46 protein-coding genes and 1 pseudogene (1 of these 47 cut by a window edge) are annotated in these 41,994 nt (G+C 42.7%); 29 read left to right on the plus strand and 18 right to left on the minus strand.

Going from position 1 to position 41,994, the window contains the following annotated elements:
- Positions 1–206, minus strand: partial view of an AMP-dependent synthetase/ligase gene (locus BJP37_RS08140; RefSeq protein ID WP_075897884.1) — the 5' end (the start) only. 1,774 nt of this gene lie to the left of the window's left edge; only the first 206 of its 1,980 coding nucleotides appear in the window; the start codon lies at positions 204–206; its stop codon lies beyond the left edge, outside the window.
- Positions 207–678: 472 nt separating this feature from the next.
- Here BJP37_RS08140 and arsM point away from each other — a divergent pair, with 472 nt between their 5' ends.
- The 8 genes from arsM to BJP37_RS38775 all read left to right on the plus strand — a co-directional run bounded on the left by arsM (position 679) and on the right by BJP37_RS38775 (position 7,535).
- Complete coding sequence (gene arsM, locus BJP37_RS08145) at positions 679–1,647, plus strand: arsenosugar biosynthesis arsenite methyltransferase ArsM (protein ID WP_075897886.1); 969 nt, start codon at positions 679–681, stop codon at positions 1,645–1,647.
- 400 nt (positions 1,648–2,047) lie between these two features.
- A complete protein-coding gene (gene arsS / locus BJP37_RS08150) occupies positions 2,048–3,043 on the plus strand; it encodes an arsenosugar biosynthesis radical SAM (seleno)protein ArsS (protein ID WP_075905877.1) in 996 nt (331 codons plus the stop codon).
- 81 nt (positions 3,044–3,124) lie between these two features.
- On the plus strand, positions 3,125–3,430 hold the full coding sequence (locus BJP37_RS08155) for an ArsR/SmtB family transcription factor (protein WP_075897888.1): 306 nt from the start codon (positions 3,125–3,127) through the stop codon (positions 3,428–3,430).
- A gap of 149 nt (positions 3,431–3,579) precedes the next feature.
- On the plus strand, positions 3,580–4,434 hold the full coding sequence (locus BJP37_RS08160) for a phosphate ABC transporter substrate-binding protein (protein ID WP_229415242.1): 855 nt from the start codon (positions 3,580–3,582) through the stop codon (positions 4,432–4,434).
- On the plus strand, positions 4,415–5,269 hold the full coding sequence (pstC, locus tag BJP37_RS08165; RefSeq protein ID WP_075897892.1) for a phosphate ABC transporter permease subunit PstC: 855 nt from the start codon (positions 4,415–4,417) through the stop codon (positions 5,267–5,269). Before BJP37_RS08160 ends, pstC begins: the two co-directional genes overlap by 20 nt.
- Before the next feature lie 217 nt (positions 5,270–5,486).
- Positions 5,487–6,338, plus strand: a complete 852-nt coding sequence (gene pstA, locus BJP37_RS08170) for a phosphate ABC transporter permease PstA (protein WP_438941527.1) — start codon at positions 5,487–5,489, stop codon at positions 6,336–6,338.
- A gap of 206 nt (positions 6,339–6,544) precedes the next feature.
- Positions 6,545–7,390 (plus strand): phosphate ABC transporter ATP-binding protein, encoded by an 846-nt coding sequence (locus BJP37_RS08175; RefSeq protein ID WP_075897894.1) that lies wholly within the window; start codon positions 6,545–6,547, stop codon positions 7,388–7,390.
- Between the two features lie 4 nt (positions 7,391–7,394).
- Positions 7,395–7,535, plus strand: a complete 141-nt coding sequence (locus BJP37_RS38775; protein WP_158069485.1) for a hypothetical protein — start codon at positions 7,395–7,397, stop codon at positions 7,533–7,535.
- Positions 7,536–7,769: 234 nt separating this feature from the next.
- On the opposite strand, the gene BJP37_RS08180 is transcribed toward BJP37_RS38775, so the two are convergent.
- Both BJP37_RS08180 and BJP37_RS08185 read right to left on the minus strand, forming a co-directional pair.
- The gene (locus BJP37_RS08180; RefSeq protein ID WP_075897896.1) at positions 7,770–8,921 is read right to left on the minus strand and encodes a mechanosensitive ion channel domain-containing protein; all 1,152 of its coding nucleotides are present in this window, start codon (positions 8,919–8,921) and stop codon (positions 7,770–7,772) included.
- A gap of 471 nt (positions 8,922–9,392) precedes the next feature.
- Positions 9,393–10,571: a mechanosensitive ion channel family protein gene (locus BJP37_RS08185; protein ID WP_075897898.1), complete on the minus strand. Its 1,179-nt coding sequence runs from the start codon at positions 10,569–10,571 to the stop codon at positions 9,393–9,395.
- 163 nt (positions 10,572–10,734) lie between these two features.
- Between BJP37_RS08185 and BJP37_RS35930 the strand changes: the two genes are divergently transcribed.
- Positions 10,735–10,980 (plus strand): hypothetical protein, encoded by a 246-nt coding sequence (locus BJP37_RS35930; protein ID WP_143727517.1) that lies wholly within the window; start codon positions 10,735–10,737, stop codon positions 10,978–10,980.
- A gap of 283 nt (positions 10,981–11,263) precedes the next feature.
- Here the strand turns inward: BJP37_RS35930 and BJP37_RS35935 are convergent, their stop codons facing one another.
- Positions 11,264–11,461: a hypothetical protein gene (locus BJP37_RS35935; RefSeq protein WP_143727518.1), complete on the minus strand. Its 198-nt coding sequence runs from the start codon at positions 11,459–11,461 to the stop codon at positions 11,264–11,266.
- A 159-nt stretch (positions 11,462–11,620) separates the two neighbouring features.
- Between BJP37_RS35935 and BJP37_RS08190 the strand changes: the two genes are divergently transcribed.
- Entirely contained in the window at positions 11,621–12,355 is a 735-nt protein-coding gene (locus BJP37_RS08190; RefSeq protein ID WP_075897900.1) for a hypothetical protein, read from the plus strand.
- A 217-nt stretch (positions 12,356–12,572) separates the two neighbouring features.
- Here BJP37_RS08190 and BJP37_RS08195 read toward each other — a convergent pair whose 3' ends face one another.
- On the minus strand, positions 12,573–13,514 hold the full coding sequence (locus BJP37_RS08195; RefSeq protein ID WP_075897902.1) for a glutathione S-transferase family protein: 942 nt from the start codon (positions 13,512–13,514) through the stop codon (positions 12,573–12,575).
- Positions 13,492–13,779: a hypothetical protein gene (locus tag BJP37_RS40860; RefSeq protein ID WP_143727519.1), complete on the minus strand. Its 288-nt coding sequence runs from the start codon at positions 13,777–13,779 to the stop codon at positions 13,492–13,494. Before BJP37_RS40860 ends, BJP37_RS08195 begins: the two co-directional genes overlap by 23 nt.
- A gap of 175 nt (positions 13,780–13,954) precedes the next feature.
- Here BJP37_RS40860 and BJP37_RS08200 point away from each other — a divergent pair, with 175 nt between their 5' ends.
- Both BJP37_RS08200 and BJP37_RS08205 read left to right on the plus strand, forming a co-directional pair.
- The gene (locus tag BJP37_RS08200) at positions 13,955–14,206 is read left to right on the plus strand and encodes a hypothetical protein (protein ID WP_075897904.1); all 252 of its coding nucleotides are present in this window, start codon (positions 13,955–13,957) and stop codon (positions 14,204–14,206) included.
- 72 nt (positions 14,207–14,278) lie between these two features.
- The gene (locus BJP37_RS08205; RefSeq protein WP_075897906.1) at positions 14,279–15,685 is read left to right on the plus strand and encodes a pentapeptide repeat-containing protein; all 1,407 of its coding nucleotides are present in this window, start codon (positions 14,279–14,281) and stop codon (positions 15,683–15,685) included.
- A gap of 275 nt (positions 15,686–15,960) precedes the next feature.
- On the opposite strand, the gene BJP37_RS08210 is transcribed toward BJP37_RS08205, so the two are convergent.
- Both BJP37_RS08210 and BJP37_RS08215 read right to left on the minus strand, forming a co-directional pair.
- Complete coding sequence (locus BJP37_RS08210) at positions 15,961–17,514, minus strand: mercuric reductase (RefSeq protein WP_075897908.1); 1,554 nt, start codon at positions 17,512–17,514, stop codon at positions 15,961–15,963.
- 366 nt (positions 17,515–17,880) lie between these two features.
- Entirely contained in the window at positions 17,881–18,615 is a 735-nt protein-coding gene (locus tag BJP37_RS08215) for a TVP38/TMEM64 family protein (protein ID WP_198953982.1), read from the minus strand.
- Between the two features lie 1,110 nt (positions 18,616–19,725).
- Here BJP37_RS08215 and BJP37_RS08225 point away from each other — a divergent pair.
- The 4 genes from BJP37_RS08225 to BJP37_RS08240 all read left to right on the plus strand — a co-directional run bounded on the left by BJP37_RS08225 (position 19,726) and on the right by BJP37_RS08240 (position 22,262).
- Complete coding sequence (locus tag BJP37_RS08225) at positions 19,726–20,427, plus strand: hypothetical protein (RefSeq protein ID WP_143727521.1); 702 nt, start codon at positions 19,726–19,728, stop codon at positions 20,425–20,427.
- A 171-nt stretch (positions 20,428–20,598) separates the two neighbouring features.
- Positions 20,599–21,015 (plus strand): element excision factor XisH family protein, encoded by a 417-nt coding sequence (locus tag BJP37_RS08230; protein WP_075897916.1) that lies wholly within the window; start codon positions 20,599–20,601, stop codon positions 21,013–21,015.
- The gene (locus tag BJP37_RS08235; RefSeq protein ID WP_075905881.1) at positions 21,003–21,341 is read left to right on the plus strand and encodes a XisI protein; all 339 of its coding nucleotides are present in this window, start codon (positions 21,003–21,005) and stop codon (positions 21,339–21,341) included. Before BJP37_RS08230 ends, BJP37_RS08235 begins: the two co-directional genes overlap by 13 nt.
- Before the next feature lie 81 nt (positions 21,342–21,422).
- Positions 21,423–22,262 (plus strand): Rpn family recombination-promoting nuclease/putative transposase, encoded by an 840-nt coding sequence (locus BJP37_RS08240; RefSeq protein ID WP_075897918.1) that lies wholly within the window; start codon positions 21,423–21,425, stop codon positions 22,260–22,262.
- Between the two features lie 2 nt (positions 22,263–22,264).
- Here BJP37_RS08240 and BJP37_RS08245 read toward each other — a convergent pair whose 3' ends face one another.
- The gene (locus BJP37_RS08245; protein ID WP_075897920.1) at positions 22,265–22,510 is read right to left on the minus strand and encodes a DUF4926 domain-containing protein; all 246 of its coding nucleotides are present in this window, start codon (positions 22,508–22,510) and stop codon (positions 22,265–22,267) included.
- A 175-nt stretch (positions 22,511–22,685) separates the two neighbouring features.
- Here BJP37_RS08245 and BJP37_RS08250 point away from each other — a divergent pair, with 175 nt between their 5' ends.
- From BJP37_RS08250 to BJP37_RS08260, 3 genes are all read left to right on the plus strand, one after another.
- On the plus strand, positions 22,686–23,252 hold the full coding sequence (locus BJP37_RS08250) for a Uma2 family endonuclease (protein ID WP_075897922.1): 567 nt from the start codon (positions 22,686–22,688) through the stop codon (positions 23,250–23,252).
- A 107-nt stretch (positions 23,253–23,359) separates the two neighbouring features.
- Complete coding sequence (locus BJP37_RS08255; protein WP_075905883.1) at positions 23,360–23,764, plus strand: XisH family protein; 405 nt, start codon at positions 23,360–23,362, stop codon at positions 23,762–23,764.
- Positions 23,755–24,099 carry a XisI protein gene (locus BJP37_RS08260; RefSeq protein WP_075897924.1) on the plus strand — a complete coding sequence of 115 codons (345 nt, stop codon included), beginning with the start codon at positions 23,755–23,757 and terminating at the stop codon, positions 24,097–24,099. Before BJP37_RS08255 ends, BJP37_RS08260 begins: the two co-directional genes overlap by 10 nt.
- 131 nt (positions 24,100–24,230) lie before the next feature.
- Here the strand turns inward: BJP37_RS08260 and BJP37_RS08265 are convergent, their stop codons facing one another.
- A complete protein-coding gene (locus tag BJP37_RS08265) occupies positions 24,231–24,455 on the minus strand; it encodes a hypothetical protein (protein ID WP_075897926.1) in 225 nt (74 codons plus the stop codon).
- Here BJP37_RS08265 and BJP37_RS08270 point away from each other — a divergent pair.
- Complete coding sequence (locus BJP37_RS08270; protein ID WP_075897928.1) at positions 24,454–25,194, plus strand: methyltransferase domain-containing protein; 741 nt, start codon at positions 24,454–24,456, stop codon at positions 25,192–25,194. The genes BJP37_RS08265 and BJP37_RS08270 overlap by 2 nt on opposite strands.
- A 138-nt stretch (positions 25,195–25,332) precedes the next feature.
- Complete coding sequence (locus tag BJP37_RS35945) at positions 25,333–25,533, plus strand: hypothetical protein (protein WP_143727522.1); 201 nt, start codon at positions 25,333–25,335, stop codon at positions 25,531–25,533.
- Here BJP37_RS35945 and BJP37_RS08275 read toward each other — a convergent pair.
- Both BJP37_RS08275 and BJP37_RS08280 read right to left on the minus strand, forming a co-directional pair.
- On the minus strand, positions 25,477–26,925 hold the full coding sequence (locus tag BJP37_RS08275; RefSeq protein ID WP_075897930.1) for a hypothetical protein: 1,449 nt from the start codon (positions 26,923–26,925) through the stop codon (positions 25,477–25,479). The two genes, BJP37_RS35945 and BJP37_RS08275, sit on opposite strands and share 57 nt — an antisense overlap.
- A gap of 185 nt (positions 26,926–27,110) precedes the next feature.
- Positions 27,111–27,995: a P63C domain-containing protein gene (locus BJP37_RS08280; protein WP_075897932.1), complete on the minus strand. Its 885-nt coding sequence runs from the start codon at positions 27,993–27,995 to the stop codon at positions 27,111–27,113.
- A gap of 567 nt (positions 27,996–28,562) precedes the next feature.
- Between BJP37_RS08280 and BJP37_RS08285 the strand changes: the two genes are divergently transcribed.
- On the plus strand, positions 28,563–28,868 hold the full coding sequence (locus tag BJP37_RS08285; RefSeq protein ID WP_075905885.1) for a small RNA NsiR4-regulated ssr1528 family protein: 306 nt from the start codon (positions 28,563–28,565) through the stop codon (positions 28,866–28,868).
- A 210-nt stretch (positions 28,869–29,078) separates the two neighbouring features.
- Here BJP37_RS08285 and BJP37_RS08290 read toward each other — a convergent pair whose 3' ends face one another.
- Both BJP37_RS08290 and BJP37_RS08295 read right to left on the minus strand, forming a co-directional pair.
- Positions 29,079–30,077 carry a heme o synthase gene (locus BJP37_RS08290; RefSeq protein ID WP_075897934.1) on the minus strand — a complete coding sequence of 333 codons (999 nt, stop codon included), beginning with the start codon at positions 30,075–30,077 and terminating at the stop codon, positions 29,079–29,081.
- Between the two features lie 442 nt (positions 30,078–30,519).
- The gene (locus tag BJP37_RS08295; protein WP_198953984.1) at positions 30,520–31,467 is read right to left on the minus strand and encodes a COX15/CtaA family protein; all 948 of its coding nucleotides are present in this window, start codon (positions 31,465–31,467) and stop codon (positions 30,520–30,522) included.
- Between the two features lie 614 nt (positions 31,468–32,081).
- Between BJP37_RS08295 and BJP37_RS08300 the strand changes: the two genes are divergently transcribed.
- From BJP37_RS08300 to BJP37_RS08310, 4 genes are all read left to right on the plus strand, one after another.
- A complete protein-coding gene (locus tag BJP37_RS08300) occupies positions 32,082–33,095 on the plus strand; it encodes a cytochrome c oxidase subunit II (protein WP_075897936.1) in 1,014 nt (337 codons plus the stop codon).
- Positions 33,096–33,333: 238 nt separating this feature from the next.
- Positions 33,334–35,016: a cytochrome c oxidase subunit I gene (gene ctaD / locus BJP37_RS08305; protein WP_075905889.1), complete on the plus strand. Its 1,683-nt coding sequence runs from the start codon at positions 33,334–33,336 to the stop codon at positions 35,014–35,016.
- Between the two features lie 282 nt (positions 35,017–35,298).
- Positions 35,299–35,496: a hypothetical protein gene (locus tag BJP37_RS35950; protein ID WP_143727523.1), complete on the plus strand. Its 198-nt coding sequence runs from the start codon at positions 35,299–35,301 to the stop codon at positions 35,494–35,496.
- Positions 35,468–36,094, plus strand: coding sequence for a cytochrome c oxidase subunit 3 (locus tag BJP37_RS08310; protein WP_075897938.1), 627 nt, complete (start codon positions 35,468–35,470; stop codon positions 36,092–36,094). The genes BJP37_RS35950 and BJP37_RS08310 overlap by 29 nt, the downstream gene beginning before the upstream one ends.
- A 37-nt stretch (positions 36,095–36,131) precedes the next feature.
- Here BJP37_RS08310 and BJP37_RS35955 read toward each other — a convergent pair whose 3' ends face one another.
- Complete coding sequence (locus BJP37_RS35955; RefSeq protein ID WP_143727524.1) at positions 36,132–36,329, minus strand: hypothetical protein; 198 nt, start codon at positions 36,327–36,329, stop codon at positions 36,132–36,134.
- 87 nt (positions 36,330–36,416) lie between these two features.
- Complete coding sequence (locus tag BJP37_RS44540) at positions 36,417–36,821, minus strand: CPBP family intramembrane glutamic endopeptidase (protein ID WP_081431111.1); 405 nt, start codon at positions 36,819–36,821, stop codon at positions 36,417–36,419.
- A gap of 162 nt (positions 36,822–36,983) precedes the next feature.
- Between BJP37_RS44540 and BJP37_RS08320 the strand changes: the two are divergent.
- Positions 36,984–38,112: pseudogene (locus BJP37_RS08320) on the plus strand (ISAs1 family transposase).
- A gap of 449 nt (positions 38,113–38,561) precedes the next feature.
- Here the strand turns inward: BJP37_RS08320 and BJP37_RS08325 are convergent.
- On the minus strand, positions 38,562–39,149 hold the full coding sequence (locus BJP37_RS08325) for a hypothetical protein (RefSeq protein WP_143727525.1): 588 nt from the start codon (positions 39,147–39,149) through the stop codon (positions 38,562–38,564).
- 456 nt (positions 39,150–39,605) lie between these two features.
- On the opposite strand from BJP37_RS08325, the gene BJP37_RS43400 reads away from it, so the two are divergent.
- Entirely contained in the window at positions 39,606–39,737 is a 132-nt protein-coding gene (locus BJP37_RS43400) for a hypothetical protein (protein ID WP_269086972.1), read from the plus strand.
- 4 nt (positions 39,738–39,741) lie between these two features.
- Complete coding sequence (locus tag BJP37_RS08330) at positions 39,742–41,478, plus strand: hypothetical protein (protein ID WP_075897944.1); 1,737 nt, start codon at positions 39,742–39,744, stop codon at positions 41,476–41,478.
- Here the strand turns inward: BJP37_RS08330 and BJP37_RS38785 are convergent.
- The gene (locus tag BJP37_RS38785) at positions 41,468–41,605 is read right to left on the minus strand and encodes a hypothetical protein (protein WP_158069487.1); all 138 of its coding nucleotides are present in this window, start codon (positions 41,603–41,605) and stop codon (positions 41,468–41,470) included. The genes BJP37_RS08330 and BJP37_RS38785 overlap by 11 nt on opposite strands.
- Positions 41,606–41,994: the final 389 nt, after the last annotated feature.

Consider the following 41,994-nt stretch of genomic DNA (forward strand, 5'->3'; position numbering starts at 1 on the left):
TGCAACTGGGTATAGGTCAGGGTCGAAGCTGGAGCACCATGAGCTCCCACAGCGTGAGGGTCTTGCAGAGCAATGATTGACCCAAAGCGTTGGGCAGCAAGGGGCCAAATTTCTGGTATCGACTGTAGTGAAGAGTAATCAGCAACACGCCTGAGGTAAACTCTCTCTTGTTGTCTAAGGCGTTCTGCATACTGGTTTTTCGACATTCATCAACTCCCTGATTCCTTAGGTAGCTCTTTCTACCATACTCTTATGCTCAGAGGTGATTGGCAGTGTTGAGTGGACACTATAGTTTCTGTCTTAGATGAAGTCTGGTTAATCACTCGTAGAATAATCCACACTCACCAGAGTTACCAAAGTCCAATCTACTACTATAACTTGTCCCCACACCCGGTCACCCTACCCCCTACCCCCAATTGAAAGCTTCCCTGTAGCCTAAACCAATAATAAATAGCGGCTAGACATAGGCGAAGCCTTCTCGAAGATGACACAGTCCGCGCTTCGCTGACTAGATGATCAAAATAATCAACGGGGTTTTAAACCGGGATTTGGTATCAGAAGATACATGAATTTTGTAGCATTAAAGCTCAACTGAGGAACTATACTGGTTCAGAATTAGTTTTCAATTTCCACCCTACTATAAATAGCATTACCATCTTTGCCAAGTAAAGGATTCTGATGACCTATCTCGAAACAACTGCTGAATTTTATTCTGAAGTCGCCCAAACACCCCAAGTTGGTTTGTGTTGTGTCCAAAGTAGCCCCTTACAACTGCCAGGACTGAAAATTCCTCCACTGATGGCGGAGATGAATTATGGCTGCGGTACTACGGTACATCCCACAGAACTCAGCAATCAGCCAACTGTCCTCTATGTCGGTGTTGGTGGTGGCTTGGAGGCGTTACAATTTGCTTATTTTTCCCAACGTCCAGGGGGTGTGATTGCTGTTGAGCCAGTTCAGGCCATGCGGGAGGCGGCTACCCGTAACCTGAAGATTGCTGCTGAAGACAATTCCTGGTTTGACCAAAGTTTTGTGGAAATTCGGGAAGGGGATGCCTTTGCCCTACCGATGCCAGATGATTCTGTAGATGTGGTTGCTCAGAATTGCCTATTCAACATTTTTGAACCGGCTGACCTGATGAAGGCACTCAAAGAAGCCTATCGAGTTTTAAAACCAGGTGGACGACTGTTAATGAGTGACCCGATTGCAACTCGTCCGATTCCACCCCATCTACAGGAAGATGAGCGGCTACGAGCTATGTGTCTGTCTGGTGCGCTCACTTATCAATCCTATGTCCAACACTTGGTCAGGTCAGGTTTTGGTCAAGTAGAAATTCGAGCAAAGCGTCCCTATCGGCTTCTGGATTGCCAAAACTACAACCTCGAAGAACCCCTGCTGCTGGAAAGTCTGGATTCTGTTTCTTTCAAAGTTGTGATCCCAGAAGATGGACCATGCATTTTTACTGGCAAGACAGCAATTTACATGGGCGCGGAAGAATTTTTTGATGACAATGCGGGACACATCCTCTCCCGTGGTGTGCCAGCGGCTGTTTGTGATAAAACAGCCGCGAAATTAGCAAAGGTGAATCCAGAAGAAATCTTAGTCACTGATTCAACTTGGCACTATGTTGGTGGTGGTTGTTGTTAAAGGTGAAGGATTAAGTATGAAGTATGAAGTATGAAGTATGAAGTATGAAGTATGAAGTATGAATGCTGTTCATCTTTGGTTTCTTTAGTAGAGTAGGCTTAAAAATAAAAACCATGGATTTGTTGATCAACCAATCCATGGTCTAATTAAAGATTAGTAAATTACAAATCCTACTTTAGAAGTAATACTTCAGAGGATATCTGAAAAGTTTTTTGATACTGAATTTTGCCCCCCTAGCCCCCCAACTTTGGGGGGAACAAGAGTCAATTTGCTTCTAAAAGTCCCCCAAAATTGGGGGACCAACGGGGGCTTGGATGTAGCAAATGAGACTTCTCAGACAACCTCTCAGAAGTCATCCTTCAAAATTAATACTTCTAGCAATTACAAGTCAATAAAACTTATGATTAAAACAGACGTTTCAGCTGTTACACCGTTCCGTAATAAACTGCAAGCTCCCTTAAGTAAACACCCAATCACGGTTTTACAAATTAATCTGGGGAAGCGTTGTAATCTAGCTTGTACTCACTGCCATGTGGAAGCTGGTCCTAAACGAACTGAAGAACTTTCTCCAGAAATTTGTGACCAGCTTATTACGCTGATTCATCAGTTTCCTCAAATTAAGACGGTTGACTTGACTGGTGGTGCGCCAGAGATGAATTATGGCTTTAAGCCATTAGTTGAAGCAGCATACAAAACCGGAAAGGAGGTGATTGTTCGGTCAAATTTGACCATTTATTTTGAACCGGGATATGAGGATATACCTGACTATTTCGCTAAGCACCAATTACGAGTAGTGGCTTCTTTGCCTTGTTATTTGGAAGATAATGTAGATAAAATGCGCGGCAAAGGGGTTTACGATGATTCGATTCGGGCGATTCAATGGCTGAATCGATTGGGCTATGGGAGAAACCCCAAATTAATTATTGATTTGGTCTATAATCCTTCCTTGCCAAGGAGTGAAAAATTTTCTATGACTCCTAATCAGCTTAACTTGGAGAAGGATTATAAAATGTTCCTAAAAGAACATTTTGATATTAACTTCAACCAGCTATTTACAATTACCAATATCCCCGTTGGTAGAACAAAGTTTTATTTACAACGTACCAAGCTATATGCTCCCTATATGGCGTTTCTAGAAAATAGTTTCAATGCCAGTACGGTGCAGCATTTGATGTGTCGCAATGAACTGTCTATTGACTATCTGGGTAATGTCTACGATTGCGATTTTAATCAGATGGAAAATGTAGCAGCAACGTCTGACACTGGAGAAAGGTTGACAGTTAGTAAACTTCTCGAAGCAGGAAGTTTAGACATAATTGAGGAAATTCGCACCGCTTCCTATTGCTATGGCTGTACAGCAGGGTCTGGTTCCAGTTGTGGTGGTGCTTTGATTTGATCTAATCACAGTTTTTTTTTGATTATAATATGAATGGATTTTCATATCAATGATAATTCAACTGCTGAGAATAGCTGAATCATGAACTTAAAAAGTCCATCATCTCAAGCCTTCTGTGTCCGTAAGCTGAAAGTTTTAGCGGACAACACTCGTCTGACTGTTCTGGAAATCCTGATGGAAGGACCAAAACATGTTGGGGAGCTCAAGGCTGTGTTGGGAATAGAGCAAAGCCTGCTATCCCATCATCTCAGAGTTTTGCGGGATGAGGGATTTGTTAGGGCGACGCGAGATGGTAAGGCGGTGCTTTATCAGTGTTCGCTCAACATTCGGCAAGCCAATGGTAATAGAGCAATTGATTTGGGATGTTGTTGCCTATGTTTTGATTAACAAAGTGCTGAGTAAGTGCTCAGTTTTGAGTTGTCAGTGATATCAAGTCTGGCGGATTTTAAATTATTGATAAATTCGGCAATTATAACTGAGCAATTATAACTGAGCACTCTCATTATTTTATAGATAAGATGACTGACTGATGATTGATGAAAAATTTAACAACACTGGCATCAATGTCTATGGGTTTAGTAGCTTGCTTTTGGCTACAATCCTGTGCCCAATCTCCGGAAGTAGCTACCCAATCAACAGATCAGTTGCAGGGTAAGTTGGTTTTAACCGGTTCTAGTACAGTAGCCCCCCTGGCGTCGGAAATTGGCAAGCGTTTTGAATCAGAAAATCCTGGTGTACGGGTGGATGTGCAGACAGGAGGCTCGTCTCGCGGTATTGCAGATGCTCGCCAAGGAGTCGCTGATATTGGGATGGTGTCTCGTGACCTCAAGCAGAGCGAGAAAGATCTGCAAGGGTTTGCGATCGCTCGTGATGGGATTGGCATTATCGTCCATAAAACTAATCCGGTGCAATCCCTGAGTAATGAACAGATTGTGGATATCTATCAGGGCAAAATTGACAACTGGCAGGATGTGGGAGGCAAGAGGGCACCAATTACAGTAGTCAACAAAGCCGAGGGGCGCTCTACCTTGGAGTTATTTCTGAAGTACTTCCAGCTGAAAAATAGTGAGATTAAGGCAGATGTGGTGATTGGGGATAATGAGCAGGGGATTAAGACCGTGGCGGGTAATCCTAATGGGATTGGTTATGTCTCCATTGGCACAGCAGAATATAGCAGCAAACAGGATGTTCCGATTAAGTTACTGCCCGTTGCTGGAATAGCGGCAACCACAGAAAATGTTCAAAACGGCACATTTCCCCTATCTCGTTCCCTGACGTTAGTCACCAAAACTATTCCGGTTGGGTTAGATAAAGCATTTATTGAGTTTTCGCGATCGCAAAAGGTACAAGACATTGTTAAAGAGCAAAACTTTGTCCCCCTCTCGGAGTGATACTATCCTAATCTTGACCCTACAAGGCTGTGCTGTGGTGGCTGGTGCTATCGTGGTGCTGATTGTTGTGTTCCTAATCACGGAAGCCTTGCCAGTATTGGGACAAGTAGGATTACTCCCCTTTTTTACCGATCCATCCTGGCATCCTGCTGAGACTCTGTACAACTTCACCCCGATGCTTTGGGGCACCCTGTTGGTCACCGCTGGCGCGATGCTAGTAGCCACACCCCTGGGAATTCTATCTGCAGTCTTTTGTCAGTATTACGCGCCTTCATCCATTGCTGGACTCTATCGACGGCTAATTGAATTGTTGGCAGGGATGCCCTCAGTTGTTTACGGCTTCTGGGGTTTGGTGGAGCTAGTTCCCCTAATTGGACGCTTTCAGCCACCGGGAGCCAGTCTCCTAGCTGGAATTGCGATTCTGACCCTGATGATTTTGCCAACTATTGCTCTGACCGCAGACGCTAGCTTTGCGAAAGTCCCCCCAGAATACCTACAGGGAGCAGCAGCCCTGGGACTATCCCGCTGGGCAACAGTCCAAGGTGTTGTGTTTCCGGCTGCTAAGTCGGGGCTGTTTACTGGCTTGATTTTAGGAACAGGACGGGCGATTGGAGAAACTATGGCGGTGCTGATGGTGTGTGGCAATGTGGTGCAAACTCCCAAAAGCCTATTTGAGCCGATGCGAACTCTTACTGCCAATATCGCCTTGGAAATGGCTTACGCCATGGGCAATCACCGCTCAGCACTTTTTGTCAGTGGCTTGCTGCTGATGGCAATAATTTTGGTACTGGTAGCAATTGCAGAAATGATCAGCAAGGAAGGAATTTATGAGTAAGAACTTATATCAAGTCTGGTTGAATACCCATAATTAAGGAGAGGGTGGGGAGAGGGGGAGATAGGGACATAGGGACATAGGGACATAGGGAGATATTTATTAAGGGTAATTATCCTGACATGATATGAAAACGAAGCCACAACCGACAACCGACAACTTCCAACCTGCAACCGACAACTTCCAACCTGCAATCGACAACTTCCAAGTTTCAACAGTGATGATTTGGGCGATCGCACTGTTCGTAACTGCTGTATTCCTCTGGATTTTGAGTGATATAGTCTGGCACGGTGTCGGACAAATTAACTGGGAATTCCTGACTACTGCACCAAAGAATGCTGGACGGGAAGGAGGGATTGCTCCAATTCTGGTTTCCACTCTCCTAATTTTGGGTGTATGTATGACCGTTTCTGTTCCGATTGGAGTAGGTACAGCAATACTGCTAGCTGAGTTCACAGATACTAAGAGTATTTTCGGGCGTCTGGTTCGTCGTAGCTTAGATGTCCTGGCAGGGGTACCGTCGATTGTGTTTGGACTATTTGGCAATGCTTTTTTCTGCAAAACCCTAGGGCTAGGCTTTTCGATTTTGTCTGGGGGGTTGACATTAGCCTGTATGGTGTTGCCAATCCTAATTCGATCAACAGAGGAAGGGTTTCGCGCCGTTAGTGATGATTATCGACTTTCTGCCACTGCCCTTGGTTTATCCCGCACTACCACTCTCTGGAATTTGCTGTTACCAGCCGCAGCACCGGGACTAGTAGTGGGATTAGTGTTAGGGATAGGGCGAGCGATCGCTGAAACCGCAGCACTGATCTTTACTAGTGGTTATGTGGATCGGATGCCAGAGTCTTTGCTGGATTCTGGGCGATCGCTGTCGATTCATATTTTTGATTTGTCGATGAATGTAACAGGGGGAAATGCTAATGCTTATGCCTCAGCTTTAGTGTTGCTGATGTTGTTGTTGCTGATTAATAGTACAGCAGCATGGATCACTGACTATTGGTTGCATCGGAGAGTGGAGTCTGTTTGTAAGCATTCAGCTTTCAGCAATCAGCAATCAGCTTTTGAATAAAATAAGCTGATTGCTGATTGCTGACGGCTTATATCAGGTTCGGATAATTAGTTATAAAAAACTTTATCCCTTGAAACCTTACTCCTTTACTTCTGCCTTCTGCCTTCTGCCTTCTGCCTTACTTTTGCGTCTAGTATAATTATTCAACCGGACATGATATTACCTAATTACTAATTAAAAATTCACATTAACAATTTCCAAAAACAATGGTTAACCCTTTACAAACAAGAGAGCGATTACCGGTAAGCCAGTCTATAAGCGACCCATTGATTCAGACCGAGCGGCTATGTTTACATTATGGAACAAAACCGGCCTTTGCTGATGTATCGTTGCCAATTTATAAAGGTTCGATTACCGCACTAGTGGGACCGTCTGGTTGTGGAAAGACTAGTTTTTTAAGTTGCCTAAATCGCTTGACAGATTTGATTCCTAATGCTAAAGTTACCGGTAGGATTCGCATTGGTTCCCTAGATGTGCTGAGTCCTAGGATGGATGCGATCGCAAAGCGTGGTGCGATGGAGCTAATTGCACTTCGTCGTCGTGTTGGAATGATTTTCCAAAAGCCGAGTCCCTTCCCCTTCTCAATCTGGAAGAATCTGGCCTTTCCGTTGCGGGAACATGGTGTTAAAAACCGGGATAACATTGCTCAGCTCATAGAAACCGCACTCCGGGATGTTGGTTTGTGGGATGAAGTAAAAGACCGACTACACACTTCGGCTCTTGCTCTATCTGGTGGTCAAAAGCAGCGCCTTTGCATTGCCCGTGCCTTGGTTTTGCAACCGGAAGTACTCCTATTAGATGAACCCTGTAGTGCCCTCGATCCCATATCCAGCGGTGTGGTCGAAGATTTGATAGCTAGGCTCAGGGGACGCTACACCCTGGTGATTGTTACCCACAACCTAGCTCAAGCCAGACGCATTGCTGACTATACTGCCGTCTTCTGGGTAAAGGAAGCAGTGGGACGATTGATTGAATACGGCTGTGTCGAGCAGATTTTTGAATCACCTCAACAAGCCTTGACAGCTGCCTATGTGAATGGAATGAGAGGATAAAGCTGTGCTCTTCCCTGCTCCGAATTCCCGTAAGCATATGCGCTACGCGCACGCTGCGCGAACAGCGGTCAGCCGTCAGTGGTCAGCCGTTGGCCGTTGGCCACGCTACGCGAACAGCTTATTTTATTCAAAAGCTGATAGCTGATAGCTGATAGCTGATAGCTGATAGTTGATAGCTGATAGCTGATAGCTGATAGCTGATAGCTGATAGCTTACGATTGGGCGTTGCTGATTCTGAGTATGGTTTCGCCCCCCTAGCCCCCCAATTCTGGGGGGAACAAAACTATCAAAGTCCCCCAAAGTTGGGGGATTTAGGGGGCTGCAAGAAAATCAGATAATCGCCCTTCATTCCTTAATTCAGCAACGCCTACGATTGTTCCTAATTCATACTGGTGTCAGGCAACCAGTTAAGTTCCTTTCTCATATAAACATGGAGCTGATTAATCTCCTCGTTTTCCAGGATTTCTAATATGGCTAGATTCAAGTTGCTCTGGACATCATAGTAGAGCTTGGGCTCAATCACAAATACCCTAATTTTAATCACACGAGCATTCTGTTCAAGGCGGGAAAATACAACTACCATTTTCTGCTTGTTCACGGCATCGATAGTCGGAATTTTTTCTTTAATAGCCTGACAAATTCGCCTAGTTTGCTTGGCCGAAATCCCATCAATTTTCAGATTTAAATTTATGCCCCACTGAACTGTCTCGCCAGTCTTATCTGACCAATTTGCAAAAATTCCAGAAATCATTTTAGAATTGGGAAGTTTTTTGGTATAACCCCACTCAGTAATAAGAAGCCTTGTACTTCTCAGACCAATATTGAGTATCTTTACCCTACCACTTACTCCGTCCAATACTATCACGTCACCGGGTTTATAGAGACCATCAGCGTAGATAACCACTGTACAAAACCAATCATAAACAATGTCTTTTAATAACAAACCTAAGGCGACACCTGCGCCACCGAGTAGACCGATCAGTGCACCGGCAGATGACCCCAACAAAATTTCACTGGCTTTAATAGCGGCAATCACGATTGCTGCGATCTGAAAAAGCTTTGGGAAGTAGGGAACTAACAAATCGTCTAGTTCAGTGTCAGTGTTTGCCGCTAATCCGGCTAGAAGCTCCCCCAGTAGTGGAGCAGCACGGTAAAGAATATAAGTGGCAATGAACAGAATGCTCATAAACAGAATCTCGGGGATTTTCTGATTCTGTTCAGGAGTAAGATGGGTGGCCACAACTAGATGTACTAGCCATAGTCCAGCGATCCAAATTAGCCAGCCTAATGGTGCCCTAAGAATCCTAATTAACTCATCGTCTAGGGTGGTTTCTGTACCGCTAGTTATCAGCTCGAGTCTGTGAATGATTATTGAAGTGAACAAGCCTCGCAATATATGGGTGAAGAGGAGGATGAGCACCACAATAACTATCGTGGTAACAGGAATGTTGGGGAGCTGGAAGTCGGACTCAAAGATCTTTTCTTTGATTAGGTTGATTCTATTGTTGAATGTACTCTTAAGGTTTTCCATGGTTTCAACCAAAATACAGTAACATAGATCGACCTGTGCCTAGCTAAATGGCAAGTCGATGGCAAATCGATTGGCAAAACGATTTTACTATAAGTTGCGAATTTAGGGAATCATGCTAGGTATGGAAAAAACATGATTGACACCAATTGCCCGTTTGGGCAGCACCCTAGGAGCTAGTTTGAAAGGTTTACTATCTGGGGTGCATCTGATATTTGTAAAAAAGAAGGGGCCCGGGCGCGGGGAGTGTCCGGCCTGGGCGCAGGAATTTTATTAGAATTTTTGCCTAATTTCAAAGGTGCGCTCTTACCATTAAGAATTAAATTCGCGCTTTGGTGGGCTTTCCAATGGGCGAGTAAATCGCCCTTGGGTCGCACCTTGAGGCAAAGCCGACGCGGGGCGCGAACGGGCGCGCACCTAAAAGCGATGCATCTTCGAAGGGAGCCAGTGCTGCATGCCTTGTTCAAAGCATTGCTAAGATTTAGATATCATCTCACTAACTAAACTTCCCTTCATCTGTTTGTAGTCTTCAAGTTGCTTTTCCAGCTCAATATGCAGGTGATCAATCTCCTCTTTTTCCAGGATTTCTAAGATGGCTATATTCAAGCCTTGATTGGCATCATAGTATAGGTCGGGATCAATCACAAATACCCTAATCATAATCACACGAGCATTCTCTTCAATTTTGGAAAAGACAACTGCAAATTTCTGCTTGTGCAAGCCATCGATAGTCGGAATTTTTTCTTTAATAGCCTGACAAATTCGGGGAGTTTGCTTCGCCGAAATTCCATCAATTTTAAGATTGAAATTTATACCCCACTCAAATCTCTCGCCAATCTTCTGTGACCAATTTTCCACAACGCCAGCAATCATTTTAGAATTGGGAACTTTTTTGATAGAACCCCACTCAGTAAGGCGAAGTGTTGTACTTCTGAGACCAATACTGACGATCTGAACAAAACCATTTACGCCGTCCACTCCTACCCAGTCACCAGGTTTATAGAGACCATCAGCGTAGATAATCACCGTACAACACCAGTCATAGATAATGTCTTTGAATAACAAACCTAAGGCGACACCGGCACCACCCAGTAGACCGATCAGTGCACCAGCAGATGCCCCCAACAAAATCTCACTGGCTTTAATGGTCGCAATCAGCACTGCTGCGATCTGAAAAAGCCTTGGGAAGTAGGGCACGAACAAATCGTCGAGTTCAGTTTCAGTGTTGGTTGCCAATCCGGCTAGCAGCTCTCCCAGTAGTGGAGCAGCACGGTAAAGAATATAGGTGGCAATGAACAGAGCAGTCACAAACAGAATTTCGGGGATTTTCTGATTCTGTTCAGGAGTAAGATGGGTGGCCACAACTAGATGTACTACCCATAGTCCAGCCAGCCAAATTAGCCAGCCTAATGGTCGCCGAAGAATCTTAATGAACTCATCATCTAGGGTAGTTTCTGTACCGCTAGTGAGACGCTCGATTCTGTTAATGATTATGGCAGTGAACAAGCCTCGCAATATCTGGGTGAGCAAGAGGATGAGCACCACAATAACTATCGTGGACAGAGGGATGTTGGCGAGTTTGAAGTCGGTATCAAAGATCCTTTCTTTGATTACGTTGATTGTATTGTTGAATGTACTCTTAAGGTTTTCCATAGTTTTGAGCAAAATGCAACAGCATAGATCGACCTCTGCCTAGTTAAATGGCAAGTCGATGACAAGTCGATGGCAAGTCGATTGGTGAAATTATTTTACTATAAGTTGCTAATTTACTCAATAGTGCTGGGTATACAATTGGGATTGTGATCCGCAAACAGGATTGAGAGCGATTGCCGGTTTCCACAGCACCCTACGAGCCAGTTTGAAACGTTTATTATCCGTTTGTAGGAAAACTATTCGGTCAATCAACGCTGGAATTTACCGAAAAGTATTAGCTAGTAAAAGACGGCGGAAATACCGACTGCATCAAGACATGGATGTTGAATTCCGCAAAGGATTACTAGCTATTGGTTTGTTTAGCGATCGCGAATCAACTGCAATCAATCAACTGCCCAGTTTGGGTTGATTAGAGCCATGGACTTGTAGAATCAAAGGTCCTGTGCCCATAGTTTCCAGGGTCGTGCCAGGAGCTGATGCCAAGATCTCGAATAGCGACGGGTGCGCCGACCTGAAGGGCTTCCCCCCACTCGCGCTTTGCATCAAGACAAGCATCAAGACAACCCAGTTACTCCTGCTTGGCCAGACTTGTCAACCCAACTTGTAAACAATTAATTACCTATAAACTGCTAGTTTAACTTGAAACTAAAACTTGATCATGTGGTAGACCTCCCAGGCTGACTAGTCTATAGTCATCTGCTAAAGACGGAGATCATATTAGCATGTTGACTTGTGATCTGGGTACCCCATTTCTGAGATTCATCTAATTTATCTTGTAGAGATGGACAAAACAATAGCATATTAACTTGTTCTATGCCTAGCCCATCTCCCCATCTCCCCATTTCCCCATCTCCCCATTTCCCCATCTCCCCATTTCCCCATTTCCCCATCTCCCCATCTCCCCACACTCTTAATCATGGGTATTCAACCGGAGTTGATAATACAAGGGTAAGCTGACCAGATCCGGAAAAATTGTCGATAAGTTTCCGGATTTTCATTTTGCCAAAAGAAAAAGATAGTGGACCACTTTAAGTCAGGATTCCATAGTCATGGTTCACAAATTCATTTTCCAAGGTTCAGCTTACCTGTTGTCAGCATCCGTGATGTGGCAAATGCTTCCCGCAAAAGCCGGAATAGTACCTCGGAAGCATGACAATAGCAATGTTAGCACCTTCGAGATTGCTGGATTATTCGATGAGCTCCGCGAAATCCGTCGAGATGTTCGAGAGGTAACCAATACCATTCGTGAAGGCAGGCGTATAATCCAAGGCACACGCACCATGGTTGATGAGTTTGATCAACTGGGCGACGACCTCAACTCTGGACGAGTGGCACAGTCTTCTAACAATAATCCTTGTCGCAAAAATCGGTCTCAGAAATCGGTTGCTATCAATGAGCAGGTGATTTGTACCAAAGACGGAGCCTATGAGTTAAGTCAGGAATTGCGTAAGGTACTGATGATGACACAAACTCGAAACCTATATATTGATGAGTTTTATGGCACGTTTTTGGACAAAGTCTTTAATCGTCCTGTTGAGTTTATGTTCGAGAATAAGGAGGAGATGACCTTAGAGAATCTTACGAAGGTGCTTGCTCTCTATGATCAGAAACGGTGGGATTATAGCAAAATCACACAGATTCTTTTCTCTCCATCTACTAGTAAGGCTACTTTGATGTTTGGAAAACGCACCGAACCGGAAATTGTATCTGTCCCTGATTCCCTTGGTGAGTTTTCAGATTCCGTATTTAAAATAAAATCTAAGTCTCCATTGAATCAAGAATAACTTGACAGCAATTATAGCAGTTCTAAATTGGATGAGTTACTTCGTCACCGAATTTAGAACTGCTATAGCATTTACAAAGATGTCATGAACAATCTTGCTGATTTATCATAACATCAAAAAATAGTTATATCTCTTTACTACTGTTCCCTGTTCCCTGTTCCCTGTTCCCTTTTTCCATCAATCCTATGTTTAGATCTCCAATAAAAACACTATAGCCTTAATCACTAAAACTAATTTGTGGTCCTTTTGGTACAATACCAGAGGGATTAATAAAGGGATGACTCTTATAATAATGCTGCTTAATGTGGTCAATATTACAGGTTTCCTTTACCCCTGGCTGATGATAAAGGTCTTTGAGATAATTCCACAAATTGGGATAATCGAAAATTCGTTGCCAATTACATTTGAAATGGACGTAGTAAACTGAGTCAAAACGTAGCAGAGTGGTAAACATACACCAATCAGCTTCGGTAATGCGATCGCCACAGAGATAACGTTGTTTACCTAACACCCCTTCCCAATAGTTAAGGGCATCAAATAGTTCAGTTACTCCTTCTTCATAGGCTTGCTGAGTAGTAGCGAATCCGGCTCGATACACACCATTATTAATAGGTTGGTAAATGGCATCAATGGTTTTATCAATCTCTTCCCGTAAATTCTCCGGATAAAAGCTGATATCCGACTGAGCAATCCCGTCGAACTCTAGGTCAAACATCCGAATAATTTCACGGGATTCATTATTAACAATCGTGCCAGTTTCCTTATCCCAAAGTACTGGAACTGTCACCCGTCCGGTACAGTTAGGGTCAGCTTTGATATAAACTTCCCGCAGATAGCGAGCACCATTCACTGTATCAGGGATACAACCAGGCCCATCGGAAAATTCCCATCCATCTTTATCCATCAATGGGTCAACAATGGACAGGGTAATTGCTTGCTCCAATCCCTTTAAGGCTCGCATAATCAGAGTGCGGTGCGCCCAGGGACAAGCATAGGAAACATAGAGATGGTAGCGTCCAGAGGCTGGTTTATAGTCTGTGGAGCCATCAGCACGAATCCAATTACGGAACTTGGTGGGATTACGCATGAATCGCCCTTGGGGGTCTTGCTGATAGGCTTCGTTAGTCCATTGCCCGTTAAGGAGCATCCCTGTTGCCATAGTTTTCCTGTGATGGTATTTTTTTCATACTATCTATCGGTGAGGGAGTAGGGAGTAGGGAGTCGGGAGTGCATCGCTTAAAACCCTCTTTGCTTTTGGCTTTTGGCTTTCTCGGCATTGCTGAATCTTTGGATAAATATGAGTGGGGTAGGTATCCTGCCTGCCGGAAATTGTAACGGGCAAGACGCCCGTTCCACGCCGGATGCCCGTTCCATGCCGGATGCCCGTTCCATGCCTGATGCCCATTCCACTGCCCTGCTTGCACACCTGAGAATTTTTTTTGTATAGGGGCAAAAAAAGACCTGACGACTGGACTTAGAGAGGGTAATAAATTAGGGGATTACCTTTCCCAAGTAATAACAGGACTTATACAAGCACATTAGGTGAGTATATAAAGTCACTGAAAACCTCTATGTTACATTTATCCCTAGTTAGCAATTATGAAGCTAAAGCAGATACTTAATCAATTAAAATTTTCTAGCTTTTGGTCAAAAAAAGTTTCTGATAAAGATATTTATAAAATAGCTTTAAAACTTTATAATAACCGTAAATTAATAGAAGGCATATCTGATGAAAAACATGATTGGGATAAAGCTCAAACAAAAGATAAAACTATTTTAACTAATCCTTTAAAATTATTATTATTTAGATGTAATCAGCCTTTGATTAGTATAGAAAAAAAATTTTTATAACCGGTTTTATATTATCTCCAGAAGTTAGCACTAATAGAAATTTTAGGACTAGTCGGTAATATATCTCTACTTGTGGGTGTAATTGTCTTTATCGCTGGTGAGGAGGATAGACGAAATAGTGAAATTTATCAAGCATGGCAAGTAATTACAGCAGCTCACAACCAAGCTGGCAGTGGCGGTAGAATACAAGCTCTGGAGTTCCTAAACTCAGAACCAAGACGTAATCCCTGGTTTTGGTTAACCTGGAATCGAGAAAGTTTAAAAGGTTTAGAAACTCCAAAAGCTTATTTAAGAAAAGTTAAACTCTCTAATGCTGACCTAGTTAAAGCTAATTTACAGGGAGCTGATTTACAGGAAGCTAATTTACAGGGAGCTGATTTACAGGAAGCTAATTTACAGGGAGCTAATTTACAGGAAGCTAATTTACAGGAAGCTGATTTACAGGAAGCTAATTTACAGGAAGCTGATTTACAGGAAGCTGATTTACAGGAAGCTGATTTACGGAAAGCTAATTTACAGAAAGCTGATTTACAGGAAGCTGATTTACCGCTAGCTAATTTACAGAAAGCTAATTTACAGAAAGCTGATTTACAGGAAGCTGATTTACAGAAAGCTGATTTACAGGAAGCTTATTTACAGGAAGCTGATTTACGGAAAGCTAATTTACAGGAAGCTGATTTACCGCTAGCTGATTTACAGGGAGCTTATTTACAGGAAGCTGATTTACGGAAAGCTAATTTACAGGAAGCTGATTTACCGCTAGCTGATTTACAGGGAGCTTATTTACAGGAAGCTGATTTACGGAAAGCTAATTTACAGGAAGCTGATTTACCGCTAGCTGATTTACAGGGAGCTTATTTACAGGAAGCTGATTTACGGAAAGCTAATTTACAGGAAGCTGATTTACCGCTAGCTGATTTACGGGGAGCTTATTTACAGGAAGCTTATTTATACAAAGCTAATTTACAGGAAGCTAATTTATGGGAAGCTAATTTACAAAAATCTAATTTACAAAAATCTAATTTACAGGAAACTAATTTACAGGAAGCTAATTTATGGGAAGCTAATTTACAGGAAACTAATTTATGGGAAGCTGATTTACAGGAAACTAATTTATGGGAAGCTAATTTACGAGGAGCTGATTTACGGGGAGCTAATTTACGGAGAGCTAATTTACGGAGAGCTGATTTACGGGGAGCTAATTTACAGGGAGCCAATTTACAGGGAGCTGATTTACAGGGAGCTGATTTACGGGGAGCTGATTTACAGGGAGCTGATTTACGGGGAGCTTATTTATGGAAAGCTCGTTTATGGGAAGCTAATTTAAAAAATGCACTTTATTCAGACAAAAACACATTGGAAGCTATGTGTAAAAAAAATTACATTAACTATTATTGTACCACCATATTTCCTGAAAATTTTGACCCTAAAACTAGAGGTATGAAACTAATAAGAGATTTAAAAGATATACCTAACTAATACAACTATTTGATAAGGAGGTCAACGCAACTTTCCCCATTGGAGTTTATGAGGTAGGCACCTGGGGGTTTTTCTGGAGTGCTGTCCAGCTTGTTTGGGATTATTTCAATCGCAGGTCAAGACCAAGAGGGAGTAGGGAGATAGGGAAATGGGGAGAGCTGACCAACTCCTATCCTCCCAAAATATCAGGAACGGGCAAGATGCCCATTCCACCAACATGCCCATTCCAGAAAACTCTTAAAATTATTCCATTATTAAGCAACGCCCCTTTTTCCCTAAGAAAGCTTGGTCAGGAATTCTAAAAATGTTTTAGTTCTTGGTGTTAAGAGAGTGCGGCGATAGGCATCTGCCGCTTTTTTAATTCCTTCTGCTTGAGTTGGATAGGGATGAATTACGCTGGAAAGCTTACTCAAACCAATCTTATGGACAATTGCTGTAGTCACCTCAGAAATCATTTCCCCTGCATGAGTTGCCACAATAGTTGCTCCCAGGATTTGATCTGACCCCTTCTTATGGTAAATTTTAACAAATCCCTCTTCTTCCCCATCTGCGATCGCTCGGTCTACAGTACTAAAGGGAATTTTAATCGTATTAACATTAAACCCTTTCGCTTGAGCTTCATCCTCATACATCCCCACATGGGCAATTTCTGGATCAGTATAGGTTGCCCAAGGCATCACCAAGTTACTCAGCTTATATTTACCGAAGCCAAAGGGAGAAAATAGAGTATTCTTAATCACAATCCGTGCGGCTGAATCCGCTGCATGGGTAAACTTCCAGTCCATGCAAATATCACCAGCAGCATAAATTTTGGGATTGGTAGTTTCAAGGTAATCATTCACCTTTACTCCTTTACGCTGGTCATACTCTACCCCGACCAATTCCAAATTTAACCCTTCCACATTGGGCGCACGTCCAGCACCGATCAAAATTTCATCTACTGTGACCGACTCTTCCAAACCAGTGCAGCTATTGAAGTGTAATGTCTTACCTGCCTCTGTCTTCTCGACCCGGTTCAATTTGGCACCCAGGACTAAACGGATACCTTCTTTTAAAAAGACTTTTTGAACAATATCAGCGGCGTCAGCATCCTCTTTATTTAAAATGTGAGAACCGCGATGGAACAGCACTACTTCACAACCTAAACGGCGGAAAGACTGAGCTAATTCACAGCCAATGGGACCGCCACCAATAACAGCTAATCGATTGGGACGTTCTGTCAGAGAAAATACCGTTTCATTGGTGAGATACCCCGCCTCTTCCATGCCCTCAACTCGGGGTCGCACTGCTCTTGCTCCTGTAGCAATTACTGCTTTCTTAAACTTGAGGGTAGTATCGTTTACTTCAATGGTATCATCACCGGTAAACCGACCATTTCCTAAAAATATATCAATACCATAGGTATCTTTGAAGCGTTGAGCAGAATCGTGATGGCTAATCCCTGCCCGTAGCCGACGCATTCGTTCCATCACTGCGGGGAAGTCTACTTCAATATTATCTGGAACTTTAACCCCAAAGGCTGCCGCATTGCGCATCTCAGCCACTACCCGAGATGACCGAATCAAACACTTGGAGGGGACACAACCTACATTTAAACAATCCCCACCCATCAAATGCCGTTCAATCAACGCCACCTTCAAACCAACACCAATACCTGCTGCACCTGCTGCTGTAACTAATCCAGCTGTACCAGCACCAATGACCACCAGGTCATAACAATCAACAGGTTTCGGATTAACCCAATCCCCTGGATGAACATAGTTAACCAACCTCTGGTTATACTCATCCATGGGTGGAACAATAACTCTTTGATATTGAGAACTTGACATTTATAATAACTCCTTTGATAGTTCAAAATTAAATTATTTTTTTAGGGAGCAGGGAGCAGGGAGCAGGGAGCAGGGAGTAGGGAGTAGGGAGTAGGGAGTAGGGAATCGGGAGTAGGGAATCGGGAATCGGGAATCGGGAACAAAAATTTACGGATCTCTATAACCTTTAACCTTCTAACCTTTAACCTTAAACTTCCTAACCTTTAACCTTGGCCTTTGGCCACGCTACGCGAACAACCTTAAACTTCCTAACCTTTAACCTTTAACTTCCTAACCTTGGCCTTTGGCCACGCTACGCGAACAACCTCCTAACTTTCAACCTCCTAACTTTCAACTTGCAACCTTCAACCTTTAACCTTTAACCTTCTAAACTGTCTCTTTGGAAACGCTTTTGTCTAAAGCTTTCTTAGCTACATTAGTGACATAAAGTGTGACCGCAACAGTAGCGATAAAACCAATAATCCGAATTGCCCACTGGACAGTCGGATTGGTGGGTGCGTCACCACCACCGATCATGGCCAGGTCTCCAGCCAGAGAACCGATGTAAACGTACATGACTGTTCCTGGAATCATGCCAATGGAGCCTAAGACGTAGTCTTTCAGAGAAACCCCAGTTAGACCATAGGCATAGTTTAAGAGGTTGAAGGGAAATACAGGAGAGAGTCGAGTCAACAGCACTATTTTGAATCCTTCCTGACCTACTGCTTCATCAATGGCACTAAACTTGTCATTGCCAGCAATTTTTTGAGCAATCCAGTCCCTAGCTAGATAACGCCCAACCAGAAAAGCAGCCGTGGCTCCGATAGTGGCTCCGATGAACACATAGATTGAGCCTAAGACAACACCAAATACTACCCCAGCCCCTAGGGTAAGGATAGACCCAGGCAAAAATGCTACGGCAGCAATGATATAGATTGCGATAAATGCGATCGCTCCGATGGGTCCTAGACTATCAATCCACTGCAAAGCATTGCGCAATATTTCTTGGGGATTGAATCCTCCACTACTAGCGGATTCCTGTGCCAAACTAGGCTCAGCATGTACCACCAGTACCATCACCATTGCCAGTAATGTTAATGAAACTAACTTTAAACCCTTCATGACCTTTCGGGGATGAGATTGACTGCTTCTTCTTGTACTTATCATGAGTTGGGACCGTTGCAATTCAACTTGAGACATAGTAATCAAATTATCTACAGATCTGGTTATCTAAAATGGCTTGTTTGGTGATGAAATTAACAAAAGTGTATAAGTTTATAGGTAAGCTATCAGCTAATGCGCTACTTGAGATGCTACTTGAGGTGCTATCAGCTTATCCCCTACATTGGTTTAATCTCTGTTACCTCAGCTGACGGCTGACTTCTGACCGCTGACGGCTGACGGCTGACGGCTGAGGCCAGTTATGGATTCAGCCTTGAGCCTAGGGCGATCAGCTTTCTAGAGAGTGGCCAACAAACAATTGCAGTATCAATTGCTTGTTGATGATCATCATACAATAGTTTTTAGGAGCTAAAGCTAGTTAAAATAATTTAAATTTAATAAGAATTATTTTGGTATATTTTCATGTTAAATTTAGCTGATACTCAGCAAAAAATCAGGTTTATTAATATAGCTGATATTAACTATAAAAAATTAGATTATAGATTAATTTTGTGACAAAGTAACAGCAGCTATAAAAACAGTTGTTTTTAAGTTATAGCAAAAATTAACTAGTTCAGCTAAATTAAAGCTAAATTTAAAGTTATGGGGGGTATAAGTCACAATCCTATTAGATACTGATGATAGTCAGGAGTTGCCCAGTAAATCTACATAGCTGTAGCAGTTTTTATTAATGCATCCTAGTAGTTATAGGGTTGGTTGACAAGTTTTGCCTAAGAGGATATCTGAAAAGTTTTTTGATACTGAATTTTGCCCCCCTAGCCCCCCAACTTTGGGGGGAACAAGAGTCCATTTGCTTCTAAAAGTCCCCCAAAATTGGGGGACCAACGGGGGCTTGGATGTAGCAAATGAGACTTCTCAGACAACCTCTAAGTCCTGTAGCTGTGAAAACCTTTCCTTAGCAGGATTATTACAGAAGGATACTAAGGGATTGAGGAAACAAAAAAAAATAGTTTTTTTTAATAAAATTTTACTCGATTGGATTGCAAAACTAAAAAAATACTGCTATACTTTCCGTAAAAGCTTGATTTACAAGACATGCAACTGACAACCATGAATCTTAAATCTGCTCAAGAAGACCATATTAATTGGATAAAAACTCAGCTAGAACAAACCCAGCGAGAACTTACTGAAGCAGAAGCAAACCTGGTTGAGGTAAAGGCTTTAGTGGAGCAAAAACGGGCAAACGTTGCCTATTATCAGAATAAGCTTGAAGCCGAACTATCCAGCAACGATATTGCAGCGGAAAACGATATTGCAGCGGAAAACGATATTGCAGCGGAAAACGATATTGCAGCGGAAATATCGAGTGCTTTCCGGGAACTTGAGGTTAATGCTAATCATTTATCTGAACAAGCTCCCACTGTGAATTCAAGTGGCAATGTCGGTCAAGTAACTTTTGTTGATGAGGAATTAGAAGAGGAATCCTTTGAAGAAAACCAAAGGGAAAACCAAGACGATGAGGAGGGTAACAAGCGCAATCCCAGAGATATGTTATATCCAGAATTTAGAGGTAAAACATTCGGGGAAGCGGTAGAGATTATCTTAGATAAATTCGCGGCTCCGGTTAACCGAAAACAGATTGCCAGCAGACTCTTTGATGCCAAATCTGAGCATGAACAACTCCGTGCTACAAACTCCTTAGCTAACCAATTGCATCAAGGTGTAAAAGAAGGGAGATGGAAGAAAGTGGGACGAGGTCTTTTTGCTTCTAATTCTTTCCAGGAGCAAGTAAGTGATGAAATTAATAACTAAAATTAATAACTAAGAGTTTTAGGTTCAGATCTCTTTTGCCTGGAAAATGCTCTCATATCAGGAGTGATCGAAATCGAAACCGTACTTGACCCAATTAACCCATAAAAAAGCTGATTCGCTTTTTGCTAACCTATATAATAGACGTTTGTTGACACCTGTACCTATTTCCCCATGTCTGCTAAGGATCAATTCCATGATCTAGTTAAGGATGCTCTAATCAATGACGGTTGGATCATTACTCACGATCCTTATCGCATTGATCTGGGTTTTACCGATCTCTACATTGATTTGGGGGCAGAACGCCTGATTGCTGCTGAACGCAATAATGAAAAAATAGCTATTGAAGTTAAAAGCTTTCTATCAACTTCAAGAATTTCAGAATTCCATGGTGCAATTGGGCAGTTTATTAACTATCGTCTTGCCTTAGAAGATGAGGAGCCTGATCGAACACTTCATCTTGCGGTTCCTAACACTATTTACAGTGCTTTTTTCAGTTATCCCTTCATACAAAAGTCGATCAAGCGTAATCAGGTTCCTATTGCAGTTTATGATATTTCGCAACCCAGGATTACTCAATGGATAAACTAGAGGTATATCGACAGCACATTCAGGACTTGCTTAAAAAACGCGCCAGTATTAAGTCGGCGAATCCGGCTATGGAAACCCAGCTCATTTTTGATACCGAACGGGATCATTACCAGATGGTTCATACCGGTTGGAAAAATAACACCACACGTATTTATGGGTGTTCTGTACATGTCGATATTAAAGATGGCAAGATTTGGATACAGCATGATGGGTCGGAGATTGCGATCGCAGATCAGTTAGTTGAGCTAGGGGTACCAAAGCAGGATATTGTCTTGGCCTATCAGGCACCCATAATGAGGCAGTATACCGAGTTTGCCGTGGGGTGAGCCCATAAGCTGAACGCGCACGCGTGGGCGTAGCGCATTAGCTGATAGCTTTCCTTGATTCCTTGATCTGAGGCTTTTGATATGGTTTTCCCGTTGCCAGATAAATACATTGACCTACTCACCGATTTCGGTTTTAAGCGCGTCTTTGGCACTGAGCCAAACAAGGCACTGTTGATCGACTTCTTGAATACTCTGTTGCCTCCCCATCATCAGATTCAGGATGTCACCTTTAAGAATCCGGAGTTCTTGGGCAACACCTTAGTGGATCGAAGAGCTATCTTTGATATTTATTGTCAGAGCGAGACCGGTGAACGCTTCATTGTCGAAATGCAGAAGGCCAAGCAAAATTTCTTTAAGGATCGCAGTGTCTATTATTCCACTTTCCCCATCCAAGAACAGGCTCAACAGGGATATTGGAATTATGAGCTAACGGCAGTTTATACCGTTGGCATTTTAGATTTTGTATTTGACGATCATAAGCACGAGTCGGAACTGTTGCATGTGGTGGAGCTAAAAAATCAGCGGTGTGAAGTGTTCTATGACAAGCTCAAGTTTATCTACGTTGAACTACCCAAATTTACTAAGTCTGTTGATCAACTAGAAACCCATTTTGACAAGTGGTTATTTTTACTCAAACACCTAGCCCAGTTGAATGAACCCCCATTACCGTTGCAAGAGGATGTATTTGGCCAGCTATTTGAGGTGGCCGAGATTGCCAATTTCTCATCTGCGGAGCAATTCCGTTACCAAGATAGCCTGAAGGTCTATCGGGATATGAATAGTGTTGCCGAAACCTTGATTCAGGAAGGTAGACAACAAGAAAAACAGCAGATTGCTAAACAGATGAAGGCCGCAGGGTTACCCCTGAAGGATATTGCCCAATATACGGGGTTGAGCGTTGATGAGATAGATGGGTTGTAGGTTCAAACCGCTTCATCCAATCTTCGGATATGCAGAACCTCATTTTTCATTAATGGTTCAATTTGTGACTCTGAAACCACTAAAACGGCGATCGTTTCCCCGATCCCATTGAAAACTTCCAGACTATAACCATCCTCTCCGTCTTGTACTGGATGGTGATCGACAATCGTTGCAATATCCCCTTGCTGCAACTTATGCTTGGGAAAATCTTCCCGCAGAGCCACCCGTGAAAATAACTCAAATGCCATTATCTAGCCTCCTTATCTGGGTACAGGGTGATAAACTTTGTCTGTTGAGTTTCATGCTCTAGTACTGACTCTCCCTGTAGTAAGGTAAAGTTGTAACTTATATGAAACAGTGGTATCTATCCTCTAAAACTTGTTCTTGATGCTAAGGCCAGCTAAGTAATTCATAGACTCTGCCATGATTGCCAATCCTCAGTCCCAAAAAATGACTGTCGAAGCTTACTTGGAATGGGAACCACACCAAGAACTTCGATACGAATTTATTAATGGTGACATTTTCGCTATGACAGGTGGCAGCATCCCCCACAATGATATTGCGATTAATCTACTTGCTGCGCTACGTCCCCATGTTCGTCCCAAAGGCTGTCGCATCAATATTGCTGACGCTAAAGTAAAGGTTACCGAATCTATCTACCGTTATCCAGATGTGGTGGTGAGCTGCGATCAGCGAGATAGAATAGCGATTAACGCGATCCAATATCCAAAACTTATCGTTGAAGTGCTTTCCCCCGGTACAGAAGCTCTCGATCGGGGGAAAAAGTTCAAAGAATATCGCACTCTACCCAGCCTAGAAGAATACGTCCTGATCAGCTCTACCGAGATCAACGTCGAGATTTACCGGAGGGGCGAAGGGCGGTTGTGGCTATACACGGCATACGAAGCTGGAGATGTGATCACCCTACAGAGCGTTGGTTTTGAGTTTGCGATCGCACTGCTGTATGAGGATATCCCACTAGACCGGTGAGCTATCTGAGACTAAGGTTTGGTGGTGCGATCGCCCAAGCAATGATGAATACCTTCGCTCTAGCATATAATTTTACCAGAAAAGGTTCCTGTTTCTTTGAAAATCTCATGGCAAAGGATCGTTTCCACAATGCAGTGAGAACTGCCCTAGAAAAAGAGAACTGGGTAATTACTGCCAATCCCTATGAATTGAGTGTTGGGGGAGTCGATTTTGAAATTGATCTTGCCGAGCTAATCGCTGCAGAACGAGCAGGAGAAAAAATTGCTGTGGAAATTAAAAGCTTTATTGGTCGATCCGTTGTCTCCGATTTTCATACTGCCCTTGGGCAATGCATCAATTATCAATTTGCTCTAAATGAAGTTGATGCCCAACGTCATCTTTACCTTGCCATTCCTGAAACAATTTACCAATCTTTTTTTCAGCGACGCTTTGTACGATCAGTAATTGATAAGACTCAAATCAATTTACTTATCTATGACCAAACTCAGGAGGTTATTCAGCAATGGCTATAGAAGAATCTGTAGCACAATATCGTCAGTGGATTCAGCAATTACTTCTAGAACGAGCCAATCGCAAACCCACCTTCCCGGAAATTGAAACCCAAGCAGTGTTGGACACCGAACGAGATCATTATCTGTTACTGCACACTGGCTGGAAAGATAACCGTCGCACCCACGGATGTAGCCTCCACTTAGATATCAAAAATGGTAAAATCTGGATTCAGCATGATGGCACCGAAATTGGCATTGCTACCCAATTGCTTGAACTGGGTGTTCCGGCTGACGATATTGTGCTTGGCTTCCACTCCCCCAACATGCGCCAATACACTGAGTTTGCCGTTGATTAACTAGATTTTCGCGGCAGTTGTCGAAAGCAGGCAATAGGCATGCTAGCAATAGGCATGCTAGCAATAGGCAATAGGGCAAAGAAAACCTCAGTTTTATTGGACAATAAAAAAAGACCATACAGGTTTACATCTCAACTACAAACCCTATAGAATTCTAATAATAATGAATTCTCTCCCATTGAGGAATTCTTCAGTTCATCTAGGGTGGGCAGTGCACCAGACAGATAATAAAGCTTACAAACCGCATTGGTAGGCACTGCCCACCCTACGATTAATGACTGACTGCTGATAGCTGTTGGCGTAGCCTGCGCGTAGCGCATATGCTTACTATTAAGAACATTAGGAATTAAAGCCATGAGTAGTTCCAATCAAAAACACTATAAAAGAATCGGGAGGATCTATGATGATTTGTGGAGTTACTCGGAAGATTATATTAGATTTATGGGGTTAAAAATCATTGAATATTTACGCTTAACCTCAACAGATAGTCTTGTGGATTTAGGCTGCGGTACAGGACTTTTTACCCAATCAATTCCGAAGGAAATACAGTTAGATAATCCGATTATCTGCGTGGATCCTTCTCAAGAGATGCTCTCACAAATCCCCTTAAGCCCTCAATACCAAATTAGGGCAGTAGATGCGATTACTTTTGTCTCTGAAACCTCAGGTTATAATAAGGTCTATATGAAGGAAGCGATTCATCATATAGACAATAAAGAATTACTATTTAGTAGTTTGTTTCAAAAGCTAACTAGTGGAGGAATTTTCTTGCTAATCCTTCTGCCTCCTACTATTGAGTATCCTTTATTCAAGAAAGCTTTAGAGCGATATGAAAGAAGGCAGCCTAACTATAACGATCTAACTAGTTTACTTGAAAAAGTCGGCTTCAACGTCTCAGTTGATTTTGTTGAATATCTTCAGTCAATTCCTAAAGAACAATACTTGAAAATGGTAGCAAATCGCTATATGTCCTTACTGTCATTATTTGATGATCAACAGTTACAGGAAGGTCTAGCAGAAATCTCAGAAAAATATGCTCAACAATCTATCCTTGAATTTCCTGACCGTTTTGTTTTTATTACAGCAAGTAAGTAGTTAAGCTATCAGCTATCAGTTATCAGCTATCAGCTATACCAAAGGGAACAGGGAACAGGGAACAGGGAACAGGGAGTAGGGAGTAGGGAGTAGGGAGTAGGGAAAAGGGAACAAAAATTATCGCAATTCCTACACGGATTGGTATATCAGCTATCAGCTATCAGCTATCAGCTAAAGGCCTTGACCATAGGCCACGCTGCGCGAACGCGAATGGCCACGCTACGCGAAAAGCTATCAGCTTATGCGCTACGTGTTGCATCGCTACTCCCTACTCCCTGTTCCCTATTCCCTGTTCCCTATTCCCTTTGCTGTAGTCGCGATCGCGCAGCGTGCGCGTAGCGCAATCGCATCAGCTCTAGCATTCAATCGCTTCAGTAAGGTTGTATGGGAGAGATTGGGATCATCCTCAAGATTGACCAGACCAAAACTAATCGGGGGTGTATGACCGGGTAAATCTACCCAACGATACCAGGTATAACCGACAAGAGCGGGATGAGTCAAAGCCCTGGCTAAGGACTTAGCGCCATTACGCATCATCCGTGACCTTTCGGAAAAGCCGTCTTCTGGTTCATCTGGTAAGGCTCGTTGAGTAAACCTGGTGTGTCCCCAACTAAACTCACTGTTGAGCACTGGCAATTTTGTAGCTTGGTAGTATAGGTCTATCCGCTCATACATGTTGTAGCGATAATTGTTAGCAGATACCACATCTACCCAAGGTCTTTTGATGGCGGAAAATACAGCATCAGAAGGAGGTGCCCCAAACCGACATCCCAGGATTAAATGGTTATGGTCATAGCGGTGAATGGCTGCTGCAGTTTCCTGAAAATAGCGTCGAGCAAATTCTGCTTGAAAAGCATTCTGATCCACTAAGTAGCCTTTAGAAACAATCCCTTGTTTTGTCTTAGTCAATTCTTTAATCGTGTCTCTAGATTCAATCGGGACCTGCCAATCTTTAGCTAACTGCTCTAAACTATTACCATGGCGCTTTAAAACAAAATCCCAGGCAGCACTATAGGCGGGTTTTTCTGGATTGAGGCTAAGGCAAAATTGTAGTAAGGATGCCTTGGCGAGCTTGGTGAGCAACAACTCTGGGTTAACCTTTCGGTCTGGTGTTTCAGCGTGTGCCCAATTAAGTTCATTGTCAGTAAAATATCCCACTAGCAGCTTACTACTTGCCACCGGTGCTACGATTTCCTTAGCTTTAGCATCAATCCCTTCAATCCATTTTGGATCAAACACATCCGGTAACTTTAGCTTCCTGTCATCAACCCTAAGTTCGCTGTCTGGAGCAGCTTTGACAAAATTTAGGATAACCGTGTAGGGCATACCCTGATCCCACAATTGAGGTGGGGTCCATGCTCCTAGGGCATTAAAATTCCAGCTCCGCAGCCGCTCAAAGGTAGCTTCCCGAAAGGCAGCGGGGTCTTGACCATATTTATCCTCGACAACCGGAACATAGGGGTCAGGATAGCCAAAGTTAACGGAGGTGACACCCCGGTAAAGAAAAGGTTTGCCATCCGGGTCAATGAACCACCAACGACCTTTGTGGGATTTGCCAACTCGGAAAAAATCCTGCTGACCTATTACTGTTTCGGTCTTGATGCGTACTTGGGCAAGAGGACTAGCAGCTTGGGAGGCAAGAATACTATTGGGTAGGGCAGAGCTCAGCAGTACGATCACTGCTGAGAGGATGAATAGAATAAATCGGGATAATACTTTCCAATGTCGCATTTGAGTTTTGTTAATGCCTGATTGAGATCCCCCTATGCTTGATAAGGGTAACTTTTGAATCTATAGCGGTTTCCAGCCTAATTAGGTACACAGGATTTTTACCTGATTCCTATACAATGTTTCCTAAAACCCAAAAAATTTTACCTCACCTAATTTCAAAAAATATATCCTCAAATTTAATAAAATTACTCAGAATCATTAAAGTCACTGGCATCTAAATCAAGTTGTCCCTTTCTGTTATCAACAAGCTTATTAAAATTACACATAAACTGATCCCATGTATCAGAAACCTGAAGTAGAGTTATCACAGAAGTTAACTGAGATCTCAAATGCAAATCACCAACATCCTCAGTTAAACTTTGGAAAAATCTGGCTTTATAGTTACCAGAACTAGTCTTAGGGGTTTTACTTTTCAATTCTTCTAAGACACCTGGCGGTAATTGTTGATAAACAAGTTTGTTAGTCCAAGTTCCAACAACACTAGGACGTTTTTTAATCCCCTTTACGGTAAAATCCCACCCTCTTAATCTAAATATTTCCCTGTAATAAACATCAGGAAAAGTTTTTTGCCAAGCTCGTAATTCCTCGCTTACATACTTGTCTATAAGTGTTTGAAGTTCATTATTTTCTCTCTCATACTGATACCCCGTTGCCTCATCTATTAAAGCAATTAAGCCTAGCTTAGCAAAACTTCTAACTATAATTTCGCATTGTTCAGCTATTATTGTTTGCCTTTCTCCTAGTTGAATATGCCTTCTAGCTTCTAAAAAAGCATCACAAATATCCAAAAGAGCATAAGCTTCATAGCCATTTATAGGTTTATTCCCTTGGTAACAATTAATAGGCTCAAGATGTCCCTGTTTTTTAGCCTCACTTAAAAAAGGCTCTAAACTTTTTTGATTTAAATACCTAGACAACCGTGAACCAGTAAGCTGAGGAAAATCATCAGTCATGCTTAATGCTGATTGCATCCCCCTTCCAGAAAGAACCCTTCTTCCATCCTCTAAAACATAACAATCAACACTAAATTTGCCTAACTTTATTTGTCCAGAATGAGTTACTTGCACCATAAAGATTAAGTATAATTTTAAAAAAGCTTAACAAATTTCCAGAAGTTTTGATCTGGATGCATCAGAAGTCCACTTAATAGTTAACAAAGTCAACTGTCTTACCCGTGGTCTGGGTTGAAGTCCTTGCATACAAATGGTTTCAGCATTTTTGCTTAACGAATCTCCAGCAGTCGTGCTCCGGATGCATCAGAAGTCCACTTAGTAGTTCACAAAGTAAACTGTCCTACCCGTGGTTTGGGTTGAAGCCCTTGCATACAAATCCACAAAGTAAAAGGTATAAGGGAACAGGGAGAGAAAAACAAGATTGAATTATAAATATATAAATATAGTGGTTTTCAATTAGGTGAGGTACAAATTTTTGGGTTTTAGGAAACAGGGAACAGGGAACAGGGAAAAAATCCTGTGTACCTCATTAGGCTAGAAACCGCGATAATTCCCCCCTTTATTAAGGGGGGTTAGGGGGGATCTATGTACAGAATTACAAAGGTGAGATGCTCCCACTTTCCAATGTTTTGCCAAACCGACACCCTGGTAAAATACTCACGTATCTATTACTATCAGCTTACCATGTCTACCGAAACTAATTCCCAGACTAAGAACACTACAGGTGCTGATGCGGTTGATGACGCGATCGCAAAGGGAATTGATTTAGATGGCTCCCCAATCCCCAAAGCTAAGTTAGACCTTTACACTCAAGTGATGGGGTTGGAAGCTCAACGGCAACGGAGCGGTGTCAGCAATACCATGAGATCCAGAATTGTGCGGATTGGAGCGAAGCACATTTCTCAAGCAGAACTCAATCAAATGCTGCTCGATGCTGATTTTACGCCTCTTAAAGACAAAGAGATTGCTTTTTACTACGGACCTAAGTAGGATAGCAAAGGGAATCGGGAGTCGGGAATCGGGAGTCGGGAACAGCGATGCAGTGCTATTGCCTTTTGCCTTTTGCCTCTTGCCTTTCCCGTAGCGCTATAAATATTAATAGGGTTGGCGAATTAGCTCAGATGTGTAGCAATTCGCCAACCCTATTTGCTGATCGCTGATCGCTGATCGCTGATAGCTTAATGCTTACCAGCAAACACCCTAAACTAAGTTAATACTTACCTGCTCCAATACTGTGGAAATTGCTTGAATCAAAACTTGGGAATTCTCTGCCACAGTTGCAGTAATTTCCCTGGTCATGGGTAAGCTATCTACTACGATACCGGTACACAATAACATCATGTAGAGAATTGAGTACTTAAACATAGACCGGGCAAGTTGATTGTCTGTAGGTTCCTTAAGGAGCAACCATGCTTTTTTGATAAAAATACTGCCCAAAAGAATAGCAACTATTCCATAAACGACGCCCGATTCTCCTAAGGGATAGATCAACAATAGGGAGGTGGGGACGACTAATAAGGTGTAATACCAAATTTGACGAACAGTAACCTCTTCACCAGCTACTACCGGTAACATCGGTATCCCAACTTTGGCGTAATCCTCGTGAATCATTAACGCTAACGCCCAGAAGTGAGGGGGTGTCCACAAGAACACAATCAGAAATAGTAACCAAGGGGCCCAACTCAATTCTCCTGTCACCGCAGCCCAACCCACTAGGGCTGGAATTGCTCCTGCTGCACCACCAATGACGATGTTTTGGGCAGTGTGGCGCTTGAGGATATGAGTGTATATGAGCATATAGAAGATAATGCCAGATAGCGCTAGTAAGGCACTAAGGAGATTAGCGAAGACTGTTAGCAGGGTGAACGAGAGTATTGCTAATGCGATCGCAAACAGCAAGGCATCACGAGGCTGCACTTTCCCAGAAGGAATGGGACGGTGGCGGGTGCGCAACATTTCATAGTCGATATCACGGTCATAGATGCAGTTAAGTACTTGGGCAGATGCTGCGGCCAAAGTCCCACCGACCAGGGTAACTAGCAATAATATGGGATCGACTTGTCCATCGGATGCCAACCACATCCCTGCTGCTGTCGTAATTAATAGTAGTGGAATAATTCGAGGCTTTGTTAGTTGATAGTAACTTTGAATAACCTCTCTTATGTTTTCATGTTGACGGGTTAAACTAGTCCCAAGCATTCAATTCACCAATTCCTTCTCTAAAAAGTCTCAAGTGTTAAGCATGTTCGTCCTTAGGGTTCCCGTAGGGTAGGAGGAAGCATTAAGGATGAAGGACCAAGGGTGAAGTTTGAAAGATAACAACATAGGGGTTGTTGAGCAACCAATTCATGGTATACTTCTTATGGTCTAATCTTTTCCAGAGGTGCGACCCGTGGCGAATTTAATTCTTAATGGTAAGAGCGCACCTATAGCATCGTTAGCAACAACAAGTAGACCAACAAGTAGACCGACAATTAGACCAACAAGTAGATAACGGTCCCCAGATCATAGTTTCAAGATGGGATCCCCTAGCGGCTCAATCTTCCGATTCTATTTAGCTGATCTACAACTTATAAAACCGGACTTGATAGTTTACTTGCCAGCTATCACACTGGATACGTCACACTTAATCCTTCACACTTCATACTTCATACTGACTTTGACACTCCACACTTGCGCGGTCACGTAAGGCCAAGACTGTAAACCCTACCAGTACTCCTAATAATGCTGCTCCCACTGCTTGATGGCAGATAGTTAGTAGTTCCACTTGTAGCCTTAACCGGAAGGTAGCAACACCGAGGAGTATCTGTAAAACTACCAAGCTAGCAGCGAGATTAGCTAACTTTCGCAGTAATGGATGTAGGGCTGGTGTCCGGGATGCTATCACCACGACGGAGACAGTTGCTACGGTCGCTGGCACCACACCAGCAATATGGCTATTCATCACGGTACACAGCTGTGATCCGCCAAAACACTGATGCACTGCCCAGCGGGAAGCGACTAGTCCACCTAATAGACTTTGTAGATAAACAAAAATCACTGCGGTTAAGCTCAGCCAAGGTAACTTCCCAACTGAACCTGTCCCTTGATAGCGGGTCAGCAGTGTACCAATCACGATTAGAGTTGAGAAAAATAGCAGTGCTGTTCCTAGATGAGCAGTGACGATATCAAACCGGAGCAGTTCTGTAACCGTCAGTCCCCCCAGGACTCCTTGGAAAATAATTAGCCCTAGAGCAAATGTGGATATCCAGGGCAGCCAGTTGGGTAAATCCCGCCGATGCCACCAAGATAAGCTAGCGAGAGCGATCGCACTAATACCAATCAAGGATGCATCAAGGCGGTGAAACCACTCTAAAAATACTTGCAAATTCATCTGCTGGCTTGGCACGAGCTGACCATAGCATAAGGGCCAGTCTGGGCAAGCCAGACCAGCATTCATCACCCTGGTAGCACTGCCTACTGCCATCAACAGCAGGGTTGCGATCGCAATTTTCCACACCAAGCTCCGAATCCTGGCCTGAGGCTGGCTAAGGTTGTTGGAGGTTACATCATTCTGATTCTGATCAAGAGCCGATTGAGCTATAGCCATCTGCAATAGGAAAATGCAAACTAAGTTAATCAAATCCTGAGTAGTGGCTCATTTTCGTTGGTAGAAGATTGCCAATCTCAAGGATCATCTCTATTCCTATACCACTGTAACCAGCCTTTTCCTAGATTTCTGTAGCTTTAGAGATTTTTCAGATTGCTACTCCCCTGCCCTAAAGGGTCACAGTTACTTAGACTCAATGATTTACTATTGATTTACTTTTTTATATTTTTTTTAGCTATGTTAAGTTTTATTGAATAAAATCTTAAGTTTTCTGAAAATTTTTCAGGTGCTGGGCTAGTGATCCTAAAAAAAAGTCTAAAAATCTCAAGGTTTGACCCAATCAATTGTTTAACTGCTTTACCTTAGTTAATAGAGCGAGCTTGGCTAGCTCTATATCCTCTACTCACACCCCTCACTGGTAGCAGACCATCAGAATTGTTGTCTGTGTGGTCTCTAATGTGGGAATTATGGGGGGGGAGTAGCTCACCAGAAGGCTGATTTTCTTCAAAAATATAGCCATGGCCTGACATTCTAGGACACTAAATCGGTTCGTGCCTCGCCTGCCTTAATAATCCCTGTTACTTTTGTTGATATAAGTATTCAACCCTAATCTCGTGAACATTCCAAGCCAAATTTCAACCCTTATTGCTGGCATTTTCATAACCCTGATTAGTCTCTGGTACGGTCAGAATCATGGACTTATGCCAGTAGCCGCCTCCTCAGAAGCCGGTGATGTAGATGGTCTGTTCAACTTGATGATGACCATTGCCACTGGTCTATTTATCCTCATCCAAGGGGCACTTATCCTAATAGTCATCAAATTTCGTAGACAAAAAAATGACCAAACTGATGGGCCATCGACCCATGGCAACATCCCCCTAGAGATGCTTTGGACCGCAATCCCCACGGTGATTGTCTTTGTCCTAGCTGTCTATAGCTTTGAGGTCTACAACGCTATGGGAGGCTTGGATCCGATGGCTTCTCATGACCACCATCACCAAGAGATTGCCCACAATCATCAGATGTCACCATCTGGGCAAGAGGGGAATGAAAATCTGATTGCCATGGTTCCAGGTCAAGGCACAGTTGCCCTAGGTATTGGAGCGCCTCCAGGACAAGAAGGTCAAGGTGAACCCCTAGAGGTTAATGTCGCTGGTATGCAGTATGCCTGGATTTTCACCTACCCTGAAACCGGTGTTATGTCTGGGGAGATGCATGTCCCAGTTGGACAACCGGTTAAGCTGAATATCGAAGCTAACGATGTGATCCACGCCTTCTGGTTGCCAGAGTTTCGGATTAAGCAAGATGCTATCCCAGGTCGGACTAGTCAACTAGGATTTACAGCAACTAAAGTGGGTGATTACCCGATCATCTGTGCTGAACTCTGCGGGTCCTACCATGGAGGAATGAAAACCAGGTTAATCGTTGAAACACCGGAAGAGTATCAAGCCTGGGTTCAGGAAAATCAATTCGCTAGTGCAGACACCATGGAAAAAGCGGTGGCTGTTAATCCTACTACCATGTCAGAGGGTGAATTCTTGGCTCCCTATGCCTCTGAAATGGGTATTGATTCCCAAACTCTCCAACACCTAGACCACTCTCACCATCATCCTGCAATTATCAAATAAGTTCATCACTTAGAAGTTAGAAGTTAGAAGTTAGAAGTTAGAAGTTAGAATTAAGAGTTTAGAATTCAGAAGTTAGAAGTTAGAATTAGTTCAGTCTAAAGTCTACAGTCTTAATTATCCATTCTTAATTCTTAATTCTTAATTCTTAATTCTCTTGATTAACTATTGCCTATTGCCTATTGCCTATTGCCTATTGCCTCTTGCCTATCCTTTTAGTCCATCACACCTCCACTATCCCATGACGACGCAAGTAGAAAAACCGGAATCTGTCAAAGATGCTGGTCATGTTGAAGAACATGAGCGGCGTTGGCAAGATTACTTCACCTTCAATACCGACCATAAAGTGATTGGGATTCAATACCTGGTCACTTCATTTGTGTTCTATTTCATCGGTGGCGCATTAGCTGGATTAATTCGCACTGAGTTGGCCACCCCAGACCCGGATTTATTGAGCCCTTTAACCTACAACCGAGTGTTCACCATGCACGGAACAATTATGTTGTTCCTATGGATTATCCCGGCTGGTGCTGCTTTTGCTAACTATCTGATTCCCTTGATGATTGGGGCAAAGGATATGGCATTCCCCAAGCTAAATGCGGTGGCATTCTGGATGAATGCTGTGGGGGGTTTGCTGTTAATGAGTAGTTTTTTCGTAGGTGCTCCCGAAGCTGGTTGGACCTCTTACCCCCCTTTGAGCTTGATTAGTTCTCAGGTGGGTGAAGAAATTTGGATTTTGAGCATCCTGGTGATCGGGACTTCCTCAGTGCTAGGGGCGCTTAACTTCTTCACCACTATTGTGAAGATGCGCACACCTACCATGACTATTCATGATATGCCTCTGTTTTGCTGGGCAATGTTAGGAACCTCAATCCTAGCTTTGATTGGTACTCCAGTCCTAGCAGCAGCGTTAATTTTCCTGTCCTTTGATTTAATTGCTGGCACCAATTTCTTTAACCCGACTGGAGGAGGAGACCCAATTGTTTACCAGCACATGTTCTGGTTTTACTCCCACCCGGCGGTGTACATCATGGTGCTACCGTTCTTTGGGGTAATCTCCGAAATCCTACCGGTACATGCCCGTAAGCCGGTTTTTGGCTATCGTGCGATCGCATACTCCAGTATGTTGATTTGTTTCCTAGGATTAATTGTCTGGGCTCACCATATGTTCACTAGTGGCACTCCTGGTTGGTTGCGGATGTTCTTTATGGCTGCCACCATGCTGATTGCTGTGCCCACAGGGATTAAGGTGTTTAGCTGGGTGGCAACGATTTGGGGCGGAAAAATTAGCTTAAATAGTGCCATGCTCTTTGGTATGGGCTTTATCTCGGCATTTTTGATTGGGGGTCTCAGCGGTGTCATGCTCGCTTCCGTTCCCTTTGATGTCCATGTCCATGACACTTATTTCATTGTGGCTCACTTCCACTACGTTCTATTTGGTGGTAGTGTGCTCGGATTATTTGGCGCAGTTTATCACTGGTTCCCCAAAATGACCGGGCGAATGGTCAACGAAACCTTAGGACGCATTCACTTTGTGTTGACCTTCATTGGTCTAAACATGACCTTCTTGCCGATGCATGAGCTTGGTCTATTGGGTATGAACCGTCGGGTTGCTATGTACGACCCCCAGTTTCAAAGCCTCAACATGATCTGCACTATTGGCTCCTATCTTCTAGCGGTTTCTACCATACCCTTTGTGATTAACATCCTCTGGAGTGTGAACCGTGGTAAAATTGCTGGTCGCAATCCTTGGAGAGCTCTGACATTAGAGTGGCAAACTACATCTCCTCCTGCTATTGAGAACTTTGACGAGGAACCAATTTTGTGGTCCGGTCCTTACGAATACGGTATCGACAGTTATAGTGTTGACACCGATAAACAGGTCGAGGAGTTGCTCGTTGAAGTTAAAGGAGATGTTGGGTAAGTGTGGGTTAATAGGTTGAAGGTTTGAAGGTTGAAAGTTTGAAGGTTGAAAGTTTGAAGGTTGAAGGTTGTTTGGTTGAAGGTTGAAGGTTGTTTGGTTGAAGGTTGAAGGTTGTTTGGTTGAAGGTTGAAGGTTGTTTGGTTGTTCGCCTTTGGCGTTGCCTTCGGGTAGGTTATTTGGTTGCTGGTTGCTGGTTAATGGTGCCTGCTTATGATCCCAACCTGCTAACCTTAAACCGATTAACCTGCTAACCTTAAACCTACTAACTTTAAATCTAATAACTTGAAACCTTCAACCAAAACAACTTTCAACCAAAACAACTTTCAACCTGTTAACCTTCAACCTGTTAACCTTCAACCTGTTAACCTTCAACCTGCTAACCTTCAACCTGCTAACCTTGGCCAAAGGCCACGCTACGCGAACAACCTGCTAACTTACTCTAAAGGAATTTATGCAAGGCTCAACGATAGATCCGTCTAAAACTAGCCTCAACTATCATCATGAGGTTGAGGCGGCAGAGGTACATCACGAGGAGCATCCGGATTTTCGGATGTTTGGTTTGGTGGTGTTTCTGGCTGCTGATAGTATGACATTCTTGGGAATGTTTGCCGCTTTTTTAATTTATAAAGCGACCATGCCAGCTTGGCCTCCAGAGGGTACAGAATTAGAATTATTGGTGCCAACAATTAACACCATCATCCTGATTACTAGTAGTTTCGTCATGCACCGGGGCCAGAGTGCTATTAAAAAGAATGATGTCTCTGGTTTGCGACTCTGGTTTGGAATCACTGCTCTGATGGGTGCGATGTTCTTAGCAGGACAAGTCTATGAGTACACCCATGTAGACTTTGGTCTGACTACTAACTTATTTACCAGTTCTTTCTTTGCCTTAACTGGTTTCCATGGTCTTCATGTTAGTTGTGGACTGGCGTTGATTTTGTTTGTGTTATTGCGATCGCTAAATTCAAAGCACTACTCCAGTGAAGAGCATTTTGGTGTAGAAGCCGCAGAACTCTACTGGCACTTCGTTGATGTGGTGTGGATTGTTCTGTTTGTAATTGTGTATTTGATAAATTAGTTTTCGCCACAGTTTGGTTAACAAAGTTTTGATGCACTCACCCCCCAATTGGGGGGATTTTTTTTTGAAGGTTTGGAGCAGGGAGCAGGGAGCAGGGAGTAGGGAGCAGGGAACAGCGGATCTGGGAACAGTTGAAGTAGGGTGTGTTAGGGGCGGACTTGCCCTTATTTTTCGCCTCGTGGCCAGGGTTGGGATAGCTGGTCTGGAAATGAAACGGGCAAGATGCCCGTTCCACCAAGATGCCTGTTTATGGATGGTGGTAGCGCTAATCCAAACAGCACAGGTGAATTTAACCCGTTGGATTCCTTATAATTTTAATCAATCACTTAGGATTTCTATAGTAGGGAAGGATGTCATCTTGTTTAGGAAAATTTCGAGATAAAAATACCATGATAACGGCAAACGATATAGCTGCTACAATTGCTTTTTGGCCTAATAATGGTTCCATTGAAGCTTGATAATCGTTTATCGAAATTAATTCACCGTTTGATATACTATAGTATTGTCCAATCATAAAAATTGTCCAAATAGTATTGTGAAGAATATGACAAAGGATTGGGACTATTAAGTTGCCAGTCTTAAAGTAGAGAACACAATATATAGTTCCGGCAATGAACAAATATACAATATCGAATCGAAAATGGTAAATTGCAAATAATAAAGATGAGGTTAATATTCCGGCTTTGATACCCCATTTCATTGCCCACTTCTGCCAGGGTAATCGCATTGAACTTGGTATAAATTGTACTTGACAAAAGAAACAAAGAGTGGAATAAAACTTTCCGACAATCAAGGCTGTGTTGCACAACTGACGAAGCTACCATAATAGGGAAGAACAATTCCCATTTCCAGGTCACTAATCATGGCAAAAGGCTTTGGCAAGGGCGTTATGACATCCATTGAAGAACCAGAGGCAGAAATCCTCAGAAAAAGCGTCATTAAGCATTTTCAACATTTGCAAGACCCGAGAGTGGGTTCAAGGAAAGCTCATAGTCTAGTGGCAATTATCACCATAGCCAACAAGCGCCATACTCTCAGGAGCGGAGGGGTTTGTGGGAATAGAAACCTATGGAAAAGCAAAGCTTGAGTGGCTAGAGAAATTTCTGGAAATACCCAATGGAATTCCTTCACACGATACCTTTGGAAGAGTATTGTCCCAGCTAGAGCCAGAGGAACTCAACCACAGCTTCCTCAATTGGATTAGCAGCATCACAGAGAAATTAAATCTGGAGATGATTCATATAGATGGTAAGACAGCCAGAGGCTCCTATGACCGGGAAAAGAAGCTCAAAGCGTTGCATAGTGTCAGCGCCTGGAGTAGTGAGCATAGTTTAGTGCTAGCAAGCGCAAAAAGTAGAGAGCAAGTCCAATGAAATGACCGCAGTGCCACGAAGGCTGTTGTTGCTCAACCTCAAGGGAGCTGTAGTCACCTTGGATGCTATGGGTACTCAAATAGAGATTGTCCAGGAAATCCAGCGGGGAGAAGGGGACTATGTCCTGGCTCTCAAAGGTAATCAAGGTCAGCTCTGTGACCAGGTAAAAGCTTGGTTTGACCAAGCTCAAGCTCACCATTGGCAGGGGATTGACTACAGCTATGATCAAACGACTGAAAGTGGGCATCATCGCCTGGAAACCCGGGAAGTTTGGGCAGTGCCAGTAACTCAATTACCACCTTTACATCGCCAAAATCAGTGGTTGGGTTTAACCACAGTGGTGATGGTTCGCTCTTACAGACAATTATGGAACAAAACAACCACAGAGGTGAGGTTGTACCTCAGTAGCTTGGAAGCGGATGCCCAGCGGCACAATCAAGTGATTCGCTCCCACGCTTTGTATTGAAAATAGCTTACATTGGGTTCTTGATGTCACCTTTGATGAAGATGCCAGTCGAGTACGTCAGGGTCATGGTGCAGAAAACCTGGGCTTGTTGCGTCGTTTGAGTGTCAATTTACGTGGATCGTGAACCCTCCAAGCAGAGTTTGAAGATGAAGCGTTACAGGGCGCTTGATGGACAATAACTCAGTAATGAAAATCCTGGCTGCTAGCGTGGCTGAGTCATAGGGTAGCTTAGTCCAGTGGCGAAACTAGATCGAGGTAAAGAATATTCTCCAATAGCTCAGCAATGATCTCCATGTTGCACAAAGCTCAATTTTATCTAGCTTTGTGCGCTTTATAACTCGCCTTGTGCTGTCAAGTTTCCGGTCATTTTACAGTAATTTTATCACTCGATTCCAATGCGATTACCCTGCCACTTCTGCAAGATTATCCCACGACAAATAAGCTCTTCCAACAATGGAGCACAAACAATTGCCGAAAAGCTCCCAAATAGTATCCCTATAACATTTGTGAAGTATGATTCATTAATGAAGTATTCAACATAATCTGGAAAAATAAATGAAATATAATATAAATTAAGCGAATTAAAGCCCCAAGCAAAAGTATATTTAAAAAAAACTATTAAAATAATTCAATTTACATTATTTTTGTGCTTTAAAATTCCCAAATTAAAAATACCAAAGTTTCTTAAATCGAATCCAACTCTTCGGAGCTCTATAAATAAAAATAATCCGATAAATAACCATATAACTACACTTATTACTGTGTTAAAATTGGCCTTTTCAATAATCTCATTAAAATCTCTGTTCTTCACCAAGCAAAACAATCCGACTATTGTCAAGATGTAAATTGGGAAACCTAGAAACCAAAATAATAAAAACTCAGGGATATTAAGCTTATTAAAAGGGTGATTTATTGAGTCTTTAGCCAAGGACTCTTCTGAATAAAATTTATTTCTCTTTGTCGGAAAAAGTAATAAGACTGATAAGCCCCAAATACTTAATAATCCTAACCATCCCCAATTACTGGCATATCCCTTGTCGTGAATATATAGACGGCACCCTTTTAGAAGAGGCACATATCCATATAATAGTAATCCTAAGATAATTAAAATAATGAGTAGCTTTAAAGATGGAGATAATGAGTAGAAAAAACTTTTAAAATTTTCTAAAAGTAATCCAAGAGTTAATAACGGAATAAACTGTAAAGCTAATCCCAAAATAATTAGGTTGATAGAGTTATTTTTGGAATTGGTATTCTTGATGTTCATTGGCTCGGTAGGTAATATACTATAATCGTTTCATACCAATGGCATAGAGAGGATTGACAAAAACAGAGGGAGTGGGCAAGCTTGAAAACAGAAACCACTCATCAGTTATCAACATGGCAATAATTAACTTCCCTATCCAGAAAGCCCTGTGGGATAGCTGATGTCAAGTGGTTAATTGGAGCCACTTTGGACATCTAACCACCTGTATTGGCATAATGATAGCCCTGATAGAAACAAGCAGCGTGAAGAAACAGCATGACAAACGTCTTGATCCCCTTGAATTCCAACTGCAAACACCACTACTATTCTTACTACCTTTTTGTACTCAATCAGGATTATTTGGTTAAAGGTTGTTCGCCTTTGGCGTTGCCTTCGGGTAGGTTAACCGGTTTAAGGTGATCTTAATTGACTAGAATAAGGATTCTCATAGTAATTAGATACACAATATTTTTTCCCGATTCCCGATTCCCGATTCCCGATTCCCGATTCCCGATTCCCGACTCCCTACTCCCTACTCCCTATTCCCTATTCCCTTGACTAAATGATTACCCCTATTCACAGATTCCTAACAACTCCTTGTAACAAACGATTTACTCCTCAAGTTATCTTTTGGTTTAGCCTCAGCCTAACCTTTACGGTAGTGTATAGTCTGCTAGCACTAAGGGAAGCATTCAGCGGTGAGTATATTGTCCAAGATGATGCACGACAACATATATTTTGGATGATGCGATTTCTTGATCCAGAGCTGTTTCCTAAGGATTTAATTGCTGATTACTTTCAAACGGTTGCTCCAGCTGGCTACACTACAGTCTATCGAGTGATAGCAGCATTGGGTGTTAATCCATTGCTATTTAACAAACTCTTACCGGTAGTGTTGAATCTGGTTAGCGCTAGCTATTGCTTTTGGGTATGTCTGGAATTGTTGCCAGTACCGGCAGCTGCCTTTAGTGCTACCCTGTTGCTGTCTCAAGCGTTGGGTATGACTGATACGGTGGTGTCTGGAACACCGAAGGCGTTTGTCTATCCCCTATTGTTGGGGTTTATGTATTACCTAGTGCGGGGGTCATTGTGGTTTTGTTTGGGTGCGATCGCACTCCAAGGTCTATTCTATCCCCAGTTAGTATTTATCTCTTCCGGTACCTTAGTTTTACGACTATTTGAATGGCGCAATGGTAAGTTAGGGTTATCCCAAGAGCGACGTTGGTTGTGTCTGGCCGGTTTGATAGTAGCCTTTTTGGTGATGCTACCCTATGCTCTCAAAACCAATGAGTTTGGTCCAGTGATTTCTGTCGCTGAAGCCAGACAGTTACCAGAGTTTTTTCCAGGGGGGCGATCGCGTTTTTTTTATGACGATGATCCTGCTAAGTTTTGGTTCAAAGGCAGAAGTGGAATTCGTCTGACTTCGATTCTTACTCCAGCGACTAATGCAGCGGGATTTTTACTGTTGCTCTTGCCCTTATTTCCCAATAAATTTCCCTTAGTAAAGCAGATCAGTAATGAAATTACCCTGTTGCTCCAGATGGTGATAGCATCTCTCGGGATGTTTGTTGCTGCTCATGTTTTGCTATTTAAATTACATCTTCCTAGTCGCTATACTCAACATAGTCTGAGAGTAGTCATGGTGCTAAGTGCTGGCATAGTTTTTATCATTCTGATTGATAGCGTATTTAAGTGGGCAAGTCAGCCTAGTCAAAGCGGGTTTTCTGGGACTTTTTCTATACCTAAAGTAATTGCTCTAGCAACTACTACGATAATTGCAGCAGCCTTACTATTATATCCTAGTTTTGTGGATAATTTTCCCATTACTGCGTATAAAGTCGGGGATACTCCATCCTTGTATAATTTTTTTCAACAACAACCGAAAGATAGCTTAATTGCTTCTCTGTCTCCAGAGATGAATAATATCCCCACCTTTGCTCAGCGTTCGGTTTTGGTAGCCAGTGAGTATGCTATTCCTTACCACGTCGGATATTATCAGAAATTTCGACAACGAACTCTAGACTTAATTGATGCTCAATATAGTGCTAATATGTCCGTTGTTAAGGAGTTTATTAAAACCTATGATATTGATTTTTGGGTACTAAACCCAATTGAGTTAAAGGCTGATGCTATTAAAGATCGCAAGTGGTTGAAGCAGTATCAGCCAGCAGCTAATCATGCTATTCAACAACTTGAACAAGGCATAAAACCTGCTTTGGAAGAAGTGATGGCATCTTGTTCGGTGTTTGAAACTCAGGGATTGGTGGTTTTGGAGGCGAAATGTATTGTTAGGGAGTAGGGAGTAGGGAGTAGGGAGTAGGGAGTAGGGAGTAGGGAGTAGGGAATAGGGAGTAGGGAGTAGGGAGTAGGGAGTAGGGAGTAGGGAGTAGGGAGTAGGGAGTAGGCAAAAGGCAACAGGGAAACAATATTGTTTTCTTCAGCTATTAAAAAACTGCTATATTACTTGATTGAAATTGATTAAATTACTGCTCCATAAATTTCGTAAATAGCTAATCGTTAAACTTGCCAAAAATAAAATTATTTATTTCTTAAATACTGTAAATAAATCAAAAACTCATCTTGACATGTTTGTTGTTATTAGTAATAATAAAAATGTCTGGTCTTTCGATATGATTATCGGACAAAAAGCCGCGCTTGAGACCATCATTCGAACAGCGCGGCTTATTCCCCAAGGACATTGGAGATAATTCCATGATGCCAAATAAACGCTCAACTGATCATGCTATCTATCTAAAATGTCGCGATAGCGTTACAATTTAAATTTTGTTTGTATCTTGTCTACCCAGGTGATTAG

It is taken from the genome of Moorena bouillonii PNG (assembly GCF_001942495.1).
GTDB classification, from domain to species: Bacteria; Cyanobacteriota; Cyanobacteriia; order Cyanobacteriales; family Coleofasciculaceae; genus Moorena; species Moorena bouillonii.

Bases quoted from the DNA above. Each gene is read 5' to 3' on its own strand.
- arsM (WP_075897886.1), top strand. From the start codon at position 679: ATGACCTATCTCGAAACAACTGCTGAATTTTATTCTGAAGTCGCCCAA.
- arsS (WP_075905877.1), top strand. From the start codon at position 2,048: ATGATTAAAACAGACGTTTCAGCTGTTACACCGTTCCGTAATAAACTG.
- BJP37_RS08155 (WP_075897888.1), top strand. From the start codon at position 3,125: ATGAACTTAAAAAGTCCATCATCTCAAGCCTTCTGTGTCCGTAAGCTG.
- BJP37_RS08160 (WP_229415242.1), top strand. From the start codon at position 3,580: ATGAAAAATTTAACAACACTGGCATCAATGTCTATGGGTTTAGTAGCT.
- pstA (WP_438941527.1), top strand. From the start codon at position 5,487: ATGATTTGGGCGATCGCACTGTTCGTAACTGCTGTATTCCTCTGGATT.
- BJP37_RS08175 (WP_075897894.1), top strand. From the start codon at position 6,545: ATGGTTAACCCTTTACAAACAAGAGAGCGATTACCGGTAAGCCAGTCT.
- BJP37_RS08180 (WP_075897896.1), bottom strand. From the start codon at position 8,921: ATGGAAAACCTTAAGAGTACATTCAACAATAGAATCAACCTAATCAAA.
- BJP37_RS08185 (WP_075897898.1), bottom strand. From the start codon at position 10,571: ATGGAAAACCTTAAGAGTACATTCAACAATACAATCAACGTAATCAAA.
- BJP37_RS35935 (WP_143727518.1), bottom strand. From the start codon at position 11,461: ATGGGGAAATGGGGAAATGGGGAGATGGGGAAATGGGGAGATGGGGAA.
- BJP37_RS08190 (WP_075897900.1), top strand. From the start codon at position 11,621: ATGGTTCACAAATTCATTTTCCAAGGTTCAGCTTACCTGTTGTCAGCA.
- BJP37_RS08195 (WP_075897902.1), bottom strand. From the start codon at position 13,514: ATGGCAACAGGGATGCTCCTTAACGGGCAATGGACTAACGAAGCCTAT.
- BJP37_RS08200 (WP_075897904.1), top strand. From the start codon at position 13,955: ATGAAGCTAAAGCAGATACTTAATCAATTAAAATTTTCTAGCTTTTGG.
- BJP37_RS08210 (WP_075897908.1), bottom strand. From the start codon at position 17,514: ATGTCAAGTTCTCAATATCAAAGAGTTATTGTTCCACCCATGGATGAG.
- BJP37_RS08215 (WP_198953982.1), bottom strand. From the start codon at position 18,615: ATGAAGGGTTTAAAGTTAGTTTCATTAACATTACTGGCAATGGTGATG.
- BJP37_RS08225 (WP_143727521.1), top strand. From the start codon at position 19,726: ATGAATCTTAAATCTGCTCAAGAAGACCATATTAATTGGATAAAAACT.
- BJP37_RS08230 (WP_075897916.1), top strand. From the start codon at position 20,599: ATGTCTGCTAAGGATCAATTCCATGATCTAGTTAAGGATGCTCTAATC.
- BJP37_RS08235 (WP_075905881.1), top strand. From the start codon at position 21,003: ATGGATAAACTAGAGGTATATCGACAGCACATTCAGGACTTGCTTAAA.
- BJP37_RS08240 (WP_075897918.1), top strand. From the start codon at position 21,423: ATGGTTTTCCCGTTGCCAGATAAATACATTGACCTACTCACCGATTTC.
- BJP37_RS08245 (WP_075897920.1), bottom strand. From the start codon at position 22,510: ATGGCATTTGAGTTATTTTCACGGGTGGCTCTGCGGGAAGATTTTCCC.
- BJP37_RS08250 (WP_075897922.1), top strand. From the start codon at position 22,686: ATGATTGCCAATCCTCAGTCCCAAAAAATGACTGTCGAAGCTTACTTG.
- BJP37_RS08255 (WP_075905883.1), top strand. From the start codon at position 23,360: ATGGCAAAGGATCGTTTCCACAATGCAGTGAGAACTGCCCTAGAAAAA.
- BJP37_RS08260 (WP_075897924.1), top strand. From the start codon at position 23,755: ATGGCTATAGAAGAATCTGTAGCACAATATCGTCAGTGGATTCAGCAA.
- BJP37_RS08270 (WP_075897928.1), top strand. From the start codon at position 24,454: ATGAGTAGTTCCAATCAAAAACACTATAAAAGAATCGGGAGGATCTAT.
- BJP37_RS08265 (WP_075897926.1), bottom strand. From the start codon at position 24,455: ATGGCTTTAATTCCTAATGTTCTTAATAGTAAGCATATGCGCTACGCG.
- BJP37_RS08275 (WP_075897930.1), bottom strand. From the start codon at position 26,925: ATGCGACATTGGAAAGTATTATCCCGATTTATTCTATTCATCCTCTCA.
- BJP37_RS08280 (WP_075897932.1), bottom strand. From the start codon at position 27,995: ATGGTGCAAGTAACTCATTCTGGACAAATAAAGTTAGGCAAATTTAGT.
- BJP37_RS08285 (WP_075905885.1), top strand. From the start codon at position 28,563: ATGTCTACCGAAACTAATTCCCAGACTAAGAACACTACAGGTGCTGAT.
- BJP37_RS08290 (WP_075897934.1), bottom strand. From the start codon at position 30,077: ATGCTTGGGACTAGTTTAACCCGTCAACATGAAAACATAAGAGAGGTT.
- BJP37_RS08295 (WP_198953984.1), bottom strand. From the start codon at position 31,467: ATGGCTATAGCTCAATCGGCTCTTGATCAGAATCAGAATGATGTAACC.
- ctaD (WP_075905889.1), top strand. From the start codon at position 33,334: ATGACGACGCAAGTAGAAAAACCGGAATCTGTCAAAGATGCTGGTCAT.
- BJP37_RS08310 (WP_075897938.1), top strand. From the start codon at position 35,468: ATGCAAGGCTCAACGATAGATCCGTCTAAAACTAGCCTCAACTATCAT.
- BJP37_RS44540 (WP_081431111.1), bottom strand. From the start codon at position 36,821: ATGCGATTACCCTGGCAGAAGTGGGCAATGAAATGGGGTATCAAAGCC.
- BJP37_RS08330 (WP_075897944.1), top strand. From the start codon at position 39,742: ATGATTACCCCTATTCACAGATTCCTAACAACTCCTTGTAACAAACGA.